This is a genomic window from Gluconobacter sp. NFX36 (genome assembly GCF_049887835.1).
GTDB classification, from domain to species: Bacteria; Pseudomonadota; Alphaproteobacteria; order Acetobacterales; family Acetobacteraceae; genus Gluconobacter; species Gluconobacter japonicus_A.
Map to the genome: position 1 here is coordinate 1 of NZ_JAGEKJ010000002.1, position 56,748 is coordinate 56,748.

Sequence of the window (56,748 nt, forward strand, 5' to 3'; positions counted from 1 at the left end):
TCGCCTTGTCTGGGGTCATGGCGGTTTTCAGCCCCCATCGTTCAAAGCGGCGCTTCATCTCTGTGACACGAGACGCGGCATTGGATGGGTCATCCACCAGGCTCACCTCATGAAGGTTGACCCGGTTGATCTGACGACTAGCCCCACTGCCCTGGGCAGCCTTGACAGCACCACCCTGAGGAACACTGAAACCAATGGACAGGCCACCAAGCGCGCCGTCTTTGACCAGGCCGTGCAGACGCTTGCCGTAATCCGTATCCATGCCGGAGAGCTTGCCCTTGAGGTGCAGGCCCTTGCTGTCTTCGGACGCATCGGTCCAGACGCCGGCAGGGAGACCGTCACCGCCGAACAGGCCGTGCATGACGTGCATGGCAATCGTCCGACCCTGCGCCTTGCGCTCGGCCAGTGTCTGGCTGAATGCGCCCGGCATGACGACATCGCCATGGGAATCAACGTTCCCAAAGACGCTGCCATACCCTTCGAATGTCCCCGGCTCACCCGAAGAGGCAAATTTGACCTCGAAGGGAGCGGCGAGGAAATCGCCATCAAACATCTGGATCTCCTATGATGCCGGACGAGGCCGGATCTGGTGACGGCTGACCGCCAGGAACAGGCTTTAGCGTTGGCTGAACGGCGTTCTTTCCAACATCGGCCAGCGGAATCATCTGCGCCTGAACTGTCAGCACATCGCCGCCTGCCATCGGGGCCATTTCTTCCTTTTCCCGAACCTCATTGGCCGTAAACCAGCCATTCTGCCGTCCGGCGATATAGAAGGCCGTTCTGCCCGCCGTATCGGCCCGCAGGAGCGCGTCCACATTGTGCTTGGCAAAGTAGGTCAGGCGATCAGCGGGACTGAGAAGGCACCGGGAAATGGCCTGTTCGATCCTGACAAGCCAGGGCATGAGGCCATATTGCAGGAACCACAGGTTCATCTGCTCAAGACCAGAGCCCCAGGCCGTCGATTTCTCCATACTGCCAATCATGACCGGCTGAACGCCGAACCACCGGCAGATGGTCTGGACATTGAAGGAACGGGTCTGGAGAAGCTGCGCATCTTCGGGATCAAGCCCAATGTTTTCAACACTCCATCCACCTTCAAGAAGTGGCGTTTTCCCGGCATTGATCGCCCCCGCGTAGTCTTGCAAAGACGCCTTTGCCATACGGCGTTGCTCATCGGTCAGATACGCAGGTGCCTTGATGTAGGTCTGGGTCAGCAGGCCGTTGCGGTAGGTTTTTCCGGCCGTTTCTTCAGCTGCCATTGCAGAACCAAGACTTTGCCGTCCTACGGTAATGGGTGACAGACCCAGCAAACCATCGAAGGAAAATCCTTTGATGTGAAAGATCTCGTCTTCCGTCAGCGTCAGATACTGTTGCTGCCAGGCGTAGGTGTAAATGAGGCCGCCAGTCTCTGGATCCCGCCTTACTGTCATGCGATCAGGCCGGAGCGGATTGAGGGCAATGACCGTTCTGTCACCACGTCTCACCACCTGGGCAAAGGCGTTTCCCCAAGCCAACAGACTGGCCACCATGCAACCCCAGAACTCGACACCCGTCATGTCTGCGTTTGGCCGATCATAGAGAATGGCAAACAGGGGATGCGATCTCGCCGTGCTGGACGTCTCTTCCGTTTCCCGCTCGTAAAGCTTGAGCGGAAGAGATGCGATGGTTTCCGACAGAAGTCTGATACAGGCCCAGACCGTGTCCAGCTGAATGGCGGTGTCCACCGTGACCAACTGTCCGGAATTGGTTGGACCGCCAGCCAGAAACGCGCCCAGCCGCAGATCCGTCAGGCTGACACCCGTGACAGACAGCGCCATGGCGTTTGCTGCCTTGGTCAGCAGACCGTTAAAGGCTGTTCGCAACTTCATGCGCTGAGCATTCCACCTTTCAGGAAGTCGTCCATGCGCCCGCCTTCTGGAGGGCTTGGATTTTTGGACATGAGTGTCACAGCGTTCAGAAGCGCCATGAGCGGATCGATTTTCAGATAACCGGCCGCCTGTTTCGTGATGATCTGGGCATTGCCGCGCGGCTCAATTTTCGCATTGCTGATGGCCCAGCCCATGATGGGACGATCCCCATGCAAAAGGCTGCCATCAGCAAGCTTGCGTTCAGCAGTCTTGATCGAGCCGGACAACGTCCAGCCCTGAGAAACACCTACGACACGCGGCGCTTCAATCTCACGAACTGCCAGGGCATCCACGATGGAGCCCACACCCATCGGATCGAGGCCGACCATGGCAAGCTTGCCGGACAGATCCACTGTTTCCAGCGCATCCGCCAGCTGCTCGATGTCATCCCCAGGCGTGCTGACGATGACGAGGTCTTTCTGGGCTTCGAAGTCCTTCAGCTGGGAGGCTTCACGCTTCCGGAGTTCAAGAATGCCTTCGAAGACCCAGTTCTTCCCCCAATGCAGCCACTGCTGGGTCACGCTGTCACGCCCAAGAACAGCGAGCGCCAGAAGGTCATCCAGACCGCCACCGTCGATACCGGCCACGATTACGTCTGATCTGTCGATCAGGGCATCGAGCGTCAGGTCCGGATCACCAGCGTTTTGCCAGAAGTCTGCGCCGACCCAGCGATCACTCCGAAGCGCCAGACCGATTTCCACATTCAGATGCTGCGATGCCCACCGGGCCAGCTCCTGAATGCCCTTTGAGCGGGCATTTTCATATTCTTCTTCAAGTCGCTTGACCGTAATGGAGCGCCCGGCATTGGGAAGGACCATTGGCCAGAGATCAACATCCTCCCAGGGCGCGCGCTCGCCCGGAAGCTTGGCGGGCTGCTGGATCCTTTCCGGAAGCTCATAGAGAACCGGCAGGATGCCGTTGCCGACCGGGATCAGCGTTCCGTCATCTGCTTCACGGTGCGACTTTCCATCCCGGATCGCCCGCGCCTGAAGGAGATCTTCCCGGAATACGCCACGCGGCGGCTTGTCACTTTGCGTGGTGATGATCGCCAGAAACGCTTCCGGCTGGCTGATCATGCCACCCCGGATCTGGCCCATGACGCTTTCCGCGTCCGACTTCAGGGCAATGATGTGCTCTTCATCGACCAGTACACCAGCAGGCTTCACGCCCGTCATGACGTCCGGACTGAAGGCCTTAACCCTCAGGGTTGCGCCAGTAGGCCGGAAGGTCAGGCACTTGATGTGATCCTGAATATGAAACCGACGCTGGAGCCCACGATCAGCACGGACCATGCCAGACGCCTGCTTGAAGGCAAGATCTGCAATATCTTTCGTCGGTGCGACAATCAGGAACTCGGCGTTCGGACGCTCATTAAGCATGACCGCCGCCATCATCAGGCCCGCACCGTTCGTTGTCTTCGAGTTCTTCTTGGGAACCAGAAGAAACAGCTCACGGATCCGACGCTCATTCGTGGCTGGATCCAGAGACCCGAGCAGGAGTGAGACAATATCCCTGAACCACTCTCCCGCAGCCTCACCGAAGGTCGGTTGGCCGATGACGTCCGGGATCCGGAGCTTGTCAAAGATCGTGACGGCCTTGGCGGCCAACTCAGGATTGAGTGGCTGAATGTCCGGAAGCAGCGACTGGCCAGCGCGGATCCGCTGCTCCCAGTCAGGCCTGCTCAGGTTCAGCATGGTGGTTTCAGTTCCTCATAGGCGCACTGGGCACAACACCAGCCCAGTCATCGCCGGCAGATGTCATGTCGCCAAAATCGCCCTGATCATCACGACGCGGAGCAGGCTTGGCATGGATGAAGGGACCGGCCTTGTCGGCTGCCATGGCACGCATTTCATACGGCGCATTAGGATCACGCAGGATGGCCAGCCAGAAATCGAGTGGCTTCAGAGTGCTGCTGTCAGCAATCTCTGGTCCTGCCCAATCCTCAGTGGTCTCCGTCTTCTTTTTCCGGCCAGCACCGGGACGTGCTCCACCGCGTGCCATAGTCCTTTCCCCTTTGATTTCTTTGATTGTTTTCAAACATGAGCAAAAAATCTGCGCGTGAGCCTGGCGCGGTTGCGCCGCCCAGGGGGCCTGAACTTTCGACCCGCCCCCACCCCTCGGAGGCACCGGCACCGGTCCCGACCTCGATTTCATACGAAAAACGGCGGTTTTCAGCCATTTTCAGAGGGTTTTTGATCCTCTCAGGATCAGTCTGGACGCATCCGGTTGCGGTCTGCCCTTGCCTTGGCCGTCTTCCTGCTGTGGCAGGAACCACAGAGCAGGACGATATTGGCTGGATCGAGGGCAGCGCCACCGTCCTTCAGCTCATGTCGATGATCACCGAAGATCCGGCAGTCTGATCGACTGCATTCCTGACAGATCCGACCACGCTCTTTCAGAAGCCGGTGCATCAGTTGGCGCCATGGCCTGGACAAATAAAAAGCCTCTGCCCGTTTCGGGAGAGGCTTGGCGATGCGGGTATCCACCGTCTGAAGGCTTGATCCAACGCACTTGAGACGTGGCATTTCGACCTCTCAAACAGGCATAAAAAAAGACGTGAACCCTTTCGGATGCACGCCTCGCAATCATGACGTTGAAAATTGCGCATTTTGGTCCAAACGGTCAACCGGAATTTGTCCGGTTCGTATTTTTTCTGCAATCAGGCAGCAGGCCGTCAGGTATCGGCTATGCGCCGTATTGCGTGATATCCCTAGTTTTCCAGCGATTTTCTCCCATGACAGCAGGCGTTTTCCAGAAATCGGATGGACGCGCATGTGAAGCTGCACCACCTTTCGTATCTCCCGATTCGCATTTCCCTCACCGAGGAAGGTGAGCCAGGAGAACACAAGGTCCATGCGGGACACGTCGTCAGGCGTCGGACGTGGTGGAAGGATATCACTCTCACGCCCCCATTCCAGGTCCTCTTCATCCGGCACGATGTCCGGCCAGAAGCCACGCGCTCCAGACGGCCGCAAGCCGTGAGCGGGCAGGGCGGCCAGTGTGAGCGCAGCCTCATCCAGCCATTCAGAAACCTGCTTCGGAACGTCACGCGTCAGATCCATGCGATGCCGACGCTTCATGCCGCCACCTGCGTCACAAAGTCAGACAGCTCCGGACGACGAAGGTTCATTTCACCGCAGGCACGGCGCTGATTGTAGTCTGCCATCGCCTCTTCCCAGGCACGTTCGCCCTTGAGCTGATCCAGCGTCTTTGGTGCTTCAGGGACATCACCCCGAGCGATTGCCTGCGTCACAGCCTTGTGGAAGTAGCCGAAGCTGATGCCGTTACCCTTGGCCCGTTCACGCGCCGAAACCTCACGGACCACGAACAGGATCAGGCGTTCGATCTCGTCTTCCGTCAGCCCCTTGGCCAGACCATCTGCGCACCACTGACGAGCCAGCCCGTAATTTCCCATGTCTCGCGCCGGATCGAGGTCCGCAGCGTCATAGGCCTTTTTGCCAATGCGATTGAATGCTGCATCAAGCCTAAGCTTATCTTCTGAAGAAGATAGAGAGCTAAGCTTAGCTTTCGCGGGCGCACGCGTAAGGGGGGTTTTGGCTAGGTTTTCGCGTGTCACGTCTTTGCCTCCGGAAATGGGTAAAACGATATTGCCCTGACGCTGGTCAGCTACGACGCCAGAAAGCGGAGTTTTGCGCGGTCTTCCGCCCTTTCTGCCATTCGCACGGGACGCTTCAGCGCGGCGTGACGGCTTCAGTTCTGCTGGCAGGCCGATCACACCCGTCCTGGCATCCCAGGTTATCAGTTGGGTTTCCGCGTAGGTTTTGAGGTAGGTTTCAATCAGGTTTTCGTCGCAGAAAAGCCGCGTGCGAGCGAGCGCAGACAGCGTGCCTGGGAAAGACACGTTGAGGACACCGTCCGACGTATTGGTGATCAGATGCATGACGAGCTGTGCCCAGACTTGAACCATTACGGCACCAAGAGCCTGAAGCGTCAGATTGTCCCGCTGCATCAGAAAGGCGTCTGAAAGCTGCGTGCGTTGCGTTGCGCTGACTGTCACGTCAGAAACTCCTGTACCCGCATCGAGGGCGGGATAAAAAACCTAGAACTCAGTAGGATTTGAGACGGAAACCAGAGCCCACAGGCTCCATCACGTCGCACTGGACCAACTCACCAACGGCGGATCGGACGACGTCCTGATCGGTGGCGAGATAGCGGGCGTAGTCCTCGACAGACACACCCGTGCGACCAGGTGCACGAACAGCAGGGACGACATCCCCGACATCCGTGCAGCCCAGCCACAAGGCGCGCGCCGCCAGCGACAGGAGCGGCCAGCGACGATCTGACATGACCGACCGCGCGTGCTTTCCGGGACGCTGACGGCTGCTCATCAGGCTGCTGCCAGTTCGCGGCCCCAGGCAGGGCTACGCGGATCTTCACCAGCATCACGGAACCAGGTCGTCTCATCATCAAACAGCATCCGGCAACGGCCTTCAGGTCCATGCCGGTTTTTGACGACGAGCACGTCACCTTTGCCACGCGCCTTGTCGAGACGATCATTGAACTCCTGGCAACGCAGACTGAACTGCTCTGCCGTCTCACGGTCGCGCCGTGTCAGCTCGCCTGACGACGCCTCTTTCTTGAGATAGTAATGCTCACGGTGGATCAGAGCGATAACGTCGGCATCCTGCTCCAGGGCGCCAGTGTCTCGCAGATCAGACATCTGCGGACGCTTGTTCTCCCGCTTTTCCGACTCACGGTTCAACTGCGCCAGGACAATGACCGGAACGTCCAGCTCTTTAGCCAGAACCTTCAGCTCATTGCTGATTTCCGTCATTTCCTCATAGCGCATGCGACCACGGACGCGCGGCGATCCACGCATCAGCTGGACGTAATCCAGAACGATTGCGTCCAGACCTTTTTTGGACCGCTTCATGCGCCTCGCACGAGACCGCAGCATGGCGACTGACAGACCGCCGCGCGTGTCCGTTTCCAGGGAGAGGTGGAACGCTTCGTCACAAGCCTTGTTGAGCGCCATCCACTGCCAGTCTTCCAGCGGCGGCTGCTCACCCGTCATGGCTTCTTCCGGCACATCCCAACGGCGCCCTGAAAACACAGACCGCAGGTTCAGACCACTTCTGGCAGCGCCGCCACGGGCACCCAGCTGATCGGCCGTCATTTCGCCAGACCAGAACAGAACGCGGGCACCATGGGACGCGATCCGTAAACCAACGCCCAAACCAAGCGATGTCTTGCCCATGGCAGGACGCGCCCCAAGCACATACATATTGCCGCCGACCAGCCCGTTCGTGAGACGGTCAAGCGACTTATACCCCCAGGACAGACCAGCCAGTGCAGATCCACGCGCCACGGCTTCACGGGCTTTCGTTACCGAAGTGCAGATTGCCTCATGAAACGTGACGTTCGGCTGCGTTTCCGTGCTGCCAGAAGCCAGATGCATCAGGGCAGCTTCATGACCCTCCAGGATCTCTTCTGCCTTCTGGTCTTCCGGCTTGCAGCAGGCATCAGACGTCTGCTGGCAGAGCGCCATCAGATCACGGCGCATTGCTGTTTCGCGGATCTCCCGCGCATAGTCGTAGGCCGCGCGATCACTGACATAGGCCGTTGCGAGCTTGGCAATATAGACCTTGGGATCGACGTCACCCCAGAGATCCAGATCTGGGTGCTCGAAATGACGGATGATCGTGAAGGGATCGACGGTGCGTCCTTCATTGTAGATCATCAGCGCCTTTTCATAGATCACGCCATTCAGGCGGTCATAGAAATGCTCTGGACGCAGGATCTCTTCCACAGCTTCCAAGGTTTTCTTGGAATGCATGAGAACAGAGCCCAAAAGGGCATGCTCGCACGGCATATTATGCGGGACAGAGCGCATCGCACCGCCGAACAGGCCGGGATTGAAGGCATCACTCACGCTGCGACACTCCGGACAGTCCTTCTGCGGTACCGCGTCAGGCGCGAATAGCCGACGGCCGCGACAAGGGCATCGGACGCACGACGGCTGTCATTCAGATAATTGGAAACACTGCTGATCGGCAGTTTATGACGGGAACAGAAGGCCGTCAGAGATCCGGCATCGCGGATCTGTTTTTTCACTTCTGTAAAAAAATCCATTCCGTTGATCAGCGGCGCATGGATGCCACCACGCAGACGGCGATAGCGCACCAGGCGATCAAAGCCCGCGCCAGCCAGAAATTCCGGTGATGGATTACGCTCAGAATGCAGAACCGCAGAAACGGTCGTATGAGCCACACCGATTTTCGCAGCGTATCGGCTCTGATTGCCAGAAGCGGCAATATCTTTTTTCAATTCTGTAAAAAACTGGAAGGGATCGAGCAGGTCAGACACGGGCGATCTCCAGTCCGGCACCGACCGGCAGGGCGCGCCGTGAAGCGCTACGGAGTACCGTTGTGCGACCAACCGGACGCGACAGACCAATCCGGCCGATCATCGCGTGAGTGCTGCCGACCGAGATGCCGACATGTCGGGCAATTTCACGGACGCTGGATCCGTCTGCGTGCATGCGGCGCACGGCCGGTTCGATCCGGGCGTTATCCAAAGCAGGGCGGCCCATTACTTCAGCCCTCCTTTTGCGTGTCCCTGGACGACCTGGAGCGCATGCGTCACGACGCGTTGCAGGTCGATCAGATCCGCGATCAGGTCATGCGCCTCATCAACCGTCACAATACCGTCTGCCAGTACGCGAACCGTCGTCGCCATGGTCGAACCAGACTTTGTGGCGACGCTTTCCATGATTTCGGCAACGTCGCCCGTTCCAAGATGGATCGGGGCGATGGAATATCCTTCCGCCTGCGCCATAGCGGACAGGATCAGCGGCGCTTGCGCAAACTCATCTAAGACGATCGCAACGTCCACCGGCACAACGGCCGGATAATTGCGGCTCTGGTATTCGGAAAGCTGCGAACGGCCCACGCGCGTCACAGATGCCGCAGCATCAAGGCTACCGACTTCACGGATTGCCGCCTGCGTGGCTGTCTTGATTGCTAGAACGCTCATCTCCGGACACCATCCGGATGACAGGCGCACGAGCGCGATTTACGGATTACGGCATGGACGATTTTCATGCTGCTTTCTCCGGATTTTTGAGAAAAATATCTGGTCTTAGTATTGATCTATCGAGGCCTGTGATGCGCTCGACTGCTAGGACGCGCTGGACAGGAATTGATCCTCTTTTACGCCAGCCGCATACACTCGCGGGTGCAATACCGATTTCTCTGGCAAGACGTGAAATCCCGCCTGCTTGGCTGATTGCATGATCAATGACACTTTCCATGCTAAACATTAGCCACAAGCTAATTATTAAATCAAGCCAAACATTAGCTTCGAGCGAATATGAAAATTGGAGAATATGGCAAGAAAGACATATGAGCCTTGCAAACCGTTTGAGAACATTGCGTGAACATGCAACATTGAGTCAAGCAGATGTTGCTGCTGCCCTTGATGTGTCGATTCCAACCGTAAGCGAATGGGAGAAGGGCAAGAAAAAACCAGCCCGCGCAAGGATTCCGGCTTTGGCTCGCCTATACGATGTTTCCACTGATTTTCTATTAAATGGTATTGATCTTCGCCGCTCAGATATGAATGAAACGGAAGAAGAAAAGTCACTTGTTTTGCTATATCGTGAGGCAGATCCTCAAGTAAAAATTTCTGTACTTACTCTTCTTCGGGCGGCGTCTGATAAAAGGTAGCCAATTTTTTCTTGTTATCCCGTCTAGGTAAAGTATTCGGACGCGTAGGGAATGGTCTTAAATTTGAAAATTTAGGCCAACTTTGAGGATCTGATTGAACAGCTCCTATACCCAGCCAGTGCCACCATAGCCCCATACACATTAGCGCATCTTCTACTGCTAGGTGTTGGGAAGACTGTCTCTGCATTCCAATGCGACTTATGCACGCTGAAAGGTTTGCTGGACGCCACCCCTGCTGCTGCGCCTCTACCATCGTGCAAAAAACTGGCTTCTGCGGCATGGGTTGTCCCCATCGCTCAAATTCACGTTCTAGAAAAGATATGTCGAAATTTGCATTATGAGCTACGAGACAGTCCCCACTTTCTAGCATCTCGGAAATTTCTGATATGTGCTGCCCAAAGACATCCTGGTGTCTGAGCATCCAATCATCCAATTGATGAACCTTTTCTGCCATTGGATGAGATTTTTTTAGAGGATCGAATACAAGATTCATGACCTCAACTGTTGGTTTTTCATCATTAAGCAAACATCTGACTATAGATAAACTTACGATTCTATCGTCGGAATGAAGCCCGGTTGTTTCGATATCTAAAAAAATAGGGCACTTGAAAAACTTGAGTGTTTTTGAGGTATTTTTTACCTGAAGATGTTGAGTATTATTTTCTTCGGGTGGCAAGGTCGCTTCAATGGGTGATGACGCCATTATGTGAGAGCTATCTTTGTGGCCAGCAGATAGCCCACCCCTAATTCTCTTCCACCATCTCACAAACTTAACCTCAGCATTATCACAGTCGTCATCGTAACATAAAATTACGTTGGAAAATTAGCCCCAAGCTAAATAATCCTTTGACATTGAAATTAGCCCAAAGCTAATTATCTCTCTATCGCCCCATGCGACGGAGAGAACACATGTCGTCCAGACACCCACTCCTGCAGCACACACGGACCCAGAGCGGCTTTGATCGCTTCCTGCAGGACAACATTGAACCAGACGTTCACGATCAGGCGCGGAGCCTACAGGATCGTCTGACCGGAACGCGCAATCTTGCGGCCCGTAACGCCAGACTTGGCGACGAGCGCATGGCCCAGATCTGGGAGCGCTGCGCCGAAGACTTTGCCGCTGGCTTGTCCCGTCTTCTGACGTTGAACCTGCTTCCTGAAAGCGTTCCTGATTTCCCGGAGCCTGTTGAACGGGATTGTCGTCCAGTGACGGTTACCCCGATCATCGAGATTGATGCCGCGCGCCTAGCTGCTCATTGCTGGAAGCAGGTTCAGGATCTGCGCGACATCACCATGGGCGCACCTCTCCGGAGGCACTCATGAGCGAGAATATGTCGAACCTCATCAACGAGATCGAGGCAGCAAAAATCCTGAATCTCAGTCGTAGAACTCTTCAGACCATGAGGCAGGAAGGAACAGGGCCGGCCTTTATCAAATTAAGTGAACGCAGGCTTGCTTACGAGAAATCTGAAATTGAGAGATGGATCAGCTCTCGCCGCGTCACTTGCACAAAGGAAAATGCGGGATGACCAAAGCAACGAAACCCCGTTTCGGGATCTGCGATGCCAAGGGCGTCATAGTCAGCCGCTTCCACTCGCAATTCATGGCAAGCAAGCATGCATTGTCTTGGGCTGCGCAGAAAGGTTCGTCCGTCGCCATCAAGCAACGTGGAACCATCATCGCCTGGGCACGTCCGCTCGGACCCGGTGAAGCACGCCTGGACGAAGGCCACACACCGGAGTTGGCGTTATGAAAGGCATTCATGTCGAAGGCCGCGCCTTGGCTTTCGTCTCCTACGGCGTCGATCGCAGGTGCGTGCGTGAAAATTTGCGCGGCATCCGCGTGGAATATCACGGCGGTCGTGCCGTCTGCGTCGCCACTGATGGCGCGATGATGCTCTATGCCCGGTCCAGCTTCCTGTGTGATCCGGCCTTTGAGGCCTTCACACTGGACTGGTCGAAAACTGCACGACTGATTCATATTTGCCGGGAATGGGATGTCCGATCAGTTTCGTTTGAGGCTGATCCGGCGATGGATCGCGCACCTGGTACGCGTTGGTTTGTCTGGGAAGCGATCGACCGTACCAGCACATCCATGGAGCGGGGCTTTGTTTCTGCCCTCCCAGCTGAACGTGCGTTTCCAAACTGGCGAGACGTATTGGCAGAAAAGGCACGCGCCGAAGTCATTCCATGGCTGGAAATTCCAACAAAGCAGCTCGCCAGAGTCTCACATGCCGTTCGTTCATATACGAAAGAAGGCAACTTCCCCGTTCGTCTGACCGCCCAGCCAGCCGGTCTTCCGGCAGTCCTGGAGATACCACTTTGCCCAGATGCGGGCGGCGTCATCATGCCTAATCGGGGACGCGATCCGGGCTCTGAACATTCATACGTCATTCCGGAATGGGCCATGCCAGCTGTTGGGGATGCTTCTGTATGAGTGGCCGTATTGTTCAGATGGCGCCTAAGGTGCTGGATATTGGGGATGCTGCGTCCTATCTGGCCATGTCCGAGGGGACATTCAGGACGCATGTCCTTCCGCATGTTCGGCAGATAAATCTCTCAGCGCGGCGGAGAGGCTATCTGGTGTCTGATTTGGATCGCTGGATTGATCGGCAAGCGGGTGGGACAGGGGAACTCGCTCCTGCTTCCGCTAACCCTTGGGATGCGATGATTTGACGACGCTGCGGTTGCCTTACATTCAGCGTTTCAAGGATCGGCACGGGAAGGTTCGGTATTACTTTCGCAAGAAGGGGCAGAAGAGCATTCCGTTGCCAGATCTGCGCGACCCGGATTTCATCGCTGCGTATCAGGCTGCTGTCTCCGGTGCAGAGCCGCGAGGTCTGGACGCTGCGAAGGTTACCCGGACGGGAAGCCTGAGGGATGTGATCGAGTCCTGGTACGACACGGCGCACTTCAAGACGCTGGAAGAGAGTACCAAGGCTGTGTATCGGCGCTTACTGGAGCGAATGCGCGGCGCGGATTATGCGGCGAACCCGGTGCTGCTGATGGAAAGCCGGCATGTCCGAATGATTATGGCGCGGCATAATGACTCGCCCACGACGGCCAATCGAATGTTGCGGCTGCTCTCAATGTTGATGGAGCACGCCATTCATATGGGGTGGGCTGAGAATAACCCGACGGCGGGCGTTCCGCGCATGAAGATCAAGAGTGATGGCATCCATTCCTGGACGGATGATGAGATTGCTCGATATGAGGCGCGCTGGCCAAGTGGCACGAGAGAGCGTCTAGCATTGGCTCTTCTGCTTTACACGGGGCAGCGCCGCAGTGATGTTGTGAAGATGGGGCCGCGCTCACTGACGGGTCATGGCATTCATGTCCGGCAGCAGAAGACAGGCACTGAGTTGGTCATTCCCATTCATGAGCAGTTACGGGTCGAACTAGACCAGTGGCAGCCGAATGGGGCAGGGAGGTTTCTGGCGACTGAGAAAGGTCGCCCGATGTCCGTGAACAACTTCTACAATCAGTTCATCGACTGGTGCCGTGAGGCAGGGCTTCCGGCTGGATGCAGTCCACACGGTCTGCGCAAAGCTGCGGCCCGAAGGCTGGCAGAAGCTGGCTGCACAACGCACCAGATCGCCGCCATTACAGGGCACCGGAGTTTGGCTGAAGTGGCGCGCTATACGCGGGCTGCTGAGCAGGTGGAGTTGGCACGTTCGGCGATGTCAAGACTTACCTAGGAAGTAATCATTTTTGTTTTAAAATAATCCCAAAAAACGTGAAAAAGTATTCACTTTGAATATTTTCTCTTGTATTCTGGATGGCCTCTTTAATTTCCGACGAGCAACTATTGATTTTATAGGTAAATTCTCGATTCATTATTTCGAATTTATCGATAGAAATTTCTTCTTCTTTGCTCATGGCGTCGGTTACATGATACAAAGAGTCTAGATCATCTTCATATTTATCCCATGCCTTGCCCGCGGCTGGCATTCGACAGGCCATGGCGCGCTGGAGGGCGCCCGCCAAACGAAATCTAACAGGGTCAAGAGTATTACTTTGGTAATCTTTGGCGAATTTCACACGCTCAGAAATTTTTTCAGGTAAAGAGGCAGCTTTGAATTGCTTAAAGCCGTTTGAAAATTCTACTCCAGCATCTTCTAGTTGCTGCAGAGCAGATGCAAGTGGAGCTGAGATTCTGGTATCAAAATCACTTAATTTCGGACCAATTTTTTGGTCTCTCTTATCTTTCGCATGTGCCCTGAGAAGGGTTGCAACAGAGATTAGCAGTCCAGCCGCAGCAATGAGAGCTGCGGGAGCATACCAACCGGCGCCCCAGCTCGGCTGCACAATTGCCACGGCAGTCTGAAGGTCACTAGCAGGAACCGGCATTGCTCAATGGACGCTCGGCGGCGCTGCGCGAGACATCAAACACCGACTGATAGCATGCGAAACCTGCTTCATTATGGAAGCATCAGCTTCGAAGCGATAGTGATCTAGAAAGCTATCCGCGGAACCTTGTCGTAAGACACTCTGTGAGAAAAGGCCGAGAAAATAGGACGACGAGATCGCATAGATATAGTCGGGCACTTTAACTGTCACTGGGGAGGCGCAGGTGTCGAGTTGATCTAGTTTATAGAAAGCGCGCGCATCTTCCCCTCTTTCTTTTCCAGAGAGATTTCTGATTTGCCCGTTTTTGGTCGCAAGACCTAAATCAATCACTGTCATACTCCTCCCTCCTCATGCGAAAGCGAATCAGAGTTGGGACTAATGTAAAACCGAATAGCCACTGCCGTTCCAGGAAAATGAACCGGCAAGGATTTTACATAATCTGCGTCTGGGGCTTCGGCAATGTTGTTAGTCTCATTAAACCAGATTTGGCGGTGAAAGTTTTTTTGAGCTTGGTCCAAGGTAAGGTCAAAATGCGGCTGCCTTATGTTCAAGCATGTTGAACCGGAAAGCAGAGTGATGGACGGCGGCGCGTCATGGATTCCTAATTTCCCCAATGCCCCGACAAACTGAACCATGTCCATCATGCCAACTCCCCCTCGACTTTGTTCTCCTAGGTCGTCTTGTTTTAATCTTGATACCCCATCTTGAAGAGCATAAACGGTAGCGAGGCATTCGCGAGAAATTTTTTTATCGCGAGAATGTTTCATTATATAGCCGTTCATACTATTCAAAATATTATCATCTTCGCATTTGGATATACTTTCATGTATTGTTGCTCCTAAGCTTACCATTGATAATGAGCAAAAAAACTTAACTTTATTACTGTCTTTTTTCTCTTTTACTGCAGTTAAAAAAGCTGCGATGGCCCAATCGCCATCTTTGTTTATGAGGTCACTATGCCGCTCAGCGTTATTTAGTACTTCACCAACAATTGAGCTTAAATAGCCCTTTCCGTCTTTGTTCAATTTCTTCTGAACCATGCCTTCTAGCCAATGATCGACAGTATCAATTAGGTCGTCCGTCAAGCCTTCACGCTGAGATGGCTCAGTTGCTGTATTTTGGGATGTGGATGTTCCAGGTGCTCGCCGGTACCTGACGCGAAACGCATGGAAAGTCGGTTCCTCTTGTTTTCTTTGAATGTGGCCTATGGATAGGAAGTCAGCCAGACCTACCGCGTCCACCATTCCTGTGATGGCTGGAGTAATTTGGCCACCAAGGACGATTGGAGGAATATCTTGGCGCATAAGGCCTAGTATTAGATAGGGTGATATGTCTGAGCAGTAAGTATCAAGGAAATTTATTTTAAATCCCAAATATTTGGACTCTGCCATTGCTATTTCTTGCAGAGATTTAATGGTGTTAATCTGATTATCGAGAAGCGAAAATCCACTCAGATTTATCTCGATTTCTTTACGGCTTCTTTTGGTGATAGTTTTCCACTCTTTATCCCGATTTGGATAGAATGAAGAGAGTAATAAAGATTTTTTCTTTCTAATTGATAGTATTCGTGATGGTAATGGTGCGTGTCTCTTTTTCTTTTCTATTTTTCCTAGAGAAAAAATAATCTTTTTAGCGAATTTCTTACGGCGTTGCCTTTCGATTCTGGAGATTCCTGTCTGGTAGCAGTTTATCCTTTTTCTCACAGCCTTTTTAATATTTCGCCATTCCTGATCCGAAATAAGAATTGATAATCTTTTCTCATTTGAGAGTGAAGGATTAGAGATAGAGTGGCTTTTTCTGTTTGAAGAAAACACTCTATTAAGCGCTGTTCGTAGGATTGGAGGCATTTAGGAAGAGACGTCCTGTCAGAGCGAAGTCTCTCTGATCTAAACCTTTAGAGGGGGTCGGGACAATGGGGGGCTCGATTTAGCGGATAGGAAAGACTTACTAAACGCACAAGTTTACTGCGCGCACATAGCGTTAACTGAGTACAAGCCCTGCAGTGTTGCTTACATGAAGCAGTGTTTTTTTGATTGTGCCTAAGAGCGTGGTGTCAAACCGCCCTAGAAAATTGTCAAACCTGCCGAAAAGCTGGCGGAAAATAGCGATTTCTGAGATTGGTGGTGGACCCGACGCGATTCGAACGCGTGACCTTTGCCTTCGGAGGGCAACGCTCTATCCAGCTGAGCTACGGGTCCGTCGGGTTTCCAATAGACGGTTCAGGATGGGCTTGCCAAGCCCCAATCGGCATTTTGTTCAATCACGGTTGAGCTGTTGCTTTCCAGAGGGCTGCGGCAATGTCGCCGCCCGAGGGTAAAGCTTGGTCTGGCGTCAGGATCCAGGAGGCTACGTCTTGTGCGGTAATCCGTTTGTCGCGGCTTATCAGATGGTGGGCTGTCGGAAATTCATCCAGTCGGACGGCGGCAGGGAGGCGCTTCAGAAACCGTGCGGTGTATGGGGGCAGGACGAACTGGTCTCGACCGCCGAACACCATGAGCATTGGCGTTCTGATGTGTGGGGCGGCGTTGAACGCTGCGGTCATGAGGTGGGTCAGGCCAGCAAGTGGATGAACTGTTGAACTGTGCTGGGTCAACGGGTCGAAATACATGCGACGCAGGGCATGAATGTTGTCGCTTGCAACGTGTTCTCCGGGGACGGCTGATCCATCCAGTTTCCAGTGAGGGGCGACTGTGTCGATACCATCCAGAACAGTCTGCCATGGCTCTCCGATTTTCATGATGGCTGGAGCGAGCAGAATTGTGCCTGATAGCTCTGGTGGCGGATCGGTGGCGAGAAGCAGGGCGACCGCTCCGCCCATGCTTTCGCCCATGACATACAGAGGCAGGTCGGGATAACGGCTATGAAGCCACGCAAGCTCTTCCCGCGTGTCCTCAATCATCTGCGTCGTGCTGCTCCAGCCGCCTGCATCCTGTGTCGCTCCGAAGCCGCGCTGGTCTGGGGCGACGATTTCGATACCGGCAGTGCTCAGGGGCGGGGCAAAGAACTCCCAGGCATCCCGGCTGTCTCCGAAGCCATGAAGGGCCAGAACAACGGCCTTCAAGGGGTGTGCTGCGGGATAAATTCTTAAAGGAATGTGAGCGCCATCCGACATGCTGAGTGTCACATCCGGGAGGATGAGGGCGGTTTCTTTTGCTGTTGGGTGCAGGTCCGGCATTGGGCGGTGTGTGCAGGCTCCGAGAAGCAGCGTGCAGACGAAGGTGCAGGAAAGACGCCGCAGGCGGTTTGAAACGGAGGGGAATGAGCCTATCATCGCGTGGATTTTAGAACGTCCGCCCCTTCCGGGCGAGAAGGGAGATATTCGTGCCGTCTGAAACGCCTCATCTGGTTCTGATTGACGGGTCCGGCTTCATTTTCCGTGCTTTCCATGCCCTGCCGCCCATGACGAGCCCGGATGGCGTTCCGGTCAATGCGGTTTATGGCTTCACGAATATGCTGACGCGCCTGCTGCGCGATCATGTTGGCACACATCTGGCCGTTATTTTCGATGCCGGCCGTCAGACATTTCGCAACGAGATTTACCCGCAGTACAAGGCGCACCGCCCGGAGCCGCCGGAAGACCTGCGTCCGCAGTTCGGGCTGATCCGCGATGCAACGGCGGCGTTCAACGTGCCTTCGATTGAGCTGGCTGGCTGGGAAGCGGACGATCTGATCGCGAGCTATGCCAAGGCCGTTGTGGCACAAGGCGGCCGCTGTACGATCATCTCGTCGGACAAGGATCTGATGCAGTTGATCTGCCCTGGCGTCGAACTGATGGACCCGATGAAGCAGAAGCCGATTCGGGAAGCGGAAGTCGAAGCCAAGTTCGGTGTGCGGCCGGATCAGGTTGTCGATGTTCAGGCTCTGATGGGGGACTCTACCGACAACGTGCCGGGCGTGCCGGGTATTGGCGCGAAGGGTGCGGCCCAGCTCATTAATGAATATGGCACTCTGGAAAAGGTTCTGGATGCTGCGGAGGGCATGAAAGCCTCCAAGCGCCGCCAGAACTTGATCGAATTTGCGGATGCCGCCCGGATGTCTCGCAAACTGGTTCTGCTGGCGGATGATGTGCCGTTGCCTCAGCCGATTGAGGAACTGGGGTGCCGTGAGCCGGTTCAGGAGACACTCCGGGACTGGCTCGACACGATGGGTTTCCACTCTACGATCCAGCGGATGGGGCTGGGATTGGCCGCGAAGCCGAAGTCTACGTTTCGTCCCAAGGCAGTCGCTCCGGCGGAAGGTGAAGCGCCTACGGTCACGCTTTCTGCGGCGTCTTATGGGCCGTACGAAACCGTAACGGATTTCGAGACGCTGGATCGGTGGATTACTGACGCACGGGCAGCCGGATTTGTGGCTGTGGATACGGAGACGGACAGTCTCAATGCGCGTCAGGCCAATATGGTTGGGTTGTCGCTGTCTGTCGCGCCGGGGAAGGCCTGTTATGTGCCGTTCCTGCATGAAGGCAAGCGGGATCTGTTGCAAGATGGGCCGGACGATCAGCCAACCGATCAGCAGCTTGATCGTGCAGAGACGCTGAAGCGCCTTGAGCCGTTAATGCGTGATCCGTCTGTTCTGAAGATCTTCCAGAACGCGAAATATGATCTGACGGTGTTCCGTAAGGCTGGTCTGCCTGAAATTACGCCGATCGACGATACGATGCTCATCTCCTATGCGCAGTCTGCGGGAGAGCACGGGCAGGGCATGGATGAGCTCTCCCAGCTTCATCTGGGGCATACGCCGATCACATATGATTCCGTGACGGGAACGGGGCGCAAGCGCATTCCGTTCGCTGAAGTGCCGCTGGATCAGGCGACGGCCTATGCGGCGGAAGATGCTGATGTCACGCTGCGGCTGTGGCAGGTGCTTCGTCCGCAACTGCGTCTGCGTCAGTCACTGGCCCTCTATGAAGAAATCGAGCGGCCTCTGATTGAAGTTCTGACGGATATGGAAGACGTCGGGATCAAGGTCGATGCTGTTGAGCTGCGGCGCATGTCGGCCGATTTTGCGACGCGTATGGCTGTGATCGAGAAGGATATTCACGAGCAGGTTGGGCGCAGTTTCAATGTTGGATCGCCCAAGCAGCTTGGTGAGATCCTGTTCGATGAAATGGAGCTTCCGGGCGGGAAGCGCACCAAGAGCGGTTCCTGGGGAACGGATTCATCCGTTCTGGAAGGACTGGCGGAGCAGGGGCATGATCTGCCGCAGAAGATCCTGTCCTGGCGTCAGTTGGCCAAGCTGAAATCCACTTACGCCGATGCGCTGGTTGAGCAGATGGACCAAGGGACGCAACGTGTTCACACGTCCTTCCAGATGGCCATTACGACCACCGGACGTCTGTCTTCCAATGAGCCGAACCTTCAGAACATTCCCATTCGGACCGAAGAAGGCGCGCTGATCCGCAAGGCCTTCGTGGCGGCTCCGGGGCATGTTCTGGTGTCGGCGGATTACAGTCAGATCGAACTGCGACTGCTGGCTCATGTGGCGAAGATCGAGCCTTTGCTGGAGGCGTTCCATCTTGGGCAGGATATTCATGCCCGCACGGCCTCCGAAGTGTTCGGTATTCCCATTGAAGGTATGGATCCGCTTACCCGTCGTCGGGCCAAGGCCATCAACTTCGGCATTATTTACGGGATTTCGGCTTTTGGTCTGGGACGCCAGCTTCAGATTTCGCCGGGTGAAGCACGCTCTTACATTGATGCGTATTTTGCCCGGTATCCCGGTATCCGCGCCTATATGGACCGCACCAAGGAAGAGGCGAAGGAACATGGCTATGTTCTGACGCCGTTTGGTCGCCGCTGTTATGTGCCCGGCATCAAGGACAAGAACGGCGCTCGCCGGTCTTATGCCGAGCGTCAGGCGATCAATGCGCCGCTTCAGGGCGGCGCTGCTGACATCATCAAGCGCGCCATGGTGCGTCTGGCGAGAAAACTGCCTGAGACGGGCCTGAAGGCGCAGATGCTGCTTCAGGTGCATGACGAACTGCTCTTCGAAGTTCAGGAGCAGGATGCGCAGAAATTGGCGGATTTCGTCCGTCAGGAAATGGAAAGTGCCGCAAAGCTGGATGTGGCGCTTGAGGTTGAAACCGGTATCGGCCCGAGCTGGGCTGACGCACACTGAGAGACTGAACGAGCATGGAAACCCAACACGAACGCCGCAAGCGGGTCAGCAATCGCATTATCTGGGGAGTGCTGGCAGTTGCGGCGGTTCTGGCCGGGGTCGGCTTCCAGTTGGCCTCTCATGGCGGCCCCGGACTTCTGGTGCAATCCAACGGAAATGAAGTCGGTGGCAGCTTCCGTCTTGATTCCCTTGGGGAAAGCACGGTCACGGAAGGGGACTTCCACGGGACCTGGATGCTGGTGTGGTTCTTTGACACGAACTGCCCGGAAGATCGCTGCCAGCCCGTGCTGAAGAGCATGGAGCAGGCTTATCAGACGCTTCATGCAGAAGGCGTGCGCGTCTCGCCGCTGGCGGTTTCTCTGGATCCGTTTGATGAGAATGAAGCTCTCAGGAACTACGTTATTCCGGTTGCGCCTCATGTCATGCCATTCACGGGAACGCCCAACATGATCAAGGCCATGACGGCCGAATATCATGCCCCGAATGAGAAAGAGGGCGACCATTACGTTCCTGCCCCGCGGATCGTCATTATGGACCCGAATGCCCGTTATGTGGGCACGATTGATGCGACGGGTGATGCCGACGCCCTGATTGCGCGTCTGCGCCAGCTTGCAAAGCGCTGAGTGACGATGCGGCTGTCTGCTCTGGTCCTTGTCTTGTCTCTTGGTGTGGCAGGAAGTGCCGTTGCACAAGAGCAGACACCGCCAGATTGGGATGGGCAGACGCTCGGTAGCCCGCATCGGGGAGGGACGCTCCGTCTGACGGCGGATGGTCCAGGAGGAACGCTGGACCCGCAGATCAATTACGGCACGCAGTACATGCAGGTGTTCGTCAACATGTACGACCCTCTGCTGACGTTCCGTCAGGTGCGCGGTCCTTCAGGGCTGGATGTTGTGCCTGATCTGGCCGAAGCCATGCCGACCATCAGTCCGGATGGTTTGACATGGACGCTGCATCTGCGATCTGGCCTGAAATTTTCGGACGGGTCGCCTGTCCGTGTTGAGGACGTCGTTGCGTCTTTCCGCCGGATCTATCGGGTTGGCAGCCCGACGGCCGCCTCGTTTTATGGTGGGATTGTCGGGGCGAAAGAGTGTCTGGATGCGCCGGATCGGTGTACGTTACCGGGGGTTGAAGGGCATTCAGACGGCACAATTGTTTTTCATCTGACGCATCAGGATGGAGAGTTTCTCTACAAGCTGGCATTTCCCCATGCTGTTATCCTGCCTGCCGGAATTTCGTCTCACGATCTTGGAAATGCGACAGCACCTGGGACGGGCCCTTACCGGATCACGCATTACGATCCCGAGCACGGACTATCTCTGGAGCGGAACGCCTACTTTCACGTCTGGAATCCACAGGCGCAGACGGATGGGTTTGTCGATCATATCGAATACAGTTTTGGCCTGTCGGACGAAGCGCAGATTACGGCCGTTGAGCAGGGGCAATATGACTGGATGCTAGATGCCAAGCCCTCCGACCGACTGGGGGAGCTAGGAGCGAAATATACGTCCCAAGTGCATATCGAGCCGCTTCTTGGCCTCTATTATCTGGCGATGAATGTTCATGAAAAACCGTTTACGGACCAGCGGGTCCGGCAGGCGGTCAGTCTGGCGGTAAACCGTCATGCCATGACGATCCTGTTTGGTGGGAGCGCCATTTCTGAACCGCTCTGCCAGATGGTGCCTCATGGTATTCCGGGTGCGGATCTTGGGTTATCCTGCCCTCAAAATCTTGAAGAGGCGCAGCGGTTGGTTCGGGAAGCAGGAGCGGTAGGGCAGGCAGTCACATTGGTTGTCCCCAATCGTGCTATCGAACTGGGAATGGGGACGTATTTGCGAAACGTGCTTCAGAAGATTGGCCTGAAAGCGCAATTACGACCGATTACGGCTGGTTTGGCGGACTCTTACGAGCAGAATACGGCCAACCATGTTCAAATCGCTCTGGCCTACTGGTTTGCCGATTATCCGTCTGCATCGACGTTTCTGGATGATCTGTTTGGGTGTGATAACTATCACCCCAATTCTGCCATTTCTCCAAACTTTACCGGCTTCTGTGAGCAGCATGTTCAGGGCCTGTTCGAGCAGGCCAAGGCACAGACCGATCCAGCCAAAGCCGCGCCCATCTGGCAGGAGGCGGGGCACGAGATTATGCGCCAGATGCCGGGGGCACCGATGATCCAGATGAAGACTATTGATTTTGTGTCGAAAAGGCTGGGGAATTATTACTCTACGCTTTTGAACCACATGCTGTTTTCGCATGTCTGGGTAAAATAACGCTCGAACGAGAATAATATTGCGTAAATAGTCTTTGCTGGTGCCTTCTCTGTATTGCGTGGCCCGCAAGGAGACGATTCATGAGTGTGTGTCTTGTTGTTTTGATTCTTGGGAAAGCACACACGCAGGAAGCACAGAAATCATCTGATGACTGCATCAAGGCTGCGGTTGTTCTTCCTCTGTTGGGTGGTCCGGGTGACGCGCCGATTATTCCGGTCAAGGTCAACGGCGTGGATGCGGCCATGTATGTCAGCCCAATGTTTGGGCGCGTTATGGTTCACGATGCCGGAAAGCTGTGGTTCCCGCGTGGAGCGGAGATGCCCTTGAAAGCCCAGAATGGTGCGGTGACGTTAACCTCCCGAACACTCCTTGATGATGTACAGATCGGACCAATGGATTTGGGAGAAATGCCTGCCAATCTTCTGGACGGTCAGGCTGAGCACTGTGTCGATGGCCGGCCCCTCATTGGAATGCTGGGGCTGGGGAGCGACGTATTCTCCGGGACCGATGTTCTCTTCGACATTCCCAACGGAAAGCTGGCTTTTCTGAAGTTTCGAACAGACAAGGCTTGCAAGGATGCGGCGCATCGTCTCATGGGGGCTCAGGCACATGTTGTGAAACTGCGGCGTGGAGCACTGATTGCTGTTCGCGCCAATACAACATCTCAGGATATGGTTCTTGACCCGGATTTATCAGAAACGGTTTTATCGACATCCTGGGAAGACGTCCTGAGCCTGACGTCGGATGACATCCGGCATGAACCGATCGTGACGACCCGGTATGTCGGGATATCGGTCGGGCACCAGTCTGTTCTTAATGGGCTGGATATTGGCGGTTATAATCCAGGTCCCCTGAATGTGCTGTTCCAGTCTGATATTTCGACTGCAGCCCTTGGGGGAGATGTCTTCAGGAAGGCGGCTGTTTTGCTGGACAGGCACGCTGGTCAGGCGTTTTTCCTTCCTGAACCAGACAATACGTCTCGCCCGACGCTGCATTTCCATTTTGATGAAAATCACGCTGGACATACAGCCGTCACACAGAGAACTGGACAGATTGAGGCGGGTGTGAAGTGAAGCTTTATGCAGGGATTACTTCACACCTATTGGGTATTTTTACAGCCCAATATCCGTACGTAAAATTTTGTCTTCCCACTGAATGGCTGACGCGCCTTCATAAGCAAGACGACGGGCCTCTTCTGGCGTAGCGGCCTTGGCGCAGACTGTTAGAACGCGTCCACCATCTGCGACAAGAACGCCGTCGACCAGCTTTGTTCCGGCATGAAAAACCGAGACGCCCGGGACGGCTTCGGCGCGGTCTATGCCCGAAATGCGTCCACCTTTTTTCGGAGCGTCCGGGTACCCGTTGGCAGCCAGAACCAATGAGATGGAGGCTTCGTCGGAGAATTCGGCCGCCGCATGGTCGAGATTGCCATCTGCGAGAGCCGCAAGGATCGGGAGCAGGTCTGACTTGAGGCGGATGAGAAGAGCCTGCGCTTCCGGGTCACCGAAGCGGACATTGTACTCGATCAGCTTTGGGCCTTCATTCGTCAGCATCAGGCCAGCAAAAATCACGCCACGGAAAGGTGTCCCGCGACGCACCATTTCTGCCAGCATCGGACGGACGCTGAGGTCCAGTGCCTTTTCCTGTGCTGCACGGTCAAAGCCGGGTGGAGGGGAGATGGCGCCCATTCCCCCTGTGTTTGGCCCTGTGTCTCCGTCGCCCAGACGTTTGTGGTCGCGGGCAGCACCGATCAGAACGGCCTTGTCGTCTGAGCAGAAGGCGAACAGCGAGACTTCTTCGCCCACCAGACATTCTTCAATGACGAGCGGCATACCGAGCTTGCGAATGGCGTCTTCCGCTTCTTCGACGCTCTGGGCGACAACTACGCCTTTACCGGCTGCCAGACCATCTGCCTTTACGACGATAGGCGCACCGCGACGGCGAACGAATTCAAGGGCCGGGGCTTCGTCTTCGAAGCGTTCCCATTTTGCCGTAGGGATTCCAGCGGCATCCGCAACGTCTTTGGTGAACGCTTTGCTGCCTTCCAGAAGAGCCGCAGCCTTGGTGGGGCCAGCGCAGGGAATGCCAGCTTCGGCGCAGGCATCCGCCAGACCGACCACCAGAGGTGCTTCAGGGCCGGGAACGATCAGGTCGATGTTCTGCTCTTTTGCAAAAGCGACAAGTCCTGCAACGTCATCGGCCTTCAGCGGAACAAGCGTTGCCAGAGAGGCCATGCCCGGGTTGCCGGGAGCGGCATAAAGCGCTGAAAGACTGGGCGAGCGCGCCAGACATGTTGCCAGGGCGTGCTCGCGCCCTCCGGAACCGACCAGCAAAACGCGCATTCCGCTCTCCCTTTTCATCTGCGGGTCCCTGAGATCAGGGCTTCGTCTGAGGGCGTGCGTAGCATAGACTGGCGCCATGATGGAGAGTGATGCCGCGTCCATGCGCGGGAATGTGCCGCAATATTCAGTTTCCGAGATTTCCGGAGCCATCAAGCGCACGCTTGAGACCGGATTCGGTCGCGTTCGGGTGCGTGGAGAAGTCACGGAGCTCAAGCGCTACCCGTCCGGACATGTCTATCTGTCCCTGAAAGACGAGGGCGGAAAGATTTCCGGCGTGATCTGGCGCGGAACGGTGTCGCGCCTAGGGATGGCGCCCGAGAACGGCAATGAAGTCATCGCGACGGGGAAGGTCTCGTCTTACGGAGAGCGGTCCAGCTATCAGCTCATCATCGACCGCATGGAGTTTGCGGGCGAGGGCGCACTCCTGGCGAACATTGAACGCCTGCGCCGGAAACTGCTGGAAGAGGGCCTGTTCGAGGCTGACCGCAAAAAGCCGATCCCGTTCCTGCCGACGCTTGTCGGTGTTGTGACGTCCCGCGCGGGGGCGGTGCTGCATGATATTAAGACGACAATCGAACGTCGTTTTCCGCGTGATGTCCTGCTGTGGCCCGTGGCTGTGCAGGGGGAAGGGGCTGCGGCCCAGATTGCAGCAGCGATTGAAGGGATGGCGCAAAGACCGCGCCGACCGGATGTTCTGATTGTTGCGCGTGGCGGCGGGTCGCTGGAAGACCTCATGGCGTTCAATGACGAGCGCGTTTTGCGTGCCGTTGCGGCGTGTCCCATCCCGGTGATTTCTGCGGTCGGGCATGAAACGGATACGACGCTAATCGATCTCGTCTCCGATCGACGTGCACCAACACCAACGGCTGCTGCGGAAATGGCCGTTCCACTACGCTCCGAACTGGTGGCCGATCTGGCGCATCGCACGGCCCGCTTGGCGGGTGGGTTGAGCCGGATCATGCAGGTGTCTCGCGGGCGGCTTGAACAGGCTACGGCTGGGTTGCCGGATCTGCCGTCTCTTCTGGCGACGGCGCGCATGAGGCTGGACGATCGCAGCCAGCGCCTTGAACTGGCACTTCCAGCCTATGTGATGCGCATCAGAAGCCGGCTGGATGCGCCTTTGCATCAGTTGCCCTCGCCGGAACTGATCGTCAGTCGTGCCCGGGCGGCGTTGATTGCACCCTCCCGTCAGCTTCCGTCACCTGTGCTGATGATTGAACGCCGGGGAAGTGCGCTTCAGAAGGCAGAGACAGCTCTGGTGACGGCATGGCAGAACGCGGTGCAGCGTTTCCATTTTCGTGTGGAACGGCAGCGGTTGTCTCCTGAGACGCTTAACGGGGCCATTCGTCTTCAAAAAGCACGTCTGGAAGGGTTGGGAAGCCATCTGGAAGCCGTGTCCCCCAAAGCCATTCTGAGCCGTGGTTATGTGCTGGTTCAGGATAGCAAAGGGCGCCCGGTTACCAGTTCGAAGGCTGCTCCTGTTAATGACCGTGTTGTTCTCTCTTTCGCTGATGGCGAACGTGGGGCAAAACTGGATGCTCTGACGTCTCAGGGCGATCTCGGGCTTTAATCGTGAAGTGCCGGGCCGTTGCCCGGCTTGTAATCCGGAGTTCACATGCGTCCGTTCTGGTTGAGCCTTGTTGTCCTGCCTCTTCTGGCGGCTTGTGCCGAACAGCCTGCTGCTCCAGCCCAGACGGCTGCGCAGGCTCCGGCACAGAAGATCCCTCCGCAGGATTTTGCACCTGGGTTGGCTGAAGAAGCGCCACATACAGGGCAGAAAGTGCTGCTCAATGATCCTTCTGCGCCAATAAATACGCCTTTGTGCGGCACGGCGCTGCATGAGGCCAATCAGGCTGGTGCGGCAGTCTATGCTCAGGGTCTGGCAAGCACTGCGTCCTCCTGTCCGCAGAATGCCTGTTTCGAGCCTTTGACGGGCACGTTTATTGCGGCTGATGGCAACAAGAGCGTGTGCCGGTAAAAGTTTTCAGCTCAGATTGAGCTGTCGCATTTCCCTATCATTCACCGTGCTTTAAGATGTGCCTCACAAAAGAGTGAGGCTTGCGATGACTGATAATCTGAAGTGCCCCAAATGTGGGTCTGAACATGTCTATCCGGATGGTACCCTCTGGGTCTGTCCGGATTGTGCAAATGAATGGAATCCTGAAGCCGAAGGCCAGGGGGATGCGGGTGAGGGAAGCTCCGTCATCAAGGACGCGAACGGAAATGTTCTCGTCGATGGGGATAGTGTAACCGTTGTGAAGGACCTTAAAGTCAAAGGATCTTCGCTCGTCGTGAAAAGTGGCACCAAGGTGAAGAACATCCGTCTGGTTGATGCGACGGACGGGCACAACATTGCCTGCAAAATCACCGGGATTGGCGCTATGAATCTCAAGTCGGAATTCGTCAAAAAATCCTGATTGCCCTTCTGATCAGAGTGATTTTCCCATTCGGCCCTTGCGGATCTTCCGTGAGGGCCGAATGCGTTTTGGCAATTTTCAGGAAAGGGGATGTGCAGGCATGGATGTTATTCTGGGTGGAACAGGTCATGTGGGACGGGCTGTCGCAGAGACCGTTCGGGCTGCAGGTCACGATGTAACGATTGTTGGTCGTCATGTTCGTGCGGAAGCGGGCGAGGGGTTTAAGGCTGTCTCTTTGGACGTCCTGGATACAATGGCTTTACGAGCCCTGTTTCAGAAAGCGCGCAGGGTATTTGTTCTGAACCCACCTGCTGCTGTTTCAGGTGATACGGATGTTGAGGAGCGCAGAACAGTTCGTTCTCTCCTCACAGCGCTTCAGGGCGTTCGTTTGGAAAAGCTGGTGGTACTCTCAACTTATGGTGCCCAGCCTGGCGCACACTGCGGAGATCTGGGCGTACTTTACGAACTGGAACAAGGTGTTGCTAACCTGAATATGCCGGTTTGTATTGTGCGGGCTGCATATTACATGACGAACTGGATTGGGCTTCTGGAGAGTGTCAGAGCCACAGGGGTGATGAAGACGCTGCTGCCGTCTGCTCAGGCCTTCCCGATGGTGGCACCAGAAGATGTTGGGCATTTCGCGGGGCAAATTCTGCTTTCCGAAGAAGGTCAGGGCGAGATCTACCATATCGAAGGTCCAAAAACTTACACGCCAGACGAGGTCGCGGAAGTGCTCTGTGATCTCCTGGGGCGACCTGTTCGGGCTGAGGCTGTTCCTCAGGATCAGTGGTACGCGACTTACCTTGCCAATGGCTTTTCTGCCGAAGCGGCTCGATCTTATGCCACGATGACAGGGATTTTTGTTCATCAGTGTTATGAGGCGCCAACAGGCCCGTGGCGCGGTTCAACAGATCTTGCCACCTGTCTGCAACGCTGCCTTTAGGGTTTGGAACAAGCAATAAAAAAGCCGACCGGAGGGGTATCCGGTCGGCTTTTTTTAGACGTTATGGAAACGCTTCTTAGCGCTTCCACCATCCGACGCGGCGTGTCGCCGGGGGAAGTTCGTCAATGTTGATTGGCTGAAGAGTATTGTCTTCACCCGTCGTGTCCTCGGCCTTGGCTTTTGTAGCCTTGGTCGTGCGACGCGTGCGCTTCGGCTTGGCCGGAGCGTCCTCCTCGGAAACGGGTGCCGTTTCGACTGTCGCTTCCTCAGCCTTGGTGGCTGCGGCTTTTGTCGTGCGACGGGCACGAGTGCGCTTTGGCTTGGCTTCGGCCTCTTTAGTTGCTGCCGGAGCAGGAACCTCGACGGCAACCTCTTCCACCATAACTGGCGTTACGGTGTCTGCCTTTACAGCCTTCGTGCTACGGCGACCGCGCTCACGCTTTGGCTTTTCCTGTGCTTCAGCAGCAGGTTCAACCACTGTTTCCGTGATGGTGGCAATCGGAGCTTCTTCAATCACGATCGGGGTAGGCTGTGCTGTAGAGGTGCGAACCGGGCGGGCTGCCTGTTCCATCTCGGCCTGTTCGATCACGTCGAAGATGTCGAAGCTGCCACCGAACGGGTCAGCCGGTGTTGGTCCAACATAGCTGCGCTGCTGAAATGCCGGACGCTCTTCGCGACGACGCTGGTTGTGCGCGGGTGCCTGACGAGACGGCTGCTGCAGGGGAGCCTCAGGCTGCGCAGGTGCAGGCACTGGGGTTTCGGCAACAGCTTCGTCTTCCTTCTGAACGCGCTTGAAGCGGGTCCGACGACGTCCCGGAATGAGTCCGGTTTCTTCGTTGTCCTGCTCCTGAGGCTGCGAAGGCTGCTCGACTTCAGCCTCAGAAACATTCTGCTGAAGCGTCTCGTTCTCGGAAGACTGATCCCGGCGACCACGACGGCGACGACGGCGGCGGCGGCGATTGCCGTTGTTGCCTTCCTCCTCGTCACTGGCCTCCAGCTCGACGTCTTCGGCCCGCACAGAAGCCGGAGCAGCCTCTGGAACGATAGCCTGTGGAAGTGTCGGGGCTTCGTCTTCGATGATCTCGATCGTACGGACCGTCTGAGGCGCGGCAATCTGGGCAGGGACATGAGCGGCAGCGGCCGTCTGCGCACGCAGGCGTTCGATGCGCATCTCGGATGCTGGCAGGTCTTCTTCTGTCCGGAAGATCACACGCATACGATGGCGCTGCTCGATGTCCGACAGCCAGTCGCGTTTGTGGTTCAGGATGTAGAGTGCAATGCCCGAACCGATATAGACTTCGATTTCAGAAGCCCGCTGGCGGGTGCCTTCTTCGTCAATTGCGCGAAGCACATGCAGGGCGGAACTTTCTGTGCCACGGATGAAGCCGGTGCCCTGACAGTGCGGGCACGGCATTAGCAGGGATTCCGCGATGGACGGACGCAGACGCTGGCGGGACATTTCGAGCAGGCCGAAATGGGAAATATGCCCGACCTGAATGCGTGCGCGGTCCGTACGCAGGGAGTCCTTGAGGCGCTTCTCGACCTGAGCATTGTGGCGGCGGCTCTCCATGTCGATGAAATCAATCACGACGAGGCCAGCCAGATCACGCAGACGCAACTGGCGTGCGACTTCTTCCGCAGCTTCGAGATTGGTCCGCAGAGCGGTTTCCTCAATGTTGCGCTGGGAGGTGGACTTGCCGGAGTTCACGTCAATGGCGACCAGCGCTTCCGTCTGGTTGATGACGAGGTAGCCACCAGACTTCAGGCGTGCTGTCGGCGAGAACATCGCATCCAGATGGCCCTCAACGTTGTAACGCGCGAAGAGGCTCTGACCGCGGTTCTGCCACAGCTTCACCTTGCCAGCGTTGTGCGGCATCAGCAGGCGCATGAATTCGCGGGCGCTCTTCCAGGCAGATTCACCGTCGACCATGATGTCTTCGATGTCTTTGGAGAACAGATCGCGGATCGCGCGCTTGATGAGGCTTGCTTCTTCATAAACCAGCGTCGGCGCGACGGAAGACAGCGCATGTGAGCGAATGTCATCCCAGAGCTGAAGCAGGTATTCGCAGTCGCGGATGATTTCCGGTCCCGGGCGTCCTGCACCGGCTGTCCGGACAATCATGGCCATCGACTTGGGCAGGTTCAGTTCCGCAATCAGATCACGCAGACGACGGCGATCGGTGTCGGACGTGATCTTGCGGGACACGCCACCGCCACGCAGAGCATTGGGCATCAGGACGCAGTAGCGGCCGGCGAGGGAGACGTAGGTGGTCAGGGCAGCGCCCTTGTTGCCACGCTCTTCCTTCACGACCTGCACGAGCAGGACCTGACGACGGCGAATGACTTCCTGGATTTTGTAGTTGCGCAGGAAGCGGGCCGTGCGGCGGGACGCGGCATTTTCCTCGCCGGTGTCGTGTTCACCACCGACGGTTTCCGGGGCGCGACGATCTTGGTTTTCGGTCTCGTCGGTGTCGTCAGAGATGGTTTCTTCTTCACTTTCCGGAAGATCAGTGCGCTGTTCGGACGCAACGTCTTCTTCCTGAAGGGCCAGAAGTTTTTCGCGGTCTGCAACCGGGATCTGGAAGTAATCCGGATGAATTTCGCTGAAGGCGAGGAAGCCGTGACGGTTTCCGCCGTATTCTACGAAAGCGGCCTGAAGGCTCGGCTCAACGCGAATGACCTTGGCGAGGTAGATGTTGCCCTTGAGCTGTTTCTTGGACGATGTCTCGACGTCGTAATCTTCAACGCGGTCACCGTCCATGACCACAACACGCGTTTCTTCCGCGTGTGTGGTGTCGATAAGCATACGCTTGGTCATGGAAAACTGAACTCCACGATGTTCCAGTGTGGCGCTTTGGGCCAGAGGGAACACCTGATTGTACGGGGTGGAGGGGGCGCATCAGCCGGAATACCAGTCCGCGGGACGCATCTGGTCCCGTTCCGGCTAGGCTCCTGACTGTGATCACGTCGCGTGACATTCGACCCCTGACAGACGTCCGGTCCATGGTCTGGTCCCGGATGAAAACGCATTCCGGTCAGGGTGTTATCCTGTGCCGGACTGAACTAATCCTGCCGGAGTAACCCGATCAGGACATGGCACAGAAAATGTCAGGCGCATGTCAAACGATGGGGTGTCACGGCTCGGACAATGGAGGCGGGAGCGCTGCGGGGGAAGGGTAAAAGCCCGCAAACGATCAGACCGCTCTCTTCAGGTCCTTGATGTGCAGGATGACTTAAAGAATGGCTGCTGGCAAGCGGGGCTTTTGCGGGCTTTCCAAAAGGTGCGCCGCCTTGTTTCAGACATTGTCCTGTGTCTGTATTGTTTGGGCTCATAAAACGATTGATAAAGACGCAGGATAGACGAATGCTGACGCGACGCACGGTACTGGAAGGTCTTGCCTGTCTGTCAGCGGCAATCCCGCTGGATGCAACTGCCCGCACGAAGCATTCTACGCATCATCTCCCGACCGGGGGAGCGCTTCATGCGCCTGCGGTACATCGTAATGTAGCCCCTCCAAAACCGCTTGTGATGCTGGACCCAGGCCATGGGGGAAAAGATCCGGGCGCCATTGGTATTTCCGGTACGTATGAGAAACATATTGCGGAGGCCGCCGCGACGGAACTTCAAAGACAGCTTCTGGCATCGGGGCAATACCGTGTCGCAATGACACGGTCTGAAGACCGGTTTATCCCTCTAGAGGGGCGTGTCGAACTGGCGCAGCAGCATCAGGCGCATCTCTTTATTTCCATGCACGCCGATGCGCTGCATGACCGCGATGTCCGTGGGGCCAGTGTCTATACGCTCTCCAGCGGTGCGTCAGATGCGCAGACCGCGGCCCTGGCTCAGACGGAAAACAGTGCGGACCGTTTTGGTGGCCCTGCGTTTCATGGGATGTCCCCGGATGTGCAGCAGATCCTGTCCAGCCTTGTTTCGGAAGAAACCCGCCGTGGCTCAGCGCATATGGCATCGAGTGTGGTCGGGGCGTTCCGGAACCGGATTGGCCTGCTGACGCATCCCTCCCGGCATGCCGCGTTTGTTGTTCTGAAATCTGCAGAGATACCCTCTGTTCTGGTTGAGATGGGATTCATGTCTAACCGGTTGGATGAAGCGGCTTTGCGTCAGGCTGTGCATCGAACGCAGGTAGCGAGTGCGATGAAAACCGCTGTGGACCGGTATTTTTCTGCGCAGCCCAGGCTTATGGCTGGCTGATTTTTGGCCGACCTTGGCGGAACGCATGGCAGAGTTTTTGGTCATGTGGGTTGCACATAACGAAAGAATCGGACATTTTCCGTCGCCATGACATTTCTTTCGATCCTCTCGCTTCGACTTATCGGCCCCTGAACGCCATATCTTAGGCGGGCAGCGTTCCGTTGCGTTCAGGGGATGACAGACCAGAAAATTTCCTGACCAGCGAGAAGATCAAGACATGACTTTCCAACATCCGTCTTTCGGTACGATTTCCGACGACCGCGTTATCATTTTCGATACAACGCTGCGTGACGGTGAGCAGTCCCCCGGTTTCTCCATGAACCTCGAAGAGAAGCTCCGCATGGCGCATGCGTTGAGCGCTCTGGGGGTAGATGTTATTGAGGCAGGCTTCCCGGTTGCTTCCAAGGACGATTTTGAAAGCGTTCGTAGCATTGCCGAGCAGGTACGCGGATCTGTGATCTGCGGTTTGGCCCGTAGCGGTGGCAAACGCGACATTGAGTCCTGCGGTGAAGCCCTGAAGGGCGCTGAACGCTCCCGTATTCATAACTTCATTTCCACATCTCCGCTGCACATGAAGTACAAGCTGCGGATGGAGCCGGAAACGGTTCTGGACATCATTGCGTCTGGCAACCAGAAGGCCCGTCAGTACACGGACGACGTGGAATGGTCTGCTGAAGACGGCTCCCGGACTGATCCAGACTTCCTGTGCCGCTGCGTTGAAGTCGCCATCAAGAATGGTGCGAACACCATCAACATTCCTGACACCGTAGGCTTTGCCACTCCGGAAGAAATGCGCCGCATTTTCACGATGCTGCGTGAGCGTGTCCCGGGTGCGGATCAGGTGATTTTCTCCACGCATAATCACAACGATCTGGGTCTGGGTGTTGCCAATACGCTGGCTGCTGTTGAAGGTGGCGCACGCCAGATCGAGTGCACAATCAACGGTATTGGCGAGCGTGCCGGTAATGCGGCTCTGGAAGAAATCGTCATGGCGCTGCGGACGCGTCACGATCAGTACGGCAAGGTGACCGGCATCGAGACGCCGAAGCTGCTCGGCATGTCCCGGATGCTGGCGACGATTACGGGCTTCGACGTGCAGCCGAACAAGGCCATCGTTGGTCGCAACGCCTTCGCGCATGAAAGCGGGATTCATCAGGACGGTGTTCTGAAGAACGCAGCCACTTATGAGATCATGACGCCGGAGAGCGTGGGCTGGAATAAGAGTTCACTGGTGATGGGCAAGCATTCCGGCCGTGCCGCATTCCGCGACAAGCTGGCTCAGCTTGGTTACCCGCCGCTGGAAGAAGAAGCCCTGAACGCCGCCTTCGCGCGTTTCAAGGATCTGGCTGACAGCAAGAAGGTCGTGTTCGATGACGACATCTGCGCGCTGGTCGATGATGAAAGCCGCGATCATGAGCGCATTCACCTGATCTCGCTGGAAGTGGCTTCGGGGACGAAGCAGAAGGCGCAGGTCAAGCTAGAAATCAGCGTCGATGGTGCCATTCAGTATGCGGCCGTGAGTGGAAATGGGCCGGTTGACGCGGCATTCCGGGCTATTGGTGAAGCGTTCCCGCACTCTGCTGAACTGGCACTGTTTTCCGTGGCAAACGTGACGGAAGGAACCGATGCCCAGGCCCGCACGACCGTTCGTTTGCAGGAAAACGGCAAGCTTGTAGACGGCCAGGGTGCGGATTCCGACACTGTTGTATCGGCAGTGCGTGCTTATATCCATGCCCTGAACAAGCTGCTGACCAAGCGTGAGCGCACGGAGCCTGAAGCGCTCTGAGCGTTCGCGATTGATGAGAGATCCTTAAAGAACGAATAATTATCGTTCTTTAAGGATCTGGACAAAGATATCACGATTGATATTGTCTCCTTCTGAATTTGGAAGGGACAGCTATGCCGCATTCGTGGCTTTATTCGGCATCTGGTCTATTTGTAGGCTTTCTGGTTGGTATGACCGGAGTGGGGGGGGGGTCCCTCATGACGCCGTTGCTGATCCTGCTCTTTGGTGCCAAGCCGCAGTCAGCTGTCGGAACAGATCTTCTTTACGCCGCCATTACGAAAATCGTTGGAACGGGACTCAACCGCCATATGGGGGTTGTGAACTGGCGGATTGTGGGCTGGCAGATGGCTGGCAGTATTCCTGCGGGTCTGGTGTGCCTGCTGTTCCTGCATCACGAAGGCATGTCTGACGCGGCATCGCGGTTGATCCGGATTGTTCTTGGCGTTGCTCTTCTTTTGACGGCGCCGGCTATTCTTCTGAAGCCCCGGCTGAGGCGCTGGGCGGAAGGGCGCATACCTCTAAGTGAGCGGATGGAGACAGTCTTGACAGTTCTTCTGGGTGTTCTTCTGGGAACGCTGGTGACGCTGTCTTCGGTTGGGGCGGGTGCTGTTGGAATGGCCGCGCTGACGATGCTTTATCCGCGCTTAAACACCCGAACGCTTGTCGCAACCGATATTGCGCATGCTGTGCCGCTGACGCTGATTGCAGGCGGCGGCCACTGGCTTGAAGGCGCCGTTGATACGGCTGTTCTTCTGGCGCTTCTGGTGGGATCCATTCCCGGGATCATTCTGGGTACATTGTGCGCAGGGAAGCTTCATGAAGATACCCAGCGATGGGTGCTGGGTATTCTTCTGGCTGTCATTGGTATCCGGATGATCTGACATCCGGATACCGTTAAGCCTCAGTAGCCGTAGTTGCTCTGCTGAGGATAGCCATTGTTGTAACCCTGCGGGTATCCGTTCTGGCAGTTCGTGTTGGGCGGACACTGATACTGCTGTTGCGGATACGTCGGATACTGGCCGTTCTGCTGGTATCCCTGCTGAGGGTAATTGCCCTGTTGTTGGGGATAGCCGTTCTGGTACCCGCCCTGCTGATAGCCCGGACGGTTCGGGGTTGTTACGGCCCCTGTTGCAGCACCGAGAGCGCCACCAGCCAGAGCACCGATTGCCGCGCCGCGGCCACCACCCGCCAGAGCGCCGATTGCAGCGCCTGTTCCGCCACCCAGAAGACCGCCGCCCAGAGCGCGGGAGCCTGGATCATAGTTTCCCTGGCAGCCGCCGAGAGACAGAACGGTCGCGAAAGCTCCAACCAGAGCCATTCCCCGGAAAGCGGGGCGGGCGATAACGGACCTCATGTCAAAAATCCTTAGATATCATGGTTACTGAGCCGGTATCAGGCTTAGTAACTGTTCCGTGAACGCCGGCTTGGCGTTGTTGCCGCGCCGACTGCAGCACCCGTACCACCGCCTGCCAGTGCGCCGATAGCTGCGCCGCTACCGCCGCCAGCAATTGCTCCCAGCGCCGCGCCTGCACCTGCGCCGATGAGGGCGCCGGATCCAGCGCGTGCGCCGCTATCGTATGGATTGCCGCAGCCAGCAAGCGCTGCGCCGCACAGGGTCAGGACGGCAATGAGGCGAGGGGTCTTGATAATGGTCATCTGTTTTGTCCTGTTCGATGCTCCGTCTCCTACTGCTGACTGCAGAGGGGAAGAGTTTGGAAACCCAATTATGGTAACGTGGGAAACGTGACTGAAGGGTGGCGGGATTAAGGCTGTAAAAAATTTTTTTCCGTGTCTGACAAGCGCGTGATGAAAAGTTGTTCCTGTTTGATGACATTATACTGAACGGAACCCTTGCTGAACGGTGGCCGCGACGTTAAGTCCACCCGCGGGGAGCCCGCCCCGCATTACACTCTGTGATCTCTCCGCTCGCAGAGCTGCGCCAGGAGTTTTGGATGTTTTCTCGTCTGCTGGGTCTCATGTCTGCTGACATGGCGATCGACCTCGGCACTGCCAATACGCTCGTTTATGTCAAAGGCCGGGGCATTGTGCTCGATGAGCCGTCTGTTGTTGCCATTGCTGAAGTGCGTGGCAAGAAGCAGGTTCTTGCGGTTGGCAACGAAGCCAAGCAGATGGTCGGGCGAACACCTGGCAACATCACGGCGATCCGTCCATTGCGTGATGGTGTGATTGCGGATTTTGAAGTTGCTGAAGAGATGATCAAGCACTTCATTCGCAAGGTGCATAATCGCCGGGCTTTTGCGAGCCCGCAGATCATCATCTGTGTTCCGTCCGGGGCAACGGCTGTTGAGAGACGTGCGATTCAGGAAAGCGCGGAAAGTGCTGGCGCCCGTAAAGTCATGCTGATCGAGGAGCCGATGGCTGCTGCGATCGGTGCTGGCCTTCCGGTCACGGAGCCTTCGGGCAGCATGATCGTCGATATTGGCGGTGGTACGACGGAAGTCGCGGTGATTTCGCTGGGCGGCATCGTCTATGCGCGTTCTGCCCGTGTGGGCGGGGACAAGATGGATGAAGCCATCATTTCCTACATCCGCAAGACCTATAATCTGCTGGTCGGTGAAAGCTCGGCTGAACGCATCAAGATCGAGCTTGGTGCGGCCATGATGCCGGATGATCCGTCCAACCCGGATGGACCGATCACGGAAATCAAGGGACGTGATCTGATCAACGGTGTTCCTCGTGAAGTGATGGTCAGTCAGGCGCAGATTGCTGAAAGTCTGGCAGAGCCTGTCATGCAGATCGTGGATGCGGTGACGACGGCGCTTGAAAATACCCCGCCGGAATTGGCTGCCGATATTGTGGACAAGGGCATTGTTCTTTCGGGTGGTGGAGCGCTGCTGTATCGTCTTGATGAGGTGCTGCGTCTTTACACCGGCCTTCCGGTCACTGTTGCCGAAAATGCTCTCTCCTGCGTGGCGCTGGGAACAGGTCGCGCGCTGGAAGAAATGCGTCGTCTGCGCAGCGTACTGAGCAGCATGTACTGAACCCGGACTCTCACCGGTGTTTTCCATCCATACCCGGCAGGTGCTTGCGAGAGCGGCCCTGCCCATTCTGATCCTGCTGGCGGTGGCGTTGGTATTGCTCGGGCTGGTCCGGCGACCGGTGGTGGATGGGGTGCGTCTGAGGGCGACGGATATTCTGGCTCCTGCGTATCAGGCGCTTGTCTATCCACAGACGCGGGTTCAGGAATGGCTGGTCGATTTGCGCGGGGCGACGGATCTCGCCAAGGAAAATGTCAGTCTGCGCGATGAAAACCGTGCATTGCGGCACTGGTACGACGTGGCAGTTGCCTTGGCCGCGGAAAACGCGCGCCTGAAAAATAGTCTCCACTGGATACCGGAAAGCGCCCCTCAATACGTGACGGGCCGTGTGACGCGGGATGATGGCGGCCCTTACTCTCGTGCTGTGCTGTTGGACGTTGGAAGCGGGCATCAGGTGCATACGGGGGATGTGGCGCTCGATTCGGCAGGTTTGCTTGGGCGCGTGACGGAAATTGGTCCGCATACTGTGCGTGTTTTGCTGATCAATGATGATGCAAGCCGTATTCCCGTGACCCTTTCTGTTTCTCACGGTGATGCCATCATGGCGGGTGATGACACGGATAATCCACGCCTGATCTATTACCCGCAGGATCATCATCCGGTTGAAGGTGAGCGGGTCGAGACACGTGGTCAGAGCACCATGCCAGCCGGGCTGCCCATTGGAACCGTGCATTATCTGGCCCCTAATCGGCCTGTGGTTATGCCGGATGCCGATCTGCGGCGGCTGGATATTGTTCGGGTGTTTGATTACGGAGAGGACGGAGGTCAGGCCCCGGATGCTCCTGGTCGCGTCAAGGTGCGTCGTCCCTCTGAGGAACCCTCCCTGCCAGGTGGATTGCCTTTTCCAAAACTACCCGGAATGCCGGAGACCTTGGGAAAGGGGGGGCAATAAGCCATGGTGGCCGAAAACTCTACGCCCCATCTGCACTCTGCTGTGGAGCCACGCCAGACATTGCGTCGGCGGCTGGACATTATCGCGCGGGCGGCCATGCCTTCGCTGTTCATTGTGCTGGTTGCCGTTCTGCTTTCTGCACCTTTTGGTATCCCGGGGCAGTCTGAGCTTCAGTTCGGAATTGCCATGTGCACCGTCTGGTTCTGGGCTTTTAGCCGGCCAAGATCCATGCCAGCCTGGGCAGTCTTTCTCTGTGGTCTGAGTGTTGAGATTTTCAGTTTCGGGCCGCCGGGGGCCGTTCTGTTGTCCCTGCTGGTTATTTATGGCGTTGCCCACCACTGGCGATACGGACTGTCGCGTCTGGGCTTTGTGTCCTGCTGGCTGATTTTCAGCTTTTTTGCGGCTCTGGCATCCTTTTTTCAGTGGGCTCTCGTCTGTATCCATGCTTTTGCGCTATTATCTCCGGCTCCGGGCCTCTTTCAGGCTGCGCTGACAATCGGTATCTATCCCAGCCTGACTGCGTTGTTTGTCTGGGGACGCCGCACGTTTGCCAATCCCGATCAGGCCTGACTGCGCAATTTTCGCGTGTTTCACGCAAAATGCTGCCTTTTTTCCGGACTTGAACGCCAGACCTGATGTCTTCCAGAAAACGCCCTTTTTGGTCCCTGCTGCGCTCACGACGCCAGGACGCGCCCGTGCGCTCCGGGCGGGGCGTTTTCACGCGTCGTGCGCTGGTCGTGATGGCCGTGCAGGCGGGCGTTCTTGGGGCGTTGGGGCGACGGCTTTATAATATTCAGACGGTTGAGGGCGATCATCTTCGTCAGCTTGCGGAGCGTAACCGCACCAGCAAGCGCCTTTTGGCACCAGCACGCGGAACAATCCATGATCGCTTTGGAGTGGCGCTTGCAGACAACAAGGTGAGTTGGCGTGCGCTGCTAATGCCGGAGGAAACGACGGACATTGCCGCGGTGATTGATCGGTTCTCGCAGATTGTTCCGCTGGATGAACACGACCACGCCCGGATTGAACGTGATCTGAAGCATGTTCACAAATATGTGCCAGTTACCCTGCATGAGTTTTTGTCCTGGGATGACATGGCGCGGATTGAGCTGAATGCTCCCTCTCTTCCGGGTGTTCTTGTCGATGTTGGGTCGACCCGGTTGTACCCGTTTCAGGAACTGACTGCTCATCTTGTTGGCTATGTTGCTCCTCCGAATGAAGATGATGTTGCCAAGGATACGACGCTTTCCCTGCCCGGGATGCGTGTCGGGCGTGCGGGGATCGAGCAGACGCAGGAAGCTTTACTGCGCGGTGATCCTGGCTCTGTGGAAATGGAAGTCAACGCGCTGGGTCGTGTGATCGGCGAAATTGATCGCGTTGAGGGGCAGCAGGGCGAGGACGTGCGTCTGACGCTGGATGTGGGCCTGCAAGGAAAGGTTCTGGAGTATCTCGGAGACCGCGTGGCCAGTTCCGTTGTGATGGATTGCCGGAATGGCGAAGTCCTTGCGATGGTTAGCACGCCGTCTTTTGATCCATCGCTGTTCGATTCAGGCGTAAGCCATGCCCAGTGGAACGAATGGGCGAATGATCCACGCACCCCGTTGGTCGACAAGGCTGTGTCTGGTCTTTATCCGCCGGGATCGACGTTCAAGCCTGCCGTCGCACTGGGCGCCTTGAAAGCGGGAGCGGTCACGGCGCAGGATCGCTTCAACTGTCCGGGTTATTTCGACATGGGCGGGGTGCGGTTCCACTGCTGGAACCGCTGGGGTCATGGTATGGTCAATATGCGTGATGCCCTGAAATATTCCTGCGACGTCTATTTTTACGAAGTGGCCCGCCGATGCGGAATGAATCCGGTTAAGGCAGTCGGTAACGCCATGGGACTGGGTGTCAAACTGGATATCGAACTGCCACATGTTCGCTCCGGGGTGATTCCGACACCCGAGTGGCGTCAGCAGCATGGTTTCCACTGGAACGGCGGGGATACCGTCAATGCGGGTATCGGACAGGGCTTTGTACAGGTGACGCCGCTGGCGTTGGCGACTTATGTGTCACGCATTGCGTCAGGCAGGAATGTCCAACCTCATCTGATCCGGGCCACGAATGATCAGATGTCGAGCTTGGCATCGCTGGACGCCGTTCCGATGGTGGACGTTCCGAAGGAACATCTGGATGTCATTCGGGGCGGAATGTTTGCGGTCGTGAACGAACCGCATGGATCGGCCCCCAAGGCGCGGCTGGATTTACCGGATGTGCAGATGGCAGGCAAAACCGGTTCAGCGCAGGTGCGGCGTGTCTCTCGTGCGTTGCGTGAGTCCGGGCATTTCAATTCCATGAATCTACCATGGGAATATCGTCCTCATGCGCTTTTCATCTGCTTCGCGCCTTATGATAATCCACGATATGCGGTGTCTGTCGTGGTTGAGCATGGCAATGCTGGTGCTGATGAGGCGGCCCCCTTGGCCAAGCAGATCATGATGGAAGCCTTGGCGCGAGACCCTGCGAACCAACCTCAGCCAACGGGGCAGACCGTAGCGCAGAAGGAGCCTGTTCAGGGATGAGAGGCGGTGTCGTGAATGCATTCGGCTTTCTGAAGTCCGACAAGCGACTGCTGCGGGCAGAGCCGGATTTCCGCCCTATGGCCCGGTTGCTTCAGGTGAACTGGCTGTATGTTCTGCTGGTCTGTCTGCTTGCCGGTGTTGGCTATATCGCGCTTTATTCGGCGGGGGGCGGATCGGCAAAGCCGTTTGCCGGGCCGCAGATGGTCCGGTTCGGCTTCGGGCTTGTGATGATGATTGCCGTGGCGCTCGTCAGTCCGCGGATCCTTCGCATGGTGTCCGTTCCGATTTATCTTCTCTCTATTGCGTTACTTGGTCTCGTGCTGCGGATGGGGCATGTGGGCAAGGGGGCCGAGCGCTGGATCAATCTGGCAGGAATGCAGTTTCAGCCGTCTGAATTCGCCAAGATTGGTCTGGTTCTGATGCTGGCGACATGGTTCCACAGGATTGGAAACGAGCGGATGGGCAATCCGCTGCGTCTCGTCATTCCCGCTATCCTGACGCTTCTGCCTGTTGTTCTGGTTCTGAAGGAGCCAAATCTGGGAACAGCGACGATTATTGGCGTTATTGGAGCCACGCTATTTTTCGCGGCTGGAATGCGGCTCTGGCAGATCGTTCTTCTGGTGGCGCCTATCCCGTTTCTGGGGAAGTTCATTTACGGCCATCTGCATGACTACCAGAAGGCCCGCATCGACACCTTCCTGCATCCTGAGCATGATCCTCTGGGGGCTGGCTACAACATCATCCAGTCCAAGATCGCCTTAGGTTCTGGTGGCATGTGGGGCGAGGGGTATCTGCATGGCAGTCAAGGGCAACTGAACTTCCTGCCGGAAAAGCAGACGGATTTCATTTTCACCATGATTGGTGAGGAATGGGGTTTTGCGGGCGGTATTGCCGTCATCGGTCTGCTGATGGTTCTGACGTTGGGAGCCACGCTCATCGCCATACGGAGCCGCAATCAGTTCGGGCGACTGCTCGGGCTTGGCATTGCGATGGATTTCTTCCTGTATTGTGCTGTCAATCTGTCGATGGTGATGGGCGCCATTCCAGTCGGTGGCGTGCCGCTCCCGCTGATTTCCTATGGCGGTTCAGCCATGCTGACGATGATGTTCGGTTTTGGGCTTCTGATGTCCGCCTGGGTTCATCGCAATGAGCGTGACCCAGGATTTGAGGACGAAGACGACTGATTTTCAGAGTTCCAGAAGAACTTTGGATGAGCTTTTCCGGTCCAGAGACGCGTCAAAAGCGTCTTTGTATTGAGCCAGCGGAAAGCTGTGGGTGATGAGACCGTCCGCAATCCACGGATTGTCCGCGAGGATTTTCAGTGCCTCTGCGAACTCTTCATCGAAGCGAAATGTCCCGCGATAGTCGATTTCCCGCGCGATAATCTGTCCTAGTGGGGCTGGTACATCGCCCGGTGGGAAAATCCCGACCTGAACGAGGATGCCGCCTTTCTGTGTACGGGCGATCGCGGTCGGGAGGGCAGGGATGACGCCCGTGGCCTCAAAAACGATCTCGTACTCTGCGTCATGAGTGTCACGGCCTGTGTTGACTGTGCTGGTTGCGCCAAGTTTGTTTGCGACGTCGAGGGCAAAGTCTTGCAAGTCGGTTGCGACAATCTCTGACGCGCCAGCGACTTTGAGACCTGCCACAATCAGGGCGCCAATCGGGCCGGCTCCCTGAACCATGATGCGTTTGCCCTTAACATCCCCGGCGCGCGCAATCGCATGGAGGGCGACAGAGAAGGGTTCGGCAAGGCTGGCGCGTTTCACGTCCAGACCTGCTGGCAGCGGATAAAGCTGGGAGGTTTCGACAACCATGTCCCGCCGGAAACCGCCATCCGTATGGGGAAGAAACGCAGCACTGCCAAAAAAGCGCATGTTCCGGCACAGGTGCTTGGCGCCTCTTTCGCATTCAGGGCAGTGCCCACACGGACGAGCCGGATGGATGGCGACAGCGTCTCCGATCCTGAAACGTGTTTCGTCCGGGCTGACAGCTTCCACAATTCCGGAAACCTCGTGGCCAAGAATCATCGGCTCGCGGAGGACGGATGCTCCCGCGCCGCCATGCAGGAAGTAATGCATGTCCGACCCGCAGATCCCACCCCAGGCTGGACGGACCAGCACCTGACTCGCCTTAAGCGGCGGGACGGCAACGGTCTCTAAACGCAGATCACCCTTTTCATGAATAACCAGAGCTTCGGTCGTCTGAGGAGCAGAAAGGCCGGGCATGGCTTTGCCTCTTTCATCTGAGCAGCGTGAATGACGGTCCTCAGATATGGCCGATCTTGTGCGCTAAAGGCAGTCACGTTTGGGCGACGCGGAAGGCATGTGAAGCTGTCGGGCTGCCATCTGTAATCAGATGGATCTTTATACTGTGGGAAAAGATCGAATTGAGGGGTTCGCGTGCGACGCTCTGTGGAGACTCCAACGCCATCCATTGCGATCCGGGTCCGTGTTGAGGAGCGTGGTGGCTGGGCCGGACCCCCACGCTCCCATCAGGGTCAGCCCTCGATCTGACCGAAATCGGCGATCAGGGCTGTGGTCGTGCGGAAAGTCGCCAGAAGCTTCAGGCGGTTGGCGCGAATGTCTGCTTCCGGGGCGTTGACGGTAACAGCGTCGAAGAAGCGGTCTAGCGTCGGGCGCAGGGCTGCAATTGCCTGCATTGCATCGGTGAAACGCTCGTCTTTCAGGGCCGTCTCGATCGCAGGAACGGCACTGTTCAGGCCATCTGCCAGAGCGCGCTCTTCGTCCTGTGCGTAGAGAGACGCATCCGGCGTTCCCTTGTGAGGACCGTCCTTCTTGTCTTCGATGCGCAGGATGTTGGCAGCGCGCTTGGCGGCGGCGAGAAGGTTCTTGCCGTCTTCCGTCTGGATCATGTCAGACAGCGCCGAGGTGCGGGCCAGAAGGCGCACAAGATCGCCATCCAGACCGCCTGCGAGTGTGGCGGCCAGAACGTCATGGCGTTCGCCTTCGCTGCGGAGCTGAACGCGCAGACGGTCTGCCATGAAGTCCGGAAGTTTGGCGAGTTCCCCACCGGTGCGACCGTTTGCCGCCTTGGCAAAGAGGTCCGTTAGGTCCAGGCGCAGGCCGTTGTCACGAATGGTGCGGATCACGCCCAGTGCAGCGCGGCGCAGACCGTACGGGTCGCCGGAACCGGTCGGTGTCTCGCTAATGGCGAAGAAGCCAGCCAGCAGATCCAGACGGTCCGCAAAGGCCACGGCAACCGAGACGGGCGCTTTTGCCGTATCGTCGGACTGTCCACGCGGCATGTAATGCTCGGCCACAGCCTTCGAAACGGCGTCGCCTTCGCCATCATGTGCTGCGTAATAGCCGCCCATGACGCCCTGAAGTTCCGGGAACTCGCCGACCATACCGGTTGTCAGATCGGCTTTAGACAGCAGACCTGCGCGCTTTGCCTGTTCGATCTGTTCCGGGCTCAGACCCATGGCCGCAGCGACCGTTCCGGCGAGATCGGAAATCCGCCTGGCGCGCTCGCCCTGCGTTCCCAGCTTTGCATGGAACGTCACAGCATCGAGGGCTGCCACGCGGTCCGCGAGCTTTGTCTTGCGATCCAGATCCCAGAAGTGACGGGCATCGGCGAAACGGGCACGCAGAACGCGTTCGTTTCCGGCGATCGTCAGCGTGCCGCCGTCCTTGAACGGCAGGTTGGCGACGAAAGCGAAGAACGGCGCGGCTTTGCCGTCCGCATTGCGCAGGGCAAAGTAGCGCTGATTGATGCGCATCGAGACCTGCATGACTTCGGCGGGCAGATCCATGAAAGCATCGTCGATGCGGCCCAGAAGTGGAACCGGATATTCGACCAGACCGGCGACTTCATCGACCAGTCCTTCGTCTTCCACAACCGTAATGCCCTGCTGGTCTGCCAGACGGTGAACACCGGTGCGGATCATGTCGCGGCGCTTGTCCGCGTCCACGATGACGGAGCGTGTTTCCAGCTCTTCCAGCCAGTGATCTGCCGAACGGACTTCAAATCCGCCGGGCGCCAGAAAGCGATGGCCTTCGGACAGGTTGGAGGACTTCAGGCCGTGGGCATCGTCGCCATCGCGGGCGAGCGAGAAGGGAACAACCTTGCCATCGAGAAGGCAGGTGATGCGGCGGAGCGGGCGCACCCATGAGAAGTTTGAGCCTGCACCCCAGCGCATGGACTTGGCCCAGGGGAACTTCCACAGAAGGTCCGGTACAACTTCGGCGATGCGGCTTTCTGCGCTTACGGGGTCAAGCTGCTTGTTCAGAACCCAGAAGCCGTTTTCCAGCGTGAGTTCGTCAGCCGTTACGCCATGCTTGCGGGTAAAGCCTTCCAGAGCTTTTTCCGGAGCGCCTTCGCGGGGTCCACGCTCGGAGACAGTACGCGCCGGGATTTCGGCATCGACGTTCAGAACGGTCGCGATGCGGCGGGTGCCGTAGAACGTCTGAACATCGGATGGATTAAGGCCATCGAGCGCCTTGGTCAGAAGGGCGCCAAGTTCGCTGGCAGCCTTGGGCTGCATGCCTGCCGGGATTTCCTCGCAGAACAGTTCAAGCAACAGTTCAGCCATTGGACGTCTCCTCCTCGCCAGCAAGCCACGCTTCACAGGAGGCTTTTGCCAGCGTCCGGACGCGTCCGATGTAGGATGCGCGTTCAGAGACGGAAATCACGCCGCGGGCATCCAGAAGATTGAAATAGTGGGAAGCCTTCAGGCACTGATCGAACGCAGGCTGGGCGACGCCAGCTTCGGCCAGCCGGATGGACTCTTTTTCCGCATTGTTGAAATGCGTGAGCAGCATCTGCGTGTCGGCCAGTTCAAAGTTGTGACGGGAATAGTCACGCTCGGCCCGCAGGAACACATCGCCGTATGTCAGGCCCTTGCCGTTGAAGTCCAGATCATAGACGTTCTCGACGCCCTGAACATACATTGCCAGCCGTTCCAGACCATAAGTCAGTTCGGTAGAAGGCATGACGGTCGGGATGCCGCCAACCTGCTGGAAATACGTGAACTGTGTGACTTCCATGCCGTCACACCAGACTTCCCAGCCCAGACCCCAGGCGCCGATCGTCGGGTTTTCCCAGTCGTCCTCTACGAATCGGATATCGTGCTTTTCGGGATCGATCCCGATGGCCCGATAGCTCTCCAGAAGCAGGTTCTGGCTCTCTTCCGGGGTTGGCTTCAGCAGTACCTGATACTGGTAATAGTGCTGGAGGCGGTTCGGGTTTTCACCGTAACGACCGTCCGACGGGCGGCGGCAGGGTTGCACATAGGCCGCAGCCCATGGCTTCGAGCCCAGGGCACGCAGGGTCGTATGAGGGGAGAGCGTTCCGGCTCCGACTTCTGTGTCATAGGGCTGCAGAATGGCGCAGCCCTTTTCAGACCAGAATTGATGTAGGCGCAGGATCAGGTCCTGAAAGCTGAGCGGCCGGGTCGCAGACAATTCGATAGGCTCCGGTTGGCAAAATTGGCGGCTACCTTACAACCTGAGGTGCGTTACCGGAAGTCAGCGGAATAAACGGAAGGACAGTTCTTCGGAAAATCTCTTCTGGTTCTGTCGGATGATGCCGAACCGGTTTCTATTCCGGTTGCCACTTCTGGAACGCAGGCAGCTCTTCTGCCTGAGCGGCAAGGCGGATGAGGGCCGGATGGGCTTCGGCGTTGATGACGTTTGGGATTTCGTTCCGGGCGAAGGTCCAGGCAATCGCGGTTGTTATGTCCGCTTGTGAGAGCGTGCCAGGCAACCATTCACCGTCCAGCCCGGCGTAGCTTTTCTCAAGCTCGGCGAAGGCAGTGCGGGCCTGTGCGGTAACGCGTTCCACCCATGGTTCATACTGGCTCTCTTCCGGGCGAAGTTTTGTTTCGTAGACAAGCTGAACCGATTTGTCTGCGGCTGCGAGTGCCAGCCCCAATATATACAGCGCGCGCGTCCGTTCACTTTGGTCTTCAGGCATCAGGCGCTTCTCGGAGGGTAATCCGTGTTCGAGATGATCGAGGATGAGTGTTGATTCCATGAGAACTCTCCCGTCCTGCGTCACGAAGGTGGGGGCTTTCAGCAGGGGGTTGATGGCAGCAAAGGCGGCCTTATCCCGAAACACGGAAAGAGAAAGATGCTCGAACGGAATATCCATCAGTGTCAGGGAGATGGCGACGCGCCGGACGTAGGGTGAGTCCAGCTTTCCAATCAGTTTCATGGGGCTGCTCCGTGAGAAGGGGAGCGGTCATCTTCTCCCTCTAGGGCGGCTGATGTAAGTGTCAGGAACGGTCATTTCCGATCCAATCCTGCCAGAGTGCTCCTGCCTGTGCGTGCCTGTCCTCTTGTTGCCATTCTTGCTTATGACGGGCTGTGTGCCTTTGAATTTGGCTGCGCCATAGAGGTGTTTGGTCTGAGCCGACCGGAAGTCGGTGCGTACTGGTATCGGTGTGTCGTAGCGGGTGTGGAAGAGGGGCCGCTTCGGGCGGGATCGCGACTGAGCGTCATGCCTGATGGCGATCTGTCGCTTCTGGAGCAGGCGGATACGATCATTGTTCCCGGTTGGCGTGGTGTGGATACGGTTGTGCCGACGGAACTGGTGCTCGCCTTGCAGCGGGCTCATGCACGGGGCGCGCGGCTTGTTTCAATCTGTTCAGGCGTGTTTGTGCTGGCGGCTACAGGTCTGCTCGATGGACGTCGGGCCACGACTCACTGGCACCATACGGCGCATCTGGCCCGGAAATATCCGAACATTCGTGTGCAGCCGGACGTGCTTTACACGGAAGATGGGGGCCTGCTGACGTCCGCCGGAAGTGCTGCGGGGCTGGATCTTTGTCTGCATGTCGTTCGGCAGGATTTTGGGGCCAAAATCGCTAATCAGGTAGCGCGCAGGTTGGTTATCCCGGCGCATCGTGATGGTGGGCAGGCACAGTTTGTTCCCCGACCGGTGGCAAAACGGCCTGGCCATCGTCTGGGGACGCTGTTCGATGTGGTTCGCACCAGACTGAATGAGGATTGGTCGGTTGCGCGGATGGCGTCGGAGGCCGGGATGAGTGCGCGTGGATTGCATCGCCATCTGCAGGGCGCGACGGGTATGACGCCGCTGAGGTGGTTGCTGAATGAGCGAATCGCCATTGCCCGGGAACTGCTGGAAACGACGCGTAGCCCCGTCATGGAAATTGCCCGACTGAGTGGCTTTCGATCAGAGGCTGGTTTTCGAAAGCAGTTTCGACGTTTGATTGGGCTGACGGCGACTGAATATCGAAGGCGGTTTGACGCGACGGGCTAAGGATTGGAACCGTTAATGAAACCAAAGATTAGGCAGCGTGTTGGACTGCCTGATATGCCTGTTGCGCGGTATCTTGAAACGGTCAGATTTTCCCGCATTGAATTTTAGCGGAGGTCTGATGGGCAGCAGGTCGATCCCTTGTCGATTGGGCCTGGGTGCCTCATATGATGAGGGAACGTAACTTCTTCGTCTGGAAGGATCAGAGACGATGAACAACGAAGAACGCGAAGTCATCTCCCGTTTTATCGGCCGTGTTGGCGGTGCGCAGCAGGGTGGTGGTTTCAGTCAGCAGCAGACGCCTGCACTGCCGCCGATCGACCCGGAAGCTGATCGCTTTATTGCTGAAAATTTCCAGAAATATCCGGAAGCGCGCTATCGCGTGACTCAGATGGCGGTTGTGCAGGAAGCAGCGCTGGCTCAGGCGCAGAACCGTATCCGCCAGCTTGAGTTCCAGCTCCAGCAGGCTCAGCAGCAGCTTCAGCAGGCGCAGCAGAGCCGGTCGTCCGGTAGCGGCGGCGGCCTGTTTGGCGGGTTGTTTGGCGGTGGCAATCGGCAGCAGGCGTCTTCGCCTCCACCGGGTTGGGGGTCGCAGGTTGGCGCAATGCCGCCTCCGAACTTTCAGCCTCAGCAGCAGTATGGCTATCCACCGGGGTATCAGCCGGGGATGTTCCAGCGTGGCGGATCCGGTTTCCTCGGCTCGGCTCTGACGACGGCTGCCGGTGTGGCGGGTGGCATGATGGCGGCTAACGCTCTCGAAGGCCTGTTCAGCGATCACCATTCAGGCGGTGAAGCCGGTGGTTTTGGTGGTGGCGAGACGATCATCAATAACAACTACGGCGATGCGGGTAGCGATCCGTTCGGCGGTGCTGGTACTGATGCTGGCAGCGGTTTCTCCGACTCTGACTTCGGTGGTGGAGATTTCGGCGGCGGAGATTTTGGCGGTGGTGACGATATGTTCTGACGGGCTGCCCTGTTTCGCCTGATATGCAGAGTTTCAGAAGACCCGCCTGGCTCCGGCCCCGGCGGGTTTTTTGCTGTTTGCCAACCCGAACGCTTATGGTGCGTTGGCTTCGTAACGTGTTTTTCCATTTCCAGGGGTTTTCTGATGAGCACCAACGACTTTCGCGATCTGGTAGCCTTCAAGAATCTCGAGGATGGGCAGATCACCTCTTTTTCCATCAATGGAACCTCCGTTGTTCTGGTGAAGGACGGCGAAGAAGTGCATGCGCTTGGCGGAAAATGTCCGCATAAGGAAGCGCCGATGGAGCAGGGTGCTTTCTGCCGGACCGAGAAAGGCAGCGTGCTGGTCTGTCCCTGGCACAAAGCCGTTTTCGATGCGGTGGATGGAAGTCTTGTCGAGCCTCTCGCCCTTGAGTCATTGCCGCGTTACCCCGTTGAGATCGTGGATGGCCGTGTTCTGGTTGGAAGCGAGCCAATGAAGCGTGAGGCGCCCCTGGACAGACAGGGAGACGAGAGTGTTCTCATTCTTGGTGCAGGAGCAGCAGGGATTATGGCGGCAATCACTCTGCGGCAGGAGGGGTTTGCGGGCACGATCACGATGGTCACTGAGGAGAAGTATCGTCCTTATGACCGTACGGCCCTCAGCAAGACCGTTCTGCTCAGTGAGCCCGAGAAAGCACACGCTCCTTCGCTTCGCAGTGAGTCTTTCTATGGTCAGAACCGGATCAGCGTGAAGCATGGGAAAATTGCTTCCTTTGACCCCGCAAAGAGAACGGCAACACTCTCGGATGGCAGTGCTCTGACGGCTGATCATGTTCTGATCGCGACTGGAAGCCGGTCACAGAAGCTCGATCTTCCGGGCGCTGATCTGAAACGTGTTTTTACGCTTCATAGCGAGAAAGACGCGGAGGACATTGCCCGTGTGATTGATCCCGATCAGGCGGTGACCATCATCGGAGCCGGATTTATTGGTCTTGAGGTAGCGTCCTGTCTCCGTCAGCGCGGTGTTGGCGTAACGATCATCGCGAATACGGATGTGCCGATGGAAAATCAGTTCGGGCGTGAGATCGGGACGCGTCTGCGTCAGTTGCACGAAGAAAATGGTGTGGCGTTCATTTCGGATGCCAGAGCTGTCAAAATCTATGGAGACAAAAAAGCCGAAGGCGTTGAACTGGATGACGGCATGAAGCTTCCGGCATCTTTTGTTCTGGCTGGCGTCGGTGTGATTCCTGCAACGGATTATATCGACGGGCTGGATCGGGATGAGGATGGTGCGATTGTTGTTGATCGTCTGATGCGTGCGGCTCCGGGTGTTTATGCAGCGGGCGATGCCTCGGCGATCCTCCACGAGGGTAAGCCGCGGCGAATCGAGCATTGGCGTCACGCACAAATTCAGGGTCGCATCGCCGCCCTGACCATGATGGGGCACGAAACGACCCATCTGCCGACGCCCTGGTTCTGGACGCAGCAGTTCGGCAAGAAGATCGAACTGCTTGGATGGGGCGAAGGGTTCGATAACGTCAGCCTTGAGGGAGATATCAAGGGCTTCAGCTTTCTTGCGACCTATCTCAAGGACGGAAAGCCGGTTGCGCTGGCGGGCTCGGGTCATGCGTATGACATGGCCAGAGCCGCCGTCGATTTCGACGGATTTGTGCAGGAAAAGGTCTGAACCGCGCACGAAGCTTGACATGAGCGGGCCGTCCCGGCTTCCTGCGCCCACTTATCCGCCAGGACGTTGAAGAGGCCCGACATGCATCCATACCGCACCCATGACTGTAGCGCCCTGCGTGAACAGGACGCTGGACAGACCGTCCGCCTGTCTGGCTGGGTGCACAGCAAGCGCGACCATGGTGGCCTGCTGTTCATCGATCTGCGTGACCATTATGGCGTCACGCAGGTTGTTATCCCGGCTGGCACGGACCTGCTGGAAAAGGCCGAGCGTCTTCGTGTTGAGAGCGTCATTACCGTGACCGGCAAGGTTGTGGTTCGTCAGGGTTCCCAGCGGAACCCGAACCTGCCGACAGGTGACATCGAAGTTCTTGCCGAAGAGTTGGAAGTCCGTTCCAATGCGGCTGTTCTGCCATTCCAGGTGGCGGGTCAAGAGAACTATCCTGAAGAACTGCGCCTAAAGTACCGCTACATTGATCTCCGTCGCGAGAAGATGCACCAGAACATCATGCTCCGCAGCAAGGTCATCACCAGTCTGCGTCAGCGCATGATCGAGCAGGGCTTCACTGAGTTCCAGACCCCGATCCTGACGGCGTCTTCCCCGGAAGGTGCGCGTGACTTCCTTGTGCCGGCGCGTCTGCATCCGGGCAAGTTCTATGCGCTTCCGCAGGCTCCGCAGCAGTTCAAGCAGCTTGCGATGGTCGCGGGTTTCGACCGTTACTTCCAGATTGCTCCGTGCTTCCGCGATGAAGCCTCCCGCGCTGACCGTAGCCCGGGTGAGTTCTATCAGCTCGACTTTGAGATGTCCTTCGTCACGCAGGAAGACGTCTTCACGGTTCTGGAGCCGGTTCTGGCTGGCGTGTTCAATGAATTCACCCCGGAAGGCTGGAAGATCACGGACGGTGCATTCCCGCGCATTCCGTACGCTGACGCCATGCGCGATTACGGCTCCGACAAGCCGGATCTGCGGAACCCACTGATCATCAAGGACGTGACGGAGGCCTTCCGGGATTCCGGTTTTGGTCTGTTCGCCAAGATTGCGGCTTCCGGTGGTCAGATCCGTGCGGTCCCGGCACCGGGTGCAGGCGATCGTCCGCGTGGGTTCTTTGACAAGCTGAACACCTGGGCGCGTGAAAGCGGTGCGGGTGGTCTGGGCTACATCATTTTCGAGGCAGAAGGCGGCAAGGGGCCGATTGCCAAGAACCTTGAAGCTGATCGCGTCGAGAGCATCCGTGAGATCTGTGGCCTGAAGGCTGGCGATGCCGTGTTCTTTGCCGCTGGCAAAGGTGACGAAGTTGCCAAGTTCTCTGGTGTTGTCCGCACAAAGGTAGCGACAGAGCTGGACCTGATCGAGAAGAACGCCTTCCGCTTCTGCTGGGTCGTGGACTTCCCGATGTTCGAGCTCAACGAAGAGACGGGCAAGGTCGACTTCTCCCACAACCCGTTCTCTATGCCGCAGGGTGGTCTGGACGCGCTGAACACGCAGGACCCGCTGACGATTAATGCCTACCAGTACGACATCGTCTGCAACGGCGTGGAGCTGTCCTCCGGCGCAATCCGGAACCATCTGCCGGAAGTCATGCTGCGCGCTTTTGAGATTGCAGGTTATGGCCCGGAAGTTGTGGAAGAGCGCTTCGGTGGCATGCTGAACGCCTTCCGTTACGGCGCTCCGCCGCACGGTGGTGCTGCTCCGGGTGTGGATCGTATCGTGATGCTGCTGGCTGATGAGCCGAACATCCGTGAAGTCATTCTTTTCCCGCTGAACCAGAGCGGCGAAGACCTGATGATGGAAGCTCCGGCTCCGGTCGAGCCTGCTCGTCTGAAAGAACTGCATCTGGCGCTGGATCTGCCGAAGCCAAAGCCTGCCGTTACGAAGTAAGAGTTCCCACTTTTGAGAACGAACAAGCCGATGCTCCAGATGGGGCATCGGCTTTTTTATTGGGAAAACAGATTTTTAATGAAAGGTATAAAACCACCTTTCATCATTGTGTATTCAATATCATTCGTTTCCGCTCTGGTAGAGCCTCACAACTGTATTTGAATAGACCGCACGCGATTGTCTGCATTCGGAATATGATTTTGAGAGTAAAAAACTTTTCCAGAGAATGACCGTTTCTTGAGGTATCTGTAGCGATCAAGAAAGGTTATCCGGTGAGTAGCACCCTTCCAGAACAAAGCGGCGGAACTGTCCAGGACCGTGTGCAGCAGGGCCGCCGGAATGCGTTTCTTTTTGCCGGGGCTGCTGGTCTCGCCGGGCTGATGTTTGGTCTGGATACGGGAGTGATCGCGGGGGCGCTCAAGTTTCTGGGCCAGGACCTGAAGGCGAATGATCGTGCGCTGGAATGGATCGTCTCGTCCCTGATGCTGGGGGCCGCGGCGGGCTCTTTGCTCGCCATTCCGCTGTCCCACCATCGCGGGCGGCGAGGGGCCATGTTTTATGCGGGGTTACTGTTCCTGCTCGGAACAGCGCTTTGTTCCCTGACATCGTCCATTCCTGTCATGATTCTGGGCCGTGTCTGCCTCGGGCTGGGCGTCGGTTTCGCGTCTTTCTCCGCGCCGCTCTATATTGCCGAAATCACTGAGAAGAGCCGTCGTGGCAAGATGATCTCCATGTATCAGCTCGTCATTACGGCGGGTATGCTGCTGGCGCTCCTGTCAGACAGTCTGCTGTCTTACGGGGGGCACTGGCGCTGGATTCTGGGTATTCTGGCAGTCCCTACGGTGGTGTTCATTCTCGCGACGATGCAGGTTCCGTATTCGCCGCGTTGGCTGGCCATGCGTGGGCGGCGGAAAGAAGCGCATACTGTTCTTCAGCAGGTTCGTGGATCCAAGCAGCACGCGACTGAGGAACTGAACCGGATTGAGGAGAACCTTCGAAAGACTGAAGGCAACGGGTTTGCACTCCTGAAGTCTTCACCAGGCTTCCGGAAAACCTTTACACTTGGAATGGGATTGCAGGTTTTTCAGCAATTCGCAGGCATTAACATCCTGATGTATTACGCTCCGCATATTCTGGAGCATCTTGGCTTTTCCACGTCAGCGGCAGTCTGGTGCACAACCTTGCTCGGTCTGGCCAATATGGTCTCGACATTTGGGGCAATTCTACTGATTGACCGATGGGGGCGGCGTCCGCTTTTGCTGGTCAGTACGGTCGTGGCCTCTCTGAGCCTCGCTATATTCGGGACGCTGCTCTATCTGCACGTTGGGGGGGTATTTGGTCAGATCGCCATTGTCAGCCTGCTTGTGCTGTTCATTCTGGGATATGCCTTTGGGGAAGGCCCGATCCCCTGGACGATGTGTACCGAAATTCAGCCGCTTCAGGGGCGTACGCTGGCCATCGCATGCTCTACATTTGCCAACTGGATGACGAACTGGCTCATCAGCAACGTGTTCCTGTCAGTGATGGGGGCCATTCATGACTACGGTGTGTTCTGGCTGCTGGCGGGCTTCAATGCAGTGTTTTTCCTGATTGGGTATTTCTTCGTTCCGGAGACAAAAGACTGCTCGTTGGAAGAGATTGAGGATCGGCTTGAGGCCGGGTTCCCTCTCCGGGAAATCGGACAGCCCAGCCGCTTGAAGGCGGACACAGCCATGGTTGTGCAGGAGCGTGACTCGTTTCCTGTCTGATACAAAGACGCCTGCAATGTAAGGCCTTGTTTCGGGGGAAAGTGCTTATGTTCATAATGGTGACCAGAACGTCTGGAAGATCTCGGTATGTCGCTCCCCGATGAAATGTCCGTTCTTCGCTGCGCTCGTTTGGGCGCGGAATTTCTGGCCCTTTATGGTGGTGGACCAATTCTTGTTCTGCTGGAGCGTCGGGCCGGATTACTCTTTGGGTTGATCTGGACTGGCGCTCTTCTGGCTTTTCTATGGATGCGTCGTGATCGTGCCAAGCCGCATGTACTCAGGGTCGAGATTTGGAAAATATTTGTCAGGTTTGCGATTCTTGCACCGTTGATAGCGCTGCTGACGTGGTTTTTCTGGCCCGATACGTTCCTCAGCCTGCCACGACAGAAGCCGCTCTTCTGGCTGATGATCATGTGTTTGTATCCGCTGCTCTCCGTCTGGCCTCAGGAAGTTCTGTATCGGGCATTTCTGTTCCGTCGATACAGCAATCTTTTCCGAAGTATTCCAGTGACGATCGTAGCCAGTGCCGTTGCATTTGGCTTTGCACATATTCTGTTTCTGAACTGGATTGCCGTGGGCATGACGCTCATAGGGGGAGTGCTGTTTGCTAGTGACTACAGTCGTCATCGTTCTCTTACCCTGACCTGTTTTGAACACAGCCTGTATGGATGTCTCATTTTCACGGTGGGGTTAGGGCGATTTTTCTATACAGGTGCGGCGTGGAATCAGTGATAAATGGAAATCTTACTATTCCATGATGTCTATATTGAACATGATGAGGGGAGCTTATCGTAAGAGCAAGGTTTCAGGGGAAGCCGACGCTTTCCTGACCTCTTAACGGAGCAGACACATGGCCAGCTTTACGACATCCGACGGAGCAGAAATTTATTTCAAGGATTGGGGAGCAGGAAAGCCCGTCCTTTTCAGCCATGGCTGGCCGCTCAGTGCAGATATGTGGGATTCACAGATGCTGTTTCTGGCGCAGAACGGTTACCGCGTGATTGCTTTTGATCGGCGCGGTTTCGGACGGTCTAGCCAGCCTTGGGACGGCAATACCTACGACCGCTTTGCCGATGATATTGCAGAACTGATCGAAACCCTGGACCTGAGAGACGTGACGCTGGTCGGCTTCTCGATGGGGGGCGGGGATGTCACCCGGTATCTGACGCGCCATGGAAGTGACCGCGTTGCGAAGTTGGTACTTCTGGGGGCCGTCACACCTGTTTTCATGAAGCAGAATGATCATCCGGAAGGGGTCGAAGCGACGGTTTTCGATGGCATCATCGAAGGCTTGGTGAAAGATCGTGCCCAGTTCCTGAAAGACTTCGCCGTTCCCTTTTATGGGATTAATCATGGGGCGGAGATTTCTGATGGCGTTCTTGGGCAGACGCAGCAGATTGCCCTTCAGGCGTCCTTGCGGAGCACGATTGAATGTGTCAGGGCGTTCTCCGGGCTGGATTATCGGGAAGATATGAAGCAGATCACCGTCCCGACCCTGATTATTCATGGGGATGATGATCAGATTGTGCCTTTTGAGGCCACAGGTGCCTTGACGGCAAAACTGGTTCCAGATGCGGTTCTTAAGGTCTATGCGGGTGCGCCGCACGGTTTTGCGGTCACCCATGGTGACCAGCTTAACGCGGATCTTTTGTCTTTTCTGCAATCCTGATCAGCAAGACCCCGGCTAGAAACAGGCCGGGGTCTTTTTTGCTCAATGCTGCGCCGCGTCAGCGTAAAATGGATAGTCGATATATCCCTGTGCATCGCCGCCATAGAAGGTGGAGCGATCATAGGAGTTCAGGGGCCAGTTCTGACGCAGCCGTTCGACCAGATCCGGGTTTGCGAGAAACGAGCGACCAAAAGCAATGAGATCCGCCTGCCCGGAAGCCAGTAGGGCTTCGGCGCTTTGCCGGTCAAATCCGCCAGCGGCAATGATGGTGCGGGAAAAGACCTGCCGAAGCGTCCCGGCATCCACGGGGTCAGGCTCTGCGTCGCCCCCGATGCGGGGTTGCACGACATGCAGATATCCAGCGCCCAGACGATCCAGTTCAGAGGCCACATAGCGAAACGTTGCCGGACGATTGCTGTCCGCCATGGAGCCATAGCGTCCGCTTGGGGTCACACGCACACCAACGCGATCCGGTCCCCACACGCTCATGGCAGCTTGCGTGACTTCCAGCAGGAAGCGGGCGCGATTTTCGAGCGAGCCGCCATAGTCATCTGTCCGGGTGTTACTGCCATCCTGAAGAAACTGGTCTGGCAAATATCCATTTGCACCATGGATTTCCACTCCATCAAATCCGGCTTTCAGGGCGCGTTCGGCAGCCTGTTCATAATCCTTGATGATTCCGGGAATTTCATTCCGATCAAGCGCGCGGGGCATGTCGTAAGGCACCGTTCCATTGAGCGTCCAGGCGTCTCCATCGGCACGAATGGCCGATGGAGCAACGGGGGCAATGCCATCCGGCTGAAGGATGCGTGCTGATTGACGGCCAACATGCCAGAGCTGAAGAACCATTTTGCCACCTTTGGCGTGAACGGCATCCGTGATGTTTTTCCATCCCGGGATTTGGCTGTCATCATAGATTCCGGCCGCGCGTTCGAAGCCATACCCCGTGAGCGAGACGGGGGAAGCTTCGGAAATCAGCAACCCTCCTTCCGTTGCACGCTGGCTGTAATAGGTCCGCATCAGGTCATTCGGGAGATT

57 protein-coding genes and 1 tRNA gene (1 of these 58 only partly in view) are annotated in these 56,748 nt (G+C 56.7%); 30 read left to right on the forward strand and 28 right to left on the reverse strand.

Features of this window, described 5'->3' with window-relative positions:
* The 13 genes from J4P41_RS01815 to J4P41_RS01875 all read right to left on the reverse strand — a co-directional run.
* Positions 1–553: HK97 family phage prohead protease (locus J4P41_RS01815; protein ID WP_426065908.1), on the reverse strand; the 553-nt coding region annotated here is incomplete at its 3' end.
* On the reverse strand, positions 546–1,868 hold the full coding sequence (locus tag J4P41_RS01820) for a phage portal protein (RefSeq protein ID WP_426065909.1): 1,323 nt from the start codon (positions 1,866–1,868) through the stop codon (positions 546–548). The genes J4P41_RS01820 and J4P41_RS01815, both read right to left, overlap by 8 nt.
* The gene (locus tag J4P41_RS01825) at positions 1,865–3,601 is read right to left on the reverse strand and encodes a terminase large subunit (protein WP_426065910.1); all 1,737 of its coding nucleotides are present in this window, start codon (positions 3,599–3,601) and stop codon (positions 1,865–1,867) included. The genes J4P41_RS01820 and J4P41_RS01825 overlap by 4 nt, the downstream gene beginning before the upstream one ends.
* A gap of 7 nt (positions 3,602–3,608) precedes the next feature.
* Positions 3,609–3,908: a hypothetical protein gene (locus J4P41_RS01830; RefSeq protein ID WP_426065911.1), complete on the reverse strand. Its 300-nt coding sequence runs from the start codon at positions 3,906–3,908 to the stop codon at positions 3,609–3,611.
* A gap of 206 nt (positions 3,909–4,114) precedes the next feature.
* Positions 4,115–4,432 (reverse strand): HNH endonuclease signature motif containing protein, encoded by a 318-nt coding sequence (locus J4P41_RS01835; RefSeq protein WP_426065912.1) that lies wholly within the window; start codon positions 4,430–4,432, stop codon positions 4,115–4,117.
* 60 nt (positions 4,433–4,492) lie between these two features.
* A complete protein-coding gene (locus tag J4P41_RS01840) occupies positions 4,493–4,987 on the reverse strand; it encodes a DUF6362 family protein (protein WP_426065913.1) in 495 nt (164 codons plus the stop codon).
* A complete protein-coding gene (locus tag J4P41_RS01845; RefSeq protein WP_426065914.1) occupies positions 4,984–5,925 on the reverse strand; it encodes a hypothetical protein in 942 nt (313 codons plus the stop codon). Before J4P41_RS01845 ends, J4P41_RS01840 begins: the two co-directional genes overlap by 4 nt.
* Before the next feature lie 49 nt (positions 5,926–5,974).
* Positions 5,975–6,256: a hypothetical protein gene (locus tag J4P41_RS01850; RefSeq protein ID WP_048843734.1), complete on the reverse strand. Its 282-nt coding sequence runs from the start codon at positions 6,254–6,256 to the stop codon at positions 5,975–5,977.
* The gene (locus J4P41_RS01855; protein WP_426065915.1) at positions 6,256–7,800 is read right to left on the reverse strand and encodes a DnaB-like helicase C-terminal domain-containing protein; all 1,545 of its coding nucleotides are present in this window, start codon (positions 7,798–7,800) and stop codon (positions 6,256–6,258) included. The genes J4P41_RS01850 and J4P41_RS01855 overlap by 1 nt, the downstream gene beginning before the upstream one ends.
* The gene (locus tag J4P41_RS01860; protein ID WP_426065916.1) at positions 7,797–8,234 is read right to left on the reverse strand and encodes a hypothetical protein; all 438 of its coding nucleotides are present in this window, start codon (positions 8,232–8,234) and stop codon (positions 7,797–7,799) included. The genes J4P41_RS01855 and J4P41_RS01860 overlap by 4 nt, the downstream gene beginning before the upstream one ends.
* Entirely contained in the window at positions 8,227–8,460 is a 234-nt protein-coding gene (locus tag J4P41_RS01865) for a hypothetical protein (protein ID WP_426065917.1), read from the reverse strand. Before J4P41_RS01865 ends, J4P41_RS01860 begins: the two co-directional genes overlap by 8 nt.
* Complete coding sequence (locus J4P41_RS01870; RefSeq protein WP_426065918.1) at positions 8,460–8,903, reverse strand: hypothetical protein; 444 nt, start codon at positions 8,901–8,903, stop codon at positions 8,460–8,462. Before J4P41_RS01870 ends, J4P41_RS01865 begins: the two co-directional genes overlap by 1 nt.
* Positions 8,904–8,967: 64 nt before the next feature.
* Positions 8,968–9,189, reverse strand: a complete 222-nt coding sequence (locus J4P41_RS01875; RefSeq protein ID WP_426065919.1) for a transcriptional regulator — start codon at positions 9,187–9,189, stop codon at positions 8,968–8,970.
* On the opposite strand from J4P41_RS01875, the gene J4P41_RS01880 reads away from it, so the two are divergent.
* The gene (locus J4P41_RS01880) at positions 9,167–9,595 is read left to right on the forward strand and encodes a helix-turn-helix domain-containing protein (protein WP_426065920.1); all 429 of its coding nucleotides are present in this window, start codon (positions 9,167–9,169) and stop codon (positions 9,593–9,595) included. The genes J4P41_RS01875 and J4P41_RS01880 overlap by 23 nt on opposite strands.
* On the opposite strand, the gene J4P41_RS01885 is transcribed toward J4P41_RS01880, so the two are convergent.
* The gene (locus tag J4P41_RS01885; protein ID WP_426065921.1) at positions 9,561–10,298 is read right to left on the reverse strand and encodes an exonuclease domain-containing protein; all 738 of its coding nucleotides are present in this window, start codon (positions 10,296–10,298) and stop codon (positions 9,561–9,563) included. The two genes, J4P41_RS01880 and J4P41_RS01885, sit on opposite strands and share 35 nt — an antisense overlap.
* Positions 10,299–10,504: 206 nt before the next feature.
* Between J4P41_RS01885 and J4P41_RS01890 the strand changes: the two genes are divergently transcribed.
* From J4P41_RS01890 to J4P41_RS01915, 6 genes are read left to right on the forward strand one after another with little or no spacing between them, the layout of a single operon-like run.
* On the forward strand, positions 10,505–10,918 hold the full coding sequence (locus J4P41_RS01890; protein WP_426065922.1) for a hypothetical protein: 414 nt from the start codon (positions 10,505–10,507) through the stop codon (positions 10,916–10,918).
* Entirely contained in the window at positions 10,915–11,124 is a 210-nt protein-coding gene (locus J4P41_RS01895; protein ID WP_264649380.1) for a helix-turn-helix transcriptional regulator, read from the forward strand. The genes J4P41_RS01890 and J4P41_RS01895 overlap by 4 nt, the downstream gene beginning before the upstream one ends.
* Positions 11,121–11,348, forward strand: a complete 228-nt coding sequence (locus J4P41_RS01900) for a hypothetical protein (protein ID WP_426065923.1) — start codon at positions 11,121–11,123, stop codon at positions 11,346–11,348. The genes J4P41_RS01895 and J4P41_RS01900 overlap by 4 nt, the downstream gene beginning before the upstream one ends.
* Positions 11,345–12,031 (forward strand): hypothetical protein, encoded by a 687-nt coding sequence (locus tag J4P41_RS01905; RefSeq protein ID WP_426065924.1) that lies wholly within the window; start codon positions 11,345–11,347, stop codon positions 12,029–12,031. Before J4P41_RS01900 ends, J4P41_RS01905 begins: the two co-directional genes overlap by 4 nt.
* A complete protein-coding gene (locus J4P41_RS01910) occupies positions 12,028–12,270 on the forward strand; it encodes a hypothetical protein (RefSeq protein WP_010504855.1) in 243 nt (80 codons plus the stop codon). The genes J4P41_RS01905 and J4P41_RS01910 overlap by 4 nt, the downstream gene beginning before the upstream one ends.
* On the forward strand, positions 12,267–13,292 hold the full coding sequence (locus J4P41_RS01915) for a site-specific integrase (RefSeq protein ID WP_426065925.1): 1,026 nt from the start codon (positions 12,267–12,269) through the stop codon (positions 13,290–13,292). Before J4P41_RS01910 ends, J4P41_RS01915 begins: the two co-directional genes overlap by 4 nt.
* A gap of 7 nt (positions 13,293–13,299) precedes the next feature.
* Here J4P41_RS01915 and J4P41_RS01920 read toward each other — a convergent pair whose 3' ends face one another.
* The 5 genes from J4P41_RS01920 to J4P41_RS01940 all read right to left on the reverse strand — a co-directional run bounded on the left by J4P41_RS01920 (position 13,300) and on the right by J4P41_RS01940 (position 17,119).
* Positions 13,300–13,944: a hypothetical protein gene (locus tag J4P41_RS01920; RefSeq protein WP_426065926.1), complete on the reverse strand. Its 645-nt coding sequence runs from the start codon at positions 13,942–13,944 to the stop codon at positions 13,300–13,302.
* Between the two features lie 3 nt (positions 13,945–13,947).
* Positions 13,948–14,280: a hypothetical protein gene (locus tag J4P41_RS01925; RefSeq protein ID WP_426065927.1), complete on the reverse strand. Its 333-nt coding sequence runs from the start codon at positions 14,278–14,280 to the stop codon at positions 13,948–13,950.
* Positions 14,277–15,791, reverse strand: a complete 1,515-nt coding sequence (locus J4P41_RS01930) for a hypothetical protein (RefSeq protein WP_426065928.1) — start codon at positions 15,789–15,791, stop codon at positions 14,277–14,279. Before J4P41_RS01930 ends, J4P41_RS01925 begins: the two co-directional genes overlap by 4 nt.
* A gap of 274 nt (positions 15,792–16,065) precedes the next feature.
* Positions 16,066–16,142 (reverse strand) — tRNA-Arg (locus J4P41_RS01935).
* A 62-nt stretch (positions 16,143–16,204) separates the two neighbouring features.
* Positions 16,205–17,119, reverse strand: coding sequence for an alpha/beta fold hydrolase (locus J4P41_RS01940; RefSeq protein ID WP_426066122.1), 915 nt, complete (start codon positions 17,117–17,119; stop codon positions 16,205–16,207).
* Between the two features lie 146 nt (positions 17,120–17,265).
* Here J4P41_RS01940 and polA point away from each other — a divergent pair, with 146 nt between their 5' ends.
* The 4 genes from polA (at position 17,266) to J4P41_RS01960 (ending at position 23,404) form a co-directional block, all read left to right on the forward strand.
* Positions 17,266–20,058 (forward strand): DNA polymerase I, encoded by a 2,793-nt coding sequence (gene polA / locus J4P41_RS01945; RefSeq protein ID WP_426065929.1) that lies wholly within the window; start codon positions 17,266–17,268, stop codon positions 20,056–20,058.
* A 14-nt stretch (positions 20,059–20,072) separates the two neighbouring features.
* Positions 20,073–20,681: an SCO family protein gene (locus J4P41_RS01950; protein ID WP_426065930.1), complete on the forward strand. Its 609-nt coding sequence runs from the start codon at positions 20,073–20,075 to the stop codon at positions 20,679–20,681.
* Between the two features lie 6 nt (positions 20,682–20,687).
* Complete coding sequence (locus tag J4P41_RS01955) at positions 20,688–22,331, forward strand: ABC transporter substrate-binding protein (protein WP_426065931.1); 1,644 nt, start codon at positions 20,688–20,690, stop codon at positions 22,329–22,331.
* A gap of 80 nt (positions 22,332–22,411) precedes the next feature.
* Complete coding sequence (locus J4P41_RS01960) at positions 22,412–23,404, forward strand: hypothetical protein (protein ID WP_426065932.1); 993 nt, start codon at positions 22,412–22,414, stop codon at positions 23,402–23,404.
* A 39-nt stretch (positions 23,405–23,443) separates the two neighbouring features.
* Here the strand turns inward: J4P41_RS01960 and purD are convergent, their stop codons facing one another.
* On the reverse strand, positions 23,444–24,673 hold the full coding sequence (gene purD / locus J4P41_RS01965; RefSeq protein ID WP_426065933.1) for a phosphoribosylamine--glycine ligase: 1,230 nt from the start codon (positions 24,671–24,673) through the stop codon (positions 23,444–23,446).
* A gap of 76 nt (positions 24,674–24,749) precedes the next feature.
* On the opposite strand from purD, the gene xseA reads away from it, so the two are divergent.
* From xseA to J4P41_RS01985, 4 genes are all read left to right on the forward strand, one after another.
* A complete protein-coding gene (xseA, locus tag J4P41_RS01970; protein ID WP_426065934.1) occupies positions 24,750–26,243 on the forward strand; it encodes an exodeoxyribonuclease VII large subunit in 1,494 nt (497 codons plus the stop codon).
* 45 nt (positions 26,244–26,288) lie between these two features.
* Entirely contained in the window at positions 26,289–26,651 is a 363-nt protein-coding gene (locus J4P41_RS01975) for a hypothetical protein (RefSeq protein ID WP_010502653.1), read from the forward strand.
* A gap of 85 nt (positions 26,652–26,736) precedes the next feature.
* The gene (locus J4P41_RS01980) at positions 26,737–27,090 is read left to right on the forward strand and encodes a zinc ribbon domain-containing protein YjdM (protein ID WP_010502654.1); all 354 of its coding nucleotides are present in this window, start codon (positions 26,737–26,739) and stop codon (positions 27,088–27,090) included.
* A 100-nt stretch (positions 27,091–27,190) separates the two neighbouring features.
* The gene (locus J4P41_RS01985; RefSeq protein WP_426065935.1) at positions 27,191–28,033 is read left to right on the forward strand and encodes an NmrA family NAD(P)-binding protein; all 843 of its coding nucleotides are present in this window, start codon (positions 27,191–27,193) and stop codon (positions 28,031–28,033) included.
* Between the two features lie 76 nt (positions 28,034–28,109).
* Here the strand turns inward: J4P41_RS01985 and J4P41_RS01990 are convergent, their stop codons facing one another.
* Positions 28,110–30,851, reverse strand: coding sequence for an Rne/Rng family ribonuclease (locus J4P41_RS01990; protein ID WP_426065936.1), 2,742 nt, complete (start codon positions 30,849–30,851; stop codon positions 28,110–28,112).
* A 546-nt stretch (positions 30,852–31,397) separates the two neighbouring features.
* On the opposite strand from J4P41_RS01990, the gene J4P41_RS01995 reads away from it, so the two are divergent.
* From J4P41_RS01995 to J4P41_RS02005, 3 genes are all read left to right on the forward strand, one after another.
* Positions 31,398–32,243, forward strand: a complete 846-nt coding sequence (locus tag J4P41_RS01995) for an N-acetylmuramoyl-L-alanine amidase family protein (protein WP_426065937.1) — start codon at positions 31,398–31,400, stop codon at positions 32,241–32,243.
* A 217-nt stretch (positions 32,244–32,460) separates the two neighbouring features.
* Entirely contained in the window at positions 32,461–34,029 is a 1,569-nt protein-coding gene (locus J4P41_RS02000; protein ID WP_023945095.1) for a 2-isopropylmalate synthase, read from the forward strand.
* 113 nt (positions 34,030–34,142) lie between these two features.
* Complete coding sequence (locus tag J4P41_RS02005) at positions 34,143–34,910, forward strand: sulfite exporter TauE/SafE family protein (protein WP_426065938.1); 768 nt, start codon at positions 34,143–34,145, stop codon at positions 34,908–34,910.
* Between the two features lie 20 nt (positions 34,911–34,930).
* On the opposite strand, the gene J4P41_RS02010 is transcribed toward J4P41_RS02005, so the two are convergent.
* Positions 34,931–35,383 (reverse strand): hypothetical protein, encoded by a 453-nt coding sequence (locus J4P41_RS02010; protein ID WP_023945098.1) that lies wholly within the window; start codon positions 35,381–35,383, stop codon positions 34,931–34,933.
* A gap of 44 nt (positions 35,384–35,427) precedes the next feature.
* Positions 35,428–35,685, reverse strand: coding sequence for a hypothetical protein (locus tag J4P41_RS02015; RefSeq protein WP_023945100.1), 258 nt, complete (start codon positions 35,683–35,685; stop codon positions 35,428–35,430).
* A 296-nt stretch (positions 35,686–35,981) separates the two neighbouring features.
* Here J4P41_RS02015 and J4P41_RS02020 point away from each other — a divergent pair, with 296 nt between their 5' ends.
* From J4P41_RS02020 to rodA, 5 genes are all read left to right on the forward strand, one after another.
* Complete coding sequence (locus tag J4P41_RS02020; protein WP_007283695.1) at positions 35,982–37,031, forward strand: rod shape-determining protein; 1,050 nt, start codon at positions 35,982–35,984, stop codon at positions 37,029–37,031.
* 16 nt (positions 37,032–37,047) lie between these two features.
* Positions 37,048–37,980 (forward strand): rod shape-determining protein MreC, encoded by a 933-nt coding sequence (gene mreC, locus J4P41_RS02025; RefSeq protein WP_426065939.1) that lies wholly within the window; start codon positions 37,048–37,050, stop codon positions 37,978–37,980.
* A gap of 3 nt (positions 37,981–37,983) precedes the next feature.
* Positions 37,984–38,550 carry a hypothetical protein gene (locus tag J4P41_RS02030; RefSeq protein WP_010502672.1) on the forward strand — a complete coding sequence of 189 codons (567 nt, stop codon included), beginning with the start codon at positions 37,984–37,986 and terminating at the stop codon, positions 38,548–38,550.
* Positions 38,551–38,615: 65 nt separating this feature from the next.
* Positions 38,616–40,541 (forward strand): penicillin-binding protein 2, encoded by a 1,926-nt coding sequence (mrdA, locus tag J4P41_RS02035; RefSeq protein WP_426065940.1) that lies wholly within the window; start codon positions 38,616–38,618, stop codon positions 40,539–40,541.
* Entirely contained in the window at positions 40,538–41,725 is a 1,188-nt protein-coding gene (rodA, locus tag J4P41_RS02040; RefSeq protein WP_010502676.1) for a rod shape-determining protein RodA, read from the forward strand. Before mrdA ends, rodA begins: the two co-directional genes overlap by 4 nt.
* A gap of 3 nt (positions 41,726–41,728) precedes the next feature.
* On the opposite strand, the gene J4P41_RS02045 is transcribed toward rodA, so the two are convergent.
* The 4 genes from J4P41_RS02045 to J4P41_RS02060 form a co-directional block, all read right to left on the reverse strand.
* Positions 41,729–42,769, reverse strand: a complete 1,041-nt coding sequence (locus J4P41_RS02045; protein ID WP_426065941.1) for an L-idonate 5-dehydrogenase — start codon at positions 42,767–42,769, stop codon at positions 41,729–41,731.
* A gap of 272 nt (positions 42,770–43,041) precedes the next feature.
* Positions 43,042–45,096, reverse strand: a complete 2,055-nt coding sequence (gene glyS / locus J4P41_RS02050) for a glycine--tRNA ligase subunit beta (protein WP_426065942.1) — start codon at positions 45,094–45,096, stop codon at positions 43,042–43,044.
* Positions 45,089–45,967, reverse strand: a complete 879-nt coding sequence (locus J4P41_RS02055) for a glycine--tRNA ligase subunit alpha (RefSeq protein ID WP_194257473.1) — start codon at positions 45,965–45,967, stop codon at positions 45,089–45,091. Before J4P41_RS02055 ends, glyS begins: the two co-directional genes overlap by 8 nt.
* A gap of 136 nt (positions 45,968–46,103) precedes the next feature.
* Entirely contained in the window at positions 46,104–46,718 is a 615-nt protein-coding gene (locus tag J4P41_RS02060) for a glutathione S-transferase family protein (protein WP_426065943.1), read from the reverse strand.
* Between the two features lie 108 nt (positions 46,719–46,826).
* Here J4P41_RS02060 and ftrA point away from each other — a divergent pair, with 108 nt between their 5' ends.
* From ftrA to J4P41_RS02095, 7 genes are all read left to right on the forward strand, one after another.
* Positions 46,827–47,786, forward strand: a complete 960-nt coding sequence (gene ftrA, locus J4P41_RS02065; RefSeq protein WP_426065944.1) for a transcriptional regulator FtrA — start codon at positions 46,827–46,829, stop codon at positions 47,784–47,786.
* A 208-nt stretch (positions 47,787–47,994) separates the two neighbouring features.
* Entirely contained in the window at positions 47,995–48,747 is a 753-nt protein-coding gene (locus J4P41_RS02070) for a DUF2076 domain-containing protein (protein ID WP_426065945.1), read from the forward strand.
* A gap of 144 nt (positions 48,748–48,891) precedes the next feature.
* Positions 48,892–50,415 (forward strand): FAD-dependent oxidoreductase, encoded by a 1,524-nt coding sequence (locus J4P41_RS02075; RefSeq protein ID WP_426065946.1) that lies wholly within the window; start codon positions 48,892–48,894, stop codon positions 50,413–50,415.
* An 81-nt stretch (positions 50,416–50,496) separates the two neighbouring features.
* Complete coding sequence (gene aspS / locus J4P41_RS02080; RefSeq protein ID WP_426065947.1) at positions 50,497–52,293, forward strand: aspartate--tRNA ligase; 1,797 nt, start codon at positions 50,497–50,499, stop codon at positions 52,291–52,293.
* A 272-nt stretch (positions 52,294–52,565) separates the two neighbouring features.
* Positions 52,566–54,041 (forward strand): sugar porter family MFS transporter, encoded by a 1,476-nt coding sequence (locus J4P41_RS02085; RefSeq protein WP_426065948.1) that lies wholly within the window; start codon positions 52,566–52,568, stop codon positions 54,039–54,041.
* An 87-nt stretch (positions 54,042–54,128) separates the two neighbouring features.
* Positions 54,129–54,773, forward strand: a complete 645-nt coding sequence (locus J4P41_RS02090; RefSeq protein WP_426065949.1) for a CPBP family intramembrane glutamic endopeptidase — start codon at positions 54,129–54,131, stop codon at positions 54,771–54,773.
* 118 nt (positions 54,774–54,891) lie between these two features.
* Positions 54,892–55,710 (forward strand): alpha/beta fold hydrolase, encoded by an 819-nt coding sequence (locus J4P41_RS02095; protein WP_415515414.1) that lies wholly within the window; start codon positions 54,892–54,894, stop codon positions 55,708–55,710.
* A 42-nt stretch (positions 55,711–55,752) separates the two neighbouring features.
* Here the strand turns inward: J4P41_RS02095 and J4P41_RS02100 are convergent, their stop codons facing one another.
* On the reverse strand, positions 55,753–56,748 hold the 3' portion of the coding sequence (locus J4P41_RS02100) for an alkene reductase (RefSeq protein ID WP_426065950.1). The gene runs 99 nt beyond the window's last position; only the last 996 of its 1,095 coding nucleotides appear in the window; its start codon lies off the right edge, out of view — the gene reads right to left on this strand; its stop codon occupies positions 55,753–55,755.

Coding starts and splice junctions, on each gene's coding strand:
- J4P41_RS01820 (WP_426065909.1), bottom strand. CDS start 1,868: ATGAAGTTGCGAACAGCCTTTAACGGTCTGCTGACCAAGGCAGCAAAC.
- J4P41_RS01825 (WP_426065910.1), bottom strand. CDS start 3,601: ATGCTGAACCTGAGCAGGCCTGACTGGGAGCAGCGGATCCGCGCTGGC.
- J4P41_RS01830 (WP_426065911.1), bottom strand. CDS start 3,908: ATGGCACGCGGTGGAGCACGTCCCGGTGCTGGCCGGAAAAAGAAGACG.
- J4P41_RS01835 (WP_426065912.1), bottom strand. CDS start 4,432: ATGCCACGTCTCAAGTGCGTTGGATCAAGCCTTCAGACGGTGGATACC.
- J4P41_RS01840 (WP_426065913.1), bottom strand. CDS start 4,987: ATGAAGCGTCGGCATCGCATGGATCTGACGCGTGACGTTCCGAAGCAG.
- J4P41_RS01850 (WP_048843734.1), bottom strand. CDS start 6,256: ATGAGCAGCCGTCAGCGTCCCGGAAAGCACGCGCGGTCGGTCATGTCA.
- J4P41_RS01865 (WP_426065917.1), bottom strand. CDS start 8,460: ATGGGCCGCCCTGCTTTGGATAACGCCCGGATCGAACCGGCCGTGCGC.
- J4P41_RS01870 (WP_426065918.1), bottom strand. CDS start 8,903: ATGAGCGTTCTAGCAATCAAGACAGCCACGCAGGCGGCAATCCGTGAA.
- J4P41_RS01880 (WP_426065920.1), top strand. CDS start 9,167: ATGACACTTTCCATGCTAAACATTAGCCACAAGCTAATTATTAAATCA.
- J4P41_RS01875 (WP_426065919.1), bottom strand. CDS start 9,189: ATGTTTAGCATGGAAAGTGTCATTGATCATGCAATCAGCCAAGCAGGC.
- J4P41_RS01885 (WP_426065921.1), bottom strand. CDS start 10,298: ATGGCGTCATCACCCATTGAAGCGACCTTGCCACCCGAAGAAAATAAT.
- J4P41_RS01890 (WP_426065922.1), top strand. CDS start 10,505: ATGTCGTCCAGACACCCACTCCTGCAGCACACACGGACCCAGAGCGGC.
- J4P41_RS01895 (WP_264649380.1), top strand. CDS start 10,915: ATGAGCGAGAATATGTCGAACCTCATCAACGAGATCGAGGCAGCAAAA.
- J4P41_RS01900 (WP_426065923.1), top strand. CDS start 11,121: ATGACCAAAGCAACGAAACCCCGTTTCGGGATCTGCGATGCCAAGGGC.
- J4P41_RS01905 (WP_426065924.1), top strand. CDS start 11,345: ATGAAAGGCATTCATGTCGAAGGCCGCGCCTTGGCTTTCGTCTCCTAC.
- J4P41_RS01910 (WP_010504855.1), top strand. CDS start 12,028: ATGAGTGGCCGTATTGTTCAGATGGCGCCTAAGGTGCTGGATATTGGG.
- J4P41_RS01920 (WP_426065926.1), bottom strand. CDS start 13,944: ATGCCGGTTCCTGCTAGTGACCTTCAGACTGCCGTGGCAATTGTGCAG.
- J4P41_RS01925 (WP_426065927.1), bottom strand. CDS start 14,280: ATGACAGTGATTGATTTAGGTCTTGCGACCAAAAACGGGCAAATCAGA.
- J4P41_RS01930 (WP_426065928.1), bottom strand. CDS start 15,791: ATGCCTCCAATCCTACGAACAGCGCTTAATAGAGTGTTTTCTTCAAAC.
- J4P41_RS01940 (WP_426066122.1), bottom strand. CDS start 17,119: ATGCCGGACCTGCACCCAACAGCAAAAGAAACCGCCCTCATCCTCCCG.
- J4P41_RS01950 (WP_426065930.1), top strand. CDS start 20,073: ATGGAAACCCAACACGAACGCCGCAAGCGGGTCAGCAATCGCATTATC.
- J4P41_RS01955 (WP_426065931.1), top strand. CDS start 20,688: ATGCGGCTGTCTGCTCTGGTCCTTGTCTTGTCTCTTGGTGTGGCAGGA.
- J4P41_RS01960 (WP_426065932.1), top strand. CDS start 22,412: ATGAGTGTGTGTCTTGTTGTTTTGATTCTTGGGAAAGCACACACGCAG.
- purD (WP_426065933.1), bottom strand. CDS start 24,673: ATGCGCGTTTTGCTGGTCGGTTCCGGAGGGCGCGAGCACGCCCTGGCA.
- xseA (WP_426065934.1), top strand. CDS start 24,750: ATGATGGAGAGTGATGCCGCGTCCATGCGCGGGAATGTGCCGCAATAT.
- J4P41_RS01975 (WP_010502653.1), top strand. CDS start 26,289: ATGCGTCCGTTCTGGTTGAGCCTTGTTGTCCTGCCTCTTCTGGCGGCT.
- J4P41_RS01980 (WP_010502654.1), top strand. CDS start 26,737: ATGACTGATAATCTGAAGTGCCCCAAATGTGGGTCTGAACATGTCTAT.
- J4P41_RS01985 (WP_426065935.1), top strand. CDS start 27,191: ATGGATGTTATTCTGGGTGGAACAGGTCATGTGGGACGGGCTGTCGCA.
- J4P41_RS01990 (WP_426065936.1), bottom strand. CDS start 30,851: ATGACCAAGCGTATGCTTATCGACACCACACACGCGGAAGAAACGCGT.
- J4P41_RS01995 (WP_426065937.1), top strand. CDS start 31,398: ATGCTGACGCGACGCACGGTACTGGAAGGTCTTGCCTGTCTGTCAGCG.
- J4P41_RS02000 (WP_023945095.1), top strand. CDS start 32,461: ATGACTTTCCAACATCCGTCTTTCGGTACGATTTCCGACGACCGCGTT.
- J4P41_RS02005 (WP_426065938.1), top strand. CDS start 34,143: ATGCCGCATTCGTGGCTTTATTCGGCATCTGGTCTATTTGTAGGCTTT.
- J4P41_RS02010 (WP_023945098.1), bottom strand. CDS start 35,383: ATGAGGTCCGTTATCGCCCGCCCCGCTTTCCGGGGAATGGCTCTGGTT.
- J4P41_RS02015 (WP_023945100.1), bottom strand. CDS start 35,685: ATGACCATTATCAAGACCCCTCGCCTCATTGCCGTCCTGACCCTGTGC.
- J4P41_RS02020 (WP_007283695.1), top strand. CDS start 35,982: ATGTTTTCTCGTCTGCTGGGTCTCATGTCTGCTGACATGGCGATCGAC.
- J4P41_RS02030 (WP_010502672.1), top strand. CDS start 37,984: ATGGTGGCCGAAAACTCTACGCCCCATCTGCACTCTGCTGTGGAGCCA.
- mrdA (WP_426065940.1), top strand. CDS start 38,616: ATGTCTTCCAGAAAACGCCCTTTTTGGTCCCTGCTGCGCTCACGACGC.
- rodA (WP_010502676.1), top strand. CDS start 40,538: ATGAGAGGCGGTGTCGTGAATGCATTCGGCTTTCTGAAGTCCGACAAG.
- J4P41_RS02045 (WP_426065941.1), bottom strand. CDS start 42,769: ATGCCCGGCCTTTCTGCTCCTCAGACGACCGAAGCTCTGGTTATTCAT.
- glyS (WP_426065942.1), bottom strand. CDS start 45,096: ATGGCTGAACTGTTGCTTGAACTGTTCTGCGAGGAAATCCCGGCAGGC.
- J4P41_RS02060 (WP_426065943.1), bottom strand. CDS start 46,718: ATGAAACTGATTGGAAAGCTGGACTCACCCTACGTCCGGCGCGTCGCC.
- J4P41_RS02070 (WP_426065945.1), top strand. CDS start 47,995: ATGAACAACGAAGAACGCGAAGTCATCTCCCGTTTTATCGGCCGTGTT.
- J4P41_RS02075 (WP_426065946.1), top strand. CDS start 48,892: ATGAGCACCAACGACTTTCGCGATCTGGTAGCCTTCAAGAATCTCGAG.
- aspS (WP_426065947.1), top strand. CDS start 50,497: ATGCATCCATACCGCACCCATGACTGTAGCGCCCTGCGTGAACAGGAC.
- J4P41_RS02090 (WP_426065949.1), top strand. CDS start 54,129: ATGTCGCTCCCCGATGAAATGTCCGTTCTTCGCTGCGCTCGTTTGGGC.
- J4P41_RS02095 (WP_415515414.1), top strand. CDS start 54,892: ATGGCCAGCTTTACGACATCCGACGGAGCAGAAATTTATTTCAAGGAT.